50 protein-coding genes (1 of these 50 cut by a window edge) are annotated in these 57671 nt (G+C 66.9%); 19 read left to right on the top strand and 31 right to left on the bottom strand.

Annotated elements, in window-relative coordinates; genetic code table 11:
- From C1926_RS05350 to C1926_RS05310, 9 genes are all read right to left on the bottom strand, one after another.
- Positions 1-15, bottom strand: partial view of a hypothetical protein gene (locus C1926_RS05350; RefSeq protein WP_108758470.1) — the 5' portion only. Its footprint begins 453 nt before the window's first position; the window shows 15 of its 468 coding nt (coding positions 1-15); the start codon lies at positions 13-15; the stop codon falls past the left edge of the window.
- 15 nt (positions 16-30) lie between these two features.
- Positions 31-783, bottom strand: a complete 753-nt coding sequence (locus tag C1926_RS05345) for an SGNH/GDSL hydrolase family protein (protein WP_254057405.1) — start codon at positions 781-783, stop codon at positions 31-33.
- A gap of 47 nt (positions 784-830) precedes the next feature.
- Entirely contained in the window at positions 831-1250 is a 420-nt protein-coding gene (locus tag C1926_RS05340; RefSeq protein ID WP_079222365.1) for a hypothetical protein, read from the bottom strand.
- A 93-nt stretch (positions 1251-1343) separates the two neighbouring features.
- The gene (locus C1926_RS05335; RefSeq protein ID WP_108758468.1) at positions 1344-3731 is read right to left on the bottom strand and encodes a GH92 family glycosyl hydrolase; all 2388 of its coding nucleotides are present in this window, start codon (positions 3729-3731) and stop codon (positions 1344-1346) included.
- Between the two features lie 137 nt (positions 3732-3868).
- Entirely contained in the window at positions 3869-4210 is a 342-nt protein-coding gene (locus tag C1926_RS05330) for a hypothetical protein (RefSeq protein WP_108758467.1), read from the bottom strand.
- A gap of 18 nt (positions 4211-4228) precedes the next feature.
- The gene (locus C1926_RS05325) at positions 4229-4672 is read right to left on the bottom strand and encodes a hypothetical protein (RefSeq protein WP_254057369.1); all 444 of its coding nucleotides are present in this window, start codon (positions 4670-4672) and stop codon (positions 4229-4231) included.
- Positions 4673-4738: 66 nt separating this feature from the next.
- A complete protein-coding gene (locus tag C1926_RS05320; RefSeq protein ID WP_108758465.1) occupies positions 4739-7201 on the bottom strand; it encodes a prolyl oligopeptidase family serine peptidase in 2463 nt (820 codons plus the stop codon).
- A 182-nt stretch (positions 7202-7383) separates the two neighbouring features.
- Complete coding sequence (locus C1926_RS05315) at positions 7384-7713, bottom strand: hypothetical protein (protein ID WP_108758464.1); 330 nt, start codon at positions 7711-7713, stop codon at positions 7384-7386.
- 274 nt (positions 7714-7987) lie between these two features.
- Positions 7988-8500, bottom strand: coding sequence for a hypothetical protein (locus C1926_RS05310; RefSeq protein ID WP_159095038.1), 513 nt, complete (start codon positions 8498-8500; stop codon positions 7988-7990).
- 200 nt (positions 8501-8700) lie between these two features.
- Here C1926_RS05310 and C1926_RS05305 point away from each other — a divergent pair, with 200 nt between their 5' ends.
- Both C1926_RS05305 and C1926_RS05300 read left to right on the top strand, forming a co-directional pair.
- Entirely contained in the window at positions 8701-9477 is a 777-nt protein-coding gene (locus C1926_RS05305) for a HipA family kinase (protein ID WP_108746963.1), read from the top strand.
- Positions 9455-9847, top strand: coding sequence for a DUF3037 domain-containing protein (locus C1926_RS05300; protein ID WP_108758462.1), 393 nt, complete (start codon positions 9455-9457; stop codon positions 9845-9847). Before C1926_RS05305 ends, C1926_RS05300 begins: the two co-directional genes overlap by 23 nt.
- A 14-nt stretch (positions 9848-9861) precedes the next feature.
- Here the strand turns inward: C1926_RS05300 and C1926_RS05295 are convergent, their stop codons facing one another.
- The 10 genes from C1926_RS05295 to ligA form a co-directional block, all read right to left on the bottom strand.
- Positions 9862-10086, bottom strand: a complete 225-nt coding sequence (locus tag C1926_RS05295; protein ID WP_159095037.1) for a hypothetical protein — start codon at positions 10084-10086, stop codon at positions 9862-9864.
- A gap of 62 nt (positions 10087-10148) precedes the next feature.
- On the bottom strand, positions 10149-11501 hold the full coding sequence (locus tag C1926_RS05290) for a serine hydrolase domain-containing protein (protein WP_343125653.1): 1353 nt from the start codon (positions 11499-11501) through the stop codon (positions 10149-10151).
- 207 nt (positions 11502-11708) lie between these two features.
- Positions 11709-12176: a transposase gene (locus C1926_RS05285; RefSeq protein ID WP_108747849.1), complete on the bottom strand. Its 468-nt coding sequence runs from the start codon at positions 12174-12176 to the stop codon at positions 11709-11711.
- 783 nt (positions 12177-12959) lie between these two features.
- Positions 12960-15500 carry a membrane-bound PQQ-dependent dehydrogenase, glucose/quinate/shikimate family gene (locus C1926_RS05280; RefSeq protein WP_108758459.1) on the bottom strand — a complete coding sequence of 847 codons (2541 nt, stop codon included), beginning with the start codon at positions 15498-15500 and terminating at the stop codon, positions 12960-12962.
- A 182-nt stretch (positions 15501-15682) separates the two neighbouring features.
- A complete protein-coding gene (gene gyrA, locus C1926_RS05275) occupies positions 15683-18397 on the bottom strand; it encodes a DNA gyrase subunit A (RefSeq protein ID WP_108758458.1) in 2715 nt (904 codons plus the stop codon).
- Positions 18398-18693: 296 nt separating this feature from the next.
- On the bottom strand, positions 18694-19758 hold the full coding sequence (mtnA, locus tag C1926_RS05270) for an S-methyl-5-thioribose-1-phosphate isomerase (protein WP_108758457.1): 1065 nt from the start codon (positions 19756-19758) through the stop codon (positions 18694-18696).
- 47 nt (positions 19759-19805) lie between these two features.
- The gene (locus tag C1926_RS05265; protein WP_108758456.1) at positions 19806-20546 is read right to left on the bottom strand and encodes a DUF3011 domain-containing protein; all 741 of its coding nucleotides are present in this window, start codon (positions 20544-20546) and stop codon (positions 19806-19808) included.
- 132 nt (positions 20547-20678) lie between these two features.
- Positions 20679-21635: an EF-P lysine aminoacylase EpmA gene (gene epmA / locus C1926_RS05260; RefSeq protein ID WP_108758455.1), complete on the bottom strand. Its 957-nt coding sequence runs from the start codon at positions 21633-21635 to the stop codon at positions 20679-20681.
- Positions 21632-22117, bottom strand: coding sequence for a GNAT family N-acetyltransferase (locus tag C1926_RS05255; RefSeq protein ID WP_079222381.1), 486 nt, complete (start codon positions 22115-22117; stop codon positions 21632-21634). Before C1926_RS05255 ends, epmA begins: the two co-directional genes overlap by 4 nt.
- Positions 22118-22169: 52 nt before the next feature.
- Positions 22170-24635: an NAD-dependent DNA ligase LigA gene (gene ligA, locus C1926_RS05250; protein ID WP_108758454.1), complete on the bottom strand. Its 2466-nt coding sequence runs from the start codon at positions 24633-24635 to the stop codon at positions 22170-22172.
- A 250-nt stretch (positions 24636-24885) separates the two neighbouring features.
- Between ligA and C1926_RS05245 the strand changes: the two genes are divergently transcribed.
- Both C1926_RS05245 and C1926_RS05240 read left to right on the top strand, forming a co-directional pair.
- Entirely contained in the window at positions 24886-26001 is a 1116-nt protein-coding gene (locus C1926_RS05245) for a pyridoxal phosphate-dependent aminotransferase (RefSeq protein ID WP_108758453.1), read from the top strand.
- Between the two features lie 132 nt (positions 26002-26133).
- Positions 26134-26580 (top strand): transposase, encoded by a 447-nt coding sequence (locus C1926_RS05240; RefSeq protein WP_108758452.1) that lies wholly within the window; start codon positions 26134-26136, stop codon positions 26578-26580.
- 123 nt (positions 26581-26703) lie between these two features.
- Here the strand turns inward: C1926_RS05240 and zipA are convergent, their stop codons facing one another.
- From zipA to C1926_RS05205, 7 genes are all read right to left on the bottom strand, one after another.
- Positions 26704-27441, bottom strand: a complete 738-nt coding sequence (gene zipA / locus C1926_RS05235) for a cell division protein ZipA (protein ID WP_079222384.1) — start codon at positions 27439-27441, stop codon at positions 26704-26706.
- 46 nt (positions 27442-27487) lie between these two features.
- The gene (smc, locus tag C1926_RS05230) at positions 27488-30991 is read right to left on the bottom strand and encodes a chromosome segregation protein SMC (protein WP_108758451.1); all 3504 of its coding nucleotides are present in this window, start codon (positions 30989-30991) and stop codon (positions 27488-27490) included.
- A 233-nt stretch (positions 30992-31224) separates the two neighbouring features.
- Entirely contained in the window at positions 31225-31677 is a 453-nt protein-coding gene (gene rplI / locus C1926_RS05225; protein WP_079222386.1) for a 50S ribosomal protein L9, read from the bottom strand.
- Positions 31678-31782: 105 nt separating this feature from the next.
- A complete protein-coding gene (gene rpsR / locus C1926_RS05220) occupies positions 31783-32013 on the bottom strand; it encodes a 30S ribosomal protein S18 (protein WP_002804494.1) in 231 nt (76 codons plus the stop codon).
- A gap of 11 nt (positions 32014-32024) precedes the next feature.
- Positions 32025-32462 carry a 30S ribosomal protein S6 gene (gene rpsF / locus C1926_RS05215; RefSeq protein ID WP_006376493.1) on the bottom strand — a complete coding sequence of 146 codons (438 nt, stop codon included), beginning with the start codon at positions 32460-32462 and terminating at the stop codon, positions 32025-32027.
- Positions 32463-32626: 164 nt separating this feature from the next.
- Positions 32627-33169, bottom strand: a complete 543-nt coding sequence (locus C1926_RS05210; RefSeq protein ID WP_108758450.1) for a CbrC family protein — start codon at positions 33167-33169, stop codon at positions 32627-32629.
- A gap of 62 nt (positions 33170-33231) precedes the next feature.
- Positions 33232-33570 carry an iron-sulfur cluster assembly accessory protein gene (locus tag C1926_RS05205; protein WP_079222388.1) on the bottom strand — a complete coding sequence of 113 codons (339 nt, stop codon included), beginning with the start codon at positions 33568-33570 and terminating at the stop codon, positions 33232-33234.
- Positions 33571-33699: 129 nt separating this feature from the next.
- Here C1926_RS05205 and asnS point away from each other — a divergent pair, with 129 nt between their 5' ends.
- From asnS to C1926_RS05145, 12 genes are all read left to right on the top strand, one after another.
- Positions 33700-35094: an asparagine--tRNA ligase gene (gene asnS / locus C1926_RS05200; RefSeq protein WP_079222389.1), complete on the top strand. Its 1395-nt coding sequence runs from the start codon at positions 33700-33702 to the stop codon at positions 35092-35094.
- 33 nt (positions 35095-35127) lie between these two features.
- Entirely contained in the window at positions 35128-35427 is a 300-nt protein-coding gene (locus C1926_RS05195) for a hypothetical protein (RefSeq protein WP_079222390.1), read from the top strand.
- Between the two features lie 7 nt (positions 35428-35434).
- Positions 35435-35752: a hypothetical protein gene (locus C1926_RS05190; RefSeq protein WP_108758449.1), complete on the top strand. Its 318-nt coding sequence runs from the start codon at positions 35435-35437 to the stop codon at positions 35750-35752.
- Between the two features lie 10 nt (positions 35753-35762).
- Positions 35763-36401 carry an FMN-binding negative transcriptional regulator gene (locus tag C1926_RS05185; RefSeq protein WP_108758448.1) on the top strand — a complete coding sequence of 213 codons (639 nt, stop codon included), beginning with the start codon at positions 35763-35765 and terminating at the stop codon, positions 36399-36401.
- 71 nt (positions 36402-36472) lie between these two features.
- Positions 36473-37135, top strand: a complete 663-nt coding sequence (gene can / locus C1926_RS05180) for a carbonate dehydratase (protein ID WP_108758447.1) — start codon at positions 36473-36475, stop codon at positions 37133-37135.
- 19 nt (positions 37136-37154) lie between these two features.
- Positions 37155-37676, top strand: a complete 522-nt coding sequence (locus C1926_RS05175; RefSeq protein ID WP_108758446.1) for a 3-hydroxyanthranilate 3,4-dioxygenase — start codon at positions 37155-37157, stop codon at positions 37674-37676.
- Positions 37677-37865: 189 nt separating this feature from the next.
- The gene (gene kynU, locus C1926_RS05170; protein ID WP_108758445.1) at positions 37866-39140 is read left to right on the top strand and encodes a kynureninase; all 1275 of its coding nucleotides are present in this window, start codon (positions 37866-37868) and stop codon (positions 39138-39140) included.
- 31 nt (positions 39141-39171) lie between these two features.
- Positions 39172-40539 (top strand): NAD(P)/FAD-dependent oxidoreductase, encoded by a 1368-nt coding sequence (locus C1926_RS05165; protein WP_079225285.1) that lies wholly within the window; start codon positions 39172-39174, stop codon positions 40537-40539.
- Complete coding sequence (sbcB, locus tag C1926_RS05160; protein WP_108758444.1) at positions 40539-41978, top strand: exodeoxyribonuclease I; 1440 nt, start codon at positions 40539-40541, stop codon at positions 41976-41978. Before C1926_RS05165 ends, sbcB begins: the two co-directional genes overlap by 1 nt.
- Entirely contained in the window at positions 41975-42661 is a 687-nt protein-coding gene (locus C1926_RS05155; RefSeq protein WP_079222397.1) for a DUF2461 domain-containing protein, read from the top strand. Before sbcB ends, C1926_RS05155 begins: the two co-directional genes overlap by 4 nt.
- Complete coding sequence (locus tag C1926_RS05150; protein ID WP_108746977.1) at positions 42661-43653, top strand: aldo/keto reductase; 993 nt, start codon at positions 42661-42663, stop codon at positions 43651-43653. Before C1926_RS05155 ends, C1926_RS05150 begins: the two co-directional genes overlap by 1 nt.
- Before the next feature lie 42 nt (positions 43654-43695).
- On the top strand, positions 43696-44247 hold the full coding sequence (locus C1926_RS05145; RefSeq protein WP_108758443.1) for a DUF2939 domain-containing protein: 552 nt from the start codon (positions 43696-43698) through the stop codon (positions 44245-44247).
- An 85-nt stretch (positions 44248-44332) separates the two neighbouring features.
- Here C1926_RS05145 and C1926_RS05140 read toward each other — a convergent pair whose 3' ends face one another.
- The 3 genes from C1926_RS05140 to C1926_RS05130 all read right to left on the bottom strand — a co-directional run bounded on the left by C1926_RS05140 (position 44333) and on the right by C1926_RS05130 (position 51277).
- Positions 44333-45277, bottom strand: coding sequence for a 5'-nucleotidase (locus tag C1926_RS05140; RefSeq protein WP_033831508.1), 945 nt, complete (start codon positions 45275-45277; stop codon positions 44333-44335).
- Positions 45278-45324: 47 nt separating this feature from the next.
- Positions 45325-46098: an NAD kinase gene (locus C1926_RS05135; RefSeq protein WP_079222400.1), complete on the bottom strand. Its 774-nt coding sequence runs from the start codon at positions 46096-46098 to the stop codon at positions 45325-45327.
- Between the two features lie 202 nt (positions 46099-46300).
- Positions 46301-51277, bottom strand: a complete 4977-nt coding sequence (locus C1926_RS05130; RefSeq protein ID WP_108758442.1) for an NAD-glutamate dehydrogenase domain-containing protein — start codon at positions 51275-51277, stop codon at positions 46301-46303.
- Between the two features lie 275 nt (positions 51278-51552).
- On the opposite strand from C1926_RS05130, the gene C1926_RS05125 reads away from it, so the two are divergent.
- The 3 genes from C1926_RS05125 to C1926_RS05115 are packed head-to-tail and all read left to right on the top strand — an operon-like array spanning position 51553 to position 56657.
- Positions 51553-52209 (top strand): TetR/AcrR family transcriptional regulator, encoded by a 657-nt coding sequence (locus tag C1926_RS05125; protein WP_079222402.1) that lies wholly within the window; start codon positions 51553-51555, stop codon positions 52207-52209.
- Positions 52209-53471 (top strand): efflux RND transporter periplasmic adaptor subunit, encoded by a 1263-nt coding sequence (locus C1926_RS05120; RefSeq protein WP_108758441.1) that lies wholly within the window; start codon positions 52209-52211, stop codon positions 53469-53471. The genes C1926_RS05125 and C1926_RS05120 overlap by 1 nt, the downstream gene beginning before the upstream one ends.
- Before the next feature lie 15 nt (positions 53472-53486).
- Positions 53487-56657 carry a multidrug efflux RND transporter permease subunit gene (locus C1926_RS05115; protein WP_079222404.1) on the top strand — a complete coding sequence of 1057 codons (3171 nt, stop codon included), beginning with the start codon at positions 53487-53489 and terminating at the stop codon, positions 56655-56657.
- Between the two features lie 302 nt (positions 56658-56959).
- Here the strand turns inward: C1926_RS05115 and C1926_RS05110 are convergent, their stop codons facing one another.
- Together C1926_RS05110 and C1926_RS05105 are read right to left on the bottom strand one after the other, a co-directional pair.
- The gene (locus C1926_RS05110; RefSeq protein WP_108747851.1) at positions 56960-57247 is read right to left on the bottom strand and encodes a hypothetical protein; all 288 of its coding nucleotides are present in this window, start codon (positions 57245-57247) and stop codon (positions 56960-56962) included.
- Between the two features lie 77 nt (positions 57248-57324).
- Positions 57325-57671 (bottom strand): transposase (locus tag C1926_RS05105; RefSeq protein WP_159095036.1); only part of this gene is annotated, 347 nt, incomplete at its 5' end.

The raw sequence follows: 57671 nt of genomic DNA, 5'->3' as shown, positions 1-57671 counted from the left end.
GGAAACAGCTGCCATGCCCAGCGAATGCGATCAACGCGCGCCAGGCGGCGTGGCGGCCAGCGCGCGCTCGATGGCGCGCTCCGCCAACGGTGCCATCACGGCATAGCCCTTCGCGGTGGGATGCACACCATCGGCCGCCAAGGCAGGATCCAGTCCACCGGCCGCATTGGCCATGGCCGTGTAGTAATCCAGGTACACCAGCCCCTGTGCCTCGGCATACTGCTTGAGCGCCGCATTCAAGGCGCGCACCTTCGGCGCCGGTTCGATGCCGGGCATCCACGGGTACTCGCTCACCGGCAGCACCGAGGCCAGCACCACGGCGATGCCGTGTGCGCGGGCCAGCTCCACCATCGCGTGCAGGTTGTCCTCGATCATCGCCTGCGTGCTGGGGCCGGTGTTGCCAGCAATATCGTTGGTGCCGGCAAGGATGAGCACCACGTCCGGCTGCAAAGTGATGACGTCCTGGCGGAAGCGCAGCAGCATCTGCGGCGTGGTCTGCCCGCCGATGCCGCGGTTGAGGTAGCCCTTGCCGGGGAAGAACGCCGCAGGATCTTTTTCACCCCAGCCCTGGGTGATCGAATCGCCGTAGAACAGCACGCGTGGCACGCCGGCCTGCTTGGCCGGTACGCGCGCGTTGGCCTCGCGGTAGCGGGCCAGCTCTGGCCAGTCGGACAGGCGCTGCTGCAGGTAGCGCACCTCATCCGGGGTGACCTGGTCGACCGGTTTCACCAGCAGTGGATTGACCGCCTGCGGCGGCTGCGCCTGCACACAGGACGCGGTCATGGCCAGGGCCAGGGCGGCAGCGCAGCATCGGGCGTGAAGGATGTGGCTCATGAATTCTCCAGCAGGAACTGGCTGATCTCGCGCCGCAGATCGAGGTCGTCGGTCTGCCGTGCGGCTTCGTCGGCGCGCAACGCGAACTCGTAGCCGCGCTCCTTTTCACCCTGGTCGATGTGGCGCCGCGCCAGCTCCAGGCAGATCGACGCTTCGCCCTCGATCACGCCCAGCTGGCGCGCCTGTTTCAGCGCGCGTTCGTAGTAACCGATCGCTACGCCACTGTCGCTGGTGAAGTCGCCCAGGGTTTCCCACAGGAAAGGATGGTCGCGGCCTTCCACCGCCATCGCATCGCAGTACTGCCGCAGTTCGTCATGCAGCCGCCACTGGCTGCGGGTATCACCGTGGGTGCTGGCATTGGCCATTTCGACCGCCACGCCCAGTACGTGCTCGTACACGTCCTGTGGAATTTCCATGGGAACCTCCTGCCGCTTGTCTGTTGCACGGTCAGGCTAGCACGGCCGGGTGATGCCCGGCCGTGTGGAGGTTCATCCACGCATGGTGCGGATTTACCGGGGGCCGTGCGAAGGCGGTACGTCCTGTGCGCCCCACTGCTCGTTCTTCGCGGTGCCCAGTTCGAAGTCCAGGGTGCCGCCGCGCTGCACGAAACTGGCGGGCAGCCAGCTCGCGTTGCTGGCCTTGCCATCCACCTGCAGCGACTGCACGTACGGCGCATCCATCGCTGCGCCGCGTGCACGCACCACGATCTTCGCGCCCGGGCGGGTGATCACCGCTTCGGTGAACAACGGGCTGCCGATCACCAGGTCCGCGCGGCCCGGGTACACCGGGTACAGGCCCAGCGCCGACCATACGTACCACGATGACATCTGCCCGAGGTCATCGTTGCCGGGCATGCCTTCGGGCGTGTTGGTCCAGATCTGGCGCATCGCTTGGCGCACGGTTTCCTGGGTCTTCCACGGCTGGCCGAGGAAGTTGTAGAGCCACGGCGCGGCGATGGACGGTTCGTTGTCCAGCTCGGCGTGCAGCGGGCCGGACTTGGTCACTGCCCAGGCACCATCCTCCTTGCGGAAGAACGCATCCAGGCGCGCGATGCTGGCGTCGCGGCCACCCAGCACTGCAAACAGACCGGCCGGATCGAAGGGCACCATCCACAGGTACTGCGCGCCGCTGCCCTCGACGAAGCCATCATCGGCGGCCGGGTCGAACGCCGGCCAACTGCCATCGGCGTTGCGCGGCTGGATGTAGCCCTGCTGCGCGGTGGCCTTGGGGTTGTACAGATTGCGCCACCAGCCGGAGCGCTCGCGGAACTGCTTTGCGCCCTGCGCATCGCCGGCCGCCAGGGCCAGCTCGGACAGGCCGAAGTCGGCACTGACCATTTCCAGCGTGTCGGCCGCACTGCCCCAGCCCGGTGCGCCTTCAGGCATGTACTTCAACGCCAGCCACTGGTCCAGGCCCGGGCGCTGGCCCACGCACAGCACCGGGCAACCGCGCTTGTCCAGGTCGCGCGCGGTGGGCACGGTGGCGGCCTTCTTCAGCGAGGCGTAGGCGCGCTGCAGGTCGAAGCTGCGGCCGCCAAAGGCATGGATGGCCGCCACCGACGGCGGCGACGGATCGCCGTTCATCACCCCGGTGGCACCGGTGATATGGGTCCAGCGATCCCAGACGCCGCCATTCTGGTCGGCCTGGTTCAACAGCGACTGCGCGACGTCCGAGCCCACCTGCGGCTGCAGCAGGGTCAACAGCTGCAGCTGCGAGCGATACACATCCCAGCCCGAGTAATTGGCGTACTGCGCCTGCTGTCGTTTGGACAGGCCATGCACCTTGCCATCCATGCCGCGGTAGCGCCCGTCGCCATCGCTGTGCAGGTTGGGCGCCAGCATGGCGTGGTAGAGCGCGGTGTAGAACACGGTGCGCTCGTCGGCGGTGCCGCCCTGTACCCGCACCTGGCCCAGCAGTTCGTTCCATTTCGCACGGGTGGCGGCCTGCGTTGCTACCACCGTCGTGCCCTGCGGGCTCTCGCGGCGCAGGTTGGCCCGCGCGCCGGCTTCATCCACGTACGAAATGCCGATGCGTGCGGTCACCTGCGGCGTGCGCCTGGCATCGAAACTGATCCAGCCGCCCGCACCCTTGCCGGCCGGCGGGTGGCCCTTGCTGCCATAGGTGGTGCCACCGCTCCCTTCACGCGCGCCGGCCTGTACCGTATCGTCGCGCCAGGTGCCACCCACCTCGAACGGCTGGTCGAACTCGGCGACGAAATGCAGGGTGTAATAGCTTTCGCGGCGGTCCTCGGCGAGGTAGCCGCAGAAGTTGCCGCTGGTGACCGAACCGCGCACGGTGCGCGTGGCCGGGTCGATGATGATCGTCGAATCGCTGCTGCCCACTTCGCTGTCGGACGTGCGGAACAGCAGGTTGGCCGGCTTGTCGGCCGGGAACTGGAACTGGCCCACGGCCGTGCGCGCGGTGGCCGCCAGGCTGACGGCCACGCCGTTGTCCAGGGTGAGCGTGTAGGCGCCGGGGCTGGCGGTTTCCTTGGCGTGGTCCAGCAGGCTGGTGTAGCGCACCCCGGCATCGGCGGATGAGGGCGACAGCTCCACTGGCAGGGTCACTGGCATCAGCGGGATATCGCCACTGGCGCCGGTGCAGCCGGTGCCATTGACGTGGGTCAGGCTGAAACCACGCACACCGTTGCTGCGCCACTCGTAGCCGCCGGGTGCGGCGATAGGGAAACGCTTGCCCGGCAATGCGGTCATTTCCGGGCTGAAGGCCACCATGCCGAAGGGCACCGTCGGCCCGGGGTAGACGTTGCCGGCGTTGGTGGTGCCGATGAACGGATTGACCTCGGCGGCCAGGTCCTGCGCAGGTGCCCTGGCGGCCAGCAGCGGCAGTGGGGACAGCGTCAATACAGCGGAAACGACGACCAGCAACGAACGGGACATCGACAACTCCAGTGGAAGGAGGCACCCACGCGCCTTGAACCGCTGAGAGTAGTACGCGGCCGGACACCCGGCGACGGGCCGGAGGTCATGGTTACCGGTACAGGGTCACGAACCGCAGCCTTCTGCTGGCGCGTCAATCAGAACAGCGTGCCCAGCTTGAACAGCGGCAGATAGGCTGCGAACAGGGCCACCGGCGTCGCCAGCATCAGCGCGATACAACCGATCAGCGCCGACGTGCGTGCCCGCCCCGCCAGCCAGGTGGCAACCACCGCCAGCGGTGCAAGCCAGACCAGCCCGTAGCTGCCTGCAAAGACCTGGGTGATCACGGGCAAGGGCTGCCCCGCTTCGGCAAAACTCTCAACGAACTGCGGTATCGCAAACCGGCCCAGCACCGTGCAGCCCGCTGCAGCCACGCCACTGCACAGCAGGCCGATCAGCAGCCATCCGATTCCGGTACGACCGGTTGCAACAGATGTCATGGCGGTATCCGTGACCGATCAGTAGGTGCCTTGTACGTACGGCTGCCCCGCCTGGGTGGTGCCGATGATCATCGCCACCGTTTGATTGTCCTTGTGGAAGCCGGCCGAGCACACCGCATCGCGGCCCTGGCCGCATTCGATCTCGGGGAAGTCCGGCAGTGCGGCCTGCGCTGATTCCGGCGGCGTGACGCGCCAACCGGCCGCATCAAGCAGGCGCTTGGCCTTGGCATAGGGCATGCCGGCGGTAATGCCCAACGCGGCCAGTTCACCGGTCAGCTCCTGCGCCGGCGCGATGGCCGGTGCGATGGCCAGTGACAGGGACACAGCAAGAACGATGGCTTTCATTGGACGCATCCGTGGCGAACACCAGAGCTGCAGCGTACCGCAGCTTTGCGGCAACGCAATGGCAGGGCCTTTGTAGAGTCGAGCTTGCTCGACTGTCTTCTGCAGGCAGTCGAGCATGGCTCGACCCTACAAAAGCAGTCGAGCATGGCTCGACTCTACAAGGGCAGTCGAGCAGGCTCGACCTTACTTCGCGTTCTTCACGTAGGTGTCGAACCAGTTCAGCATTTCCGACACCAGCTGTTCGTTCGATTCCAGCGCGGTGTACCAGTGCGGTTCGTTCGGCAGCATCACCAGGCGGGTCGTGCCACCGTTGCCACGGATGGCCTGGTACAGCTTGCGCGACTGGAACGGCTCGGTACCCGGGTTCGCATCGTCCTCGCCGTGGACCAGCAGCAGCGGCAGCTTGATCTTGTCGGCGTAGAAGAACGGCGACGCCTTCAGGTACACGTCCTGCGCCTGCCACACCGAGCGACGCTCGTTCTGGAAGCCGAACGGGGTGAACGTCTTGTTGTACGAACCGCTGGTCGCCACGCCGGCCTTGAACAGGTTGGTGTGCGCGATCAGGTTGGCGGTCATCAGGCCGCCATGGCTGTGGCCAGTGACGCCGATGCGGTTGCGATCGACCACGCCCATGTCCACGGCCTTGTCCACCGCCGCCTTGGCGTCGGCTTCCAGCTGCTCCAGGTAGGTGTCGTAGGCGGTCTTCGGGTCACCGACGATCGGGAACGAGGCGTTGTCGATGATCGCGTAGCCGGCCAGCAGCATCAGGCGGTACGGCTGCAGGCGGGTGAAGGTCTGCTGCGAACCGGACACCTGGCCGGCCTGGGCGGCGTTGGCGAAGTCGGCCGGGTACGCATACAGGATCGCCGGCACGCGCTGGCCTTCCTTGTAGCCCGGCGGGGTGTACAGGGTGAAGGACAGATCCACGCCGTCGGCGCGCTTGTAGGTCACCAGCTGCTTCTTGATCTGGCGCACTTCCGGCGTCGGGTCGACCAGCTTGGTCAGTGCAGTGGCCGTGGACGCGAACTGCGCCTCACCCTCCTTGGCGGCGGCAACCGCCTCGCCCTGCTGGCGCACGAACGCATTCGGCGCGTCCACCACCGACTGGTGCCAGGTGAGGTAGCGGCCCGGGGTGTTGCTGAAGCCCAGGAACTGCTCGTAGGCATCGGCGCTGCTGCGGAACAGGCGCTCGCTCTTCAGCGAGCCCAGGTCCAGGCGGTCCAGGAACGGACGATCACCCTGCGGCGATGCGCCCTGCCCGCGCAGGAACACGAAATTGCCTTCCTGGCGCACGACCGCCGCGCCGTTGGGCAGGCGCTTGAACACCAGGTTGCCCGGGTCGCCGTACAGCTCATCGCTGGACATGTCCCACAGCAGGCGGCCTTCCTTCTTCGGCTGGTCGACATCGACGATGCGGGTCTGCACCCAGTGGCGGTTCTCGTCGTTCTCGAACATGAAGGACACCGCCGGGTCCGCCGACCAGGCCAGGCCTTCGAAACGCTGCGCGGTGCGGGCGATTTCCACCGGCTTGCCGTTGAACGGGGCCTTCAGCATCAGCACGCGATCGCGGTGCGGCACGGTCACCTTCCAGTCGCCCTTGTCCAGCGCTTCGGCATAGACCAGCGTGGCCGGGTCGGTGGAGCGCCAGTCGAAACCACGCGGGCCTTCCGGCACGCCGTGCACCGGCACGCGGTCGGCCAGCGGCAGGCTGGCGATGGCGGTGGCCTTGCCCGTGGTGATGTCCAGCACCGCCACATCGTTGGCGAAGCGCTGGTAGGTGACCGCATGCGAGAACGGCGGCTTGATCGATTCGGTCAGCACGTGCACGCCATCGGGCGCAGCGTTGACGTCGTTGAAGATGGCGGCGCTGCCGACCGGGCGGACCTTGCCGCTGGCGGTGTCGACCACGGCCAGCTGTGAAGCGCCGTAGTAGGCGAACAGCTTCTCGTCATGCGCGCTGGTCAGCGTGTCGCGCGCTTCATAGGTGCTGCTTTCGCCGCTGCTGCCCAGCGATTCCTGCGCGTCCGGGCCGGTCGGCACGCCGCCGTCGGAGGGGGCCGCGCCCTGGTTGGCTGGCACCAGCTTCACCAGCAGGTTCTGGCTGCCGCCGAGCCACTGCACGGTGCTGCCGAAGATCGGGTTGAGCTGCACGCCCGGCACCTGCTTGACCTGGCCGGTGGCTGCATCGCCCACCCACAGCTGCACGCTGGTATCGACCGCATTCTGGAAGGCGAAGTGGCTGCCATCGGCCGACCACTGCGCTGCACCGGCGCAGCCCTGTGGCAGGTCGACCTTGGTGGTCTTGCCGCTGGCAATTTCAACCACGCTGAAATCGGCCACGCAGGCCGGAATGCCGTAACCACCGGGGGTATCGTGGCGGCTGCGGTTCTTCGGCTCCAGGCGCACACCGGCCAGCTTCAGGTACGGCTGGGCCACGCGGGCGATGGACGGATAGGTCTGCGCGGTGGTCAGCAGCAGGCGCTGGCCGCTCGGATCGACGTTCGGTGCCGGCGGCGGCGGTGCCTTCAGCACCTTCAGCAGGTGTTCCGGCGGCTTTGCGTAATCGGCAAGCGCCGGGCCAGCGGCCAGCAGGCCGAAGGTGGCAACGGCGATGGCCGCCGCCAGAGAGGTGCGATGGATGAGCATCCTTGATCCCCAGGGGTGTGATTGGGCACCCGCCAGACAGCGGGCATCGGCCGAATCTAGCACCCCGGGGAGGGTTGTGAATGGGCCGGAAGCAATGCACGCCGGGCATGGCCCGGCGCTACCACTGATCCGCCGGTGTCTGTGGTAGCGCCGGGCCATGCCCGGCGGCCACGCACCTCGCCTCATTGCTGCGCGTGCAGATCCCAGGTGGTCAGGTAATCGGGGTCGACCACGATCTCACCACCGGAGCGCAGCCGGTACTCGCCCGGCTCGGCCGGCAGGTACTGGTCCAGCATCGGTGGCAGGTAACGCTCGTGGCCATCGGCCTCGTCGGCCAGCACGACGCCTTCCTCGGCACTGATGCGCAGCACCGTGCCCGAATACTGCTGCTGGTCCCGCATCTGGCCATCGCCGCCATAACGGGTGATACCGACCAGTACCACTTTGCCGATCATCTGCTCGGCCTTGGCATCGTCCAGGGTCGGCAGCAGGGAATTGGATTCGTCGTTCATGGGTGCACCTCCAAAGCCTGCAAGAACATCGTGGAAACGCTTGAAGGATGGCAGCTCTCGTACACCACGGCCATCCTGGCCGGTTCATGCTCCCCGGGGATGAATGCTGCCATCGCCAGAGGCAGTGTGAAGTGAAGATGGCGCGCAATGCCGTGCCCGCCGCGCTGTCAGACAGTGGCCGTTACGTTTGGCGACAGCCTGCCCTATGCCTGGCGACCTACGCATTCATCCATGCGCCCCTGGATGCCCCCGACGTGCGCGCCGCCGACGTGATTCACTGCGCAAGCACCCGTGAAGCCCAATCGAAGCTGCGCTCATGCAGTGCGAAATAGCTGGTCGGCAGGGTGATCGACAGGCATGCGAGGCCGGACTGCAGCGCCGTCGGACTGCACGGCCGCAGGCCCTCGAAACGCGTTGCATGCAGGCGCTCCGTCGGCGTATAGGTCAACGCGTAGTCGTAGTCGCAGGTGCCACCGAACGTCGAAGCGGTATAGAACATCAGCGGCTGCTGCAGGCGCAGCGACACCTCCCGCAGCCACGCGCGGAACGCATCGGGCGCCTCCAGGCCGCGCATGTCCATCTGCGTGATGTACGCCTGGAGCTGCGCGCCAACGGCGGCATCGACCGGCGCTGCCCCGGCGTCTGGCCGCAGCCCGTCCCAATGCACCGCCCCCGGTATGTGCCCGGATTGGAATCCTTGCGGGCTGCCTACGCCGTGAAGCACCAGAAGGCCCTGCGCGCCAACGCTTTGACGATGCTCATCCCCCCGTGCATCGCAGGATGCCACCGGGTCCTTCACCACAGGTAGGCGATGTGTGCGAACGGCGATCCTGCTGCCCAGGCTACGGCCCGTTCCGTCGCGGCCAGATAGATTTCGTCCACACCCCACGCCATCGCAATGCTCCATTCCGTTGCCATCCACCCGTGCGCGTACCGTGCGCGGGTGGCCAAGGTAAACTGCGCGCAACCCATCCATCAACGCCCGCCGTGCGAACCGTCCACGCCCTCCGCTACATCACCCCGCTCCGCGAAGGGGGTTCCCTGCCCGCCGTGGTCGAGACCGACGACGACGGCATGGCCGTGCTCAAGTTCCGTGGCGCCGGCCAGGGTCCGAAAGCGTTGATCGCCGAGCTGATCGCCGGCGAAATGGCCCGCTCGGTCGGCCTGCCGATTCCGGAAATCCTGTTCGTGGAGCTGGACAGCGAGTTCGCCCGCACCGAACCGGACCCGGAGATCCAGGACCTGATCCGTGCCAGCGAGGGTCTGAACCTGGGCCTGGATTACCTGCCCGGCGCGATCAACTACGATCCTGCCGCGATGCCGGTGGATGCCGACCTGGCCTCGCGCCTGGTCTGGTTCGATGCCTTCACCAGCAACGTCGACCGCACCACGCGCAATCCCAACCTGATGGTCTGGCACCGCAAGCTGTACCTGATCGACCACGGTGCGGCGATGTACTTCCACCACGACTGGGCCAATGCCGGCGACGCCTGCGAAAAGCCCTTCGTGCTGATCCGTGACCATGTGCTGCTGCCGTTTGCCAGCCGCATTGCCGAGGTGGATGCCGAGCTGGCCGCACGCCTGCCCGATGCGGAAATCGAGCGCATCGTCGACCTGGTGCCGGACAGCTGGCTGGTGGACGAGCCGGCCTTCGACAGTCCGCAGGCTTACCGCCAGGGCTACATCAACTACCTCAAGCACCGCCTGAAGGTGCGTGCGGTGTTCGTGCAGGAGGCCATCCGTGCCCACGCTGCACACGTATGACTATGCCGTCATCCGCGTGGTACCGCGGGTGGAACGCGAGGAGTTCATCAACGTCGGGGTGATCGTGTCCTGCCCCGGCGCACGCCACCTGGAAGCGGCCATCGAAATCAATGCGGCGCGCCTGCAGGCGTTCGCCCCCGCGCTTGATCTGGAAGCCCTGCAACCGTGGCTGGATGCCATCGTGGCCATCTGCCGCGGCGACGCCAACGCCGGCCCGATCGCACAGCTGCCGGCACGCGCGCGCTTCCATTTCCTTACCGCCAAGCGCAGTTCGATCGTGCAGATGTCCAGCACGCACGTGGGCCGCACCGCCGACCCTGCGGGCGTGGTGGAGCACTTGATGACGAAGATGGTGCGGGTGCCGCGCTGAGGCGGCACCTTGTATCAACGTCCGACGCGTGTGCGCCGCCATGCGATGAACGCGCAACTCCCGGCGGCGGCGATCAACAGCCATCCCGCTGCGATCTGCCCGTGCAGGTAGCCCTGCGCGTACGCCACGCTAGCGCCACTGGCATCGATCAGCGGGATGACATTGAAGAGCACCTGCACGCCGCGCAGCAGGAACGCCAGGCCGCCGACCAGACACATCAGGGAAACGAATCGGTTCATGGTCCGATTCTGGTTTGCCAGCCGGTGCAGCGTCAACACGCCTGTCCTACGATCGGACCTCCTCACAGTGGCAACCGCCGGGCGATGTAGTTGACCACGTTGCCCACCGCATCCGGATCAACATTGGCCAGGCCGATGACCACGTAACCCTGCTCGGGCAGCACGACGATGGCACTGTTCGAGCCCGGTGCACCCCCCTCGTGCCCGTACTGGCGCTGACTGCCCTGCCCCTGCACCACGAATCCAAAGCCATACCAGCCCTTGTGATTCTGCGCGGTGGTGGCCTGGCGCAGCAGTGCCGGCGACACCAGCTTGCCGCTGCGCAGCGCCTCGCAGAACTTCAGCATGTCAGCGGCGGTGCTGTAGCCGCCACCAGCCGACATGCCACGCCAGGGCAGCGATCTGGTTTCGCGCGTCCATTGGCCTTCCTTCTTCGTGTAGGCAACGGCACGCTGCGCGACGTCCACGGTTTCCGGCTCGAAGCCGGTGGCGGTCATGCCCGCCGGGCGCAGGATGTGTTCATCGACATAGGCGTAGTAGGACTGCCCGGACACGGCCTCGATGATGCGCCCGAGCACGATGAAACCGTAGTTTGAATATCTGTCCTGGCTGCCAGGCGTGAACTGCGGCGCATCCTTGGCGAAACGCTGCACGTAATCATCGAGCGTCTTCAGCGAGGCTGAGTACTGCTCGAAATCATCGCCGAAAAAATCCCCCAGGCCACTGGTGTGGGTCAGCAGCTGGCGCACGGTCACGGTATCGGCGACGGCCTTGTTCGGGTAGTCCAGCAGGTGCTTGCCGATCGTATCGTCCAGGCTCACCTTGCCGGCCTGTACCAGCTGCAGGATGGCCACCGAGGTGAACATCTTGTTGGACGAGGCCAGGCGGAACTGCGTCCGTGCATCGACCGCGTTGTTCGCGCGGCGGTCAGCCAGGCCACCGCTCCAGTCCAGCAGCACGCGCCCGTTCTGCGCCACCAGCACGGTACCGGAGAGCGCATCCTCAGCGGCCAAGGCGTCCAGCTTGGCGCGGGCGTCAGCCATCAGCGCCGGCAAGGGAACGCGTGCGGGCTGGTACTGTTCCGGCGTGGGTGTGCCTTCCAGCTGGAACAGCTTCAGTCGTTGCGGATGGGCCGGGTCCATCTCCGCCGTGACCAGCATCGCACGCTCGCTCTGCTGCGCGAGCACGAGCAGCTTTGCCTGCAGTGGCGTGCTCTCACGCACCTCCAGCAGCTTCAGCGGGCCGGTCGACGCGCGGAATTCCAGGTAATCCTGCGGAGTGCTGCCTTCCTTCTTGGCGTAACGGTCGGCGAACGCCTGCAAGCCTTCAAGGCTGCCGGCATTGAAGGCAGCCAGCCAGTCATCGGCTGCACGTTTTGCCTCAGGGGCGGGCCGCGCAGCGTGCGCGGCCCCCATGCACAACAGCATCAACAGCGCCCAGAACAGTTGGCGGGCGGCGGGACAGCGCACGAACATGGCGATTCCTTCGCAGACGAGTCGTGCGGCCATCCTAGCCCAACGCTGGCGCGTGCCGAGCGGGTAGAGTCGACCGTTGGTCGACTACCGCGCAAAGCGCGGGGCCTTTTGGCCTGGTCGCAAAGCGCAGTCGACCAACGGTCGACTCTACCCTGGGTCGGTATCATCCAGCGGCCAGCGGCACCATCCCTGCGGGTACTCGCCCAGTCGGGTTGCCAATCCTGCCCTTATGGGATTGGCCAGGATGTAGCGCGCATGCTTTCGCAGTGATTCCTCACTGCGGATCGCATGGTCGAAGTAGCCCGCCTGCCAGAGGGCCCCGGCGCTTCCGCGATGTTGGTTGATCAGCAAACCGCTGCGTGACTTGAAGCGCTGCACGCAGTAGCCGAGTGACTTTTCGCGAAGCTGGGCAAGCCAATGCAGGTGGTCGGGCATGACCACCCACGCAAGCGACGAGGTCAGCCCTTGTTGGTCCATTGCCTCCAGCACCTGTATCGCGATGCCGGCGTTGGCTGGGTCTTCGAAGATGGGACGACGATCTCTGCAGATCATCGTAATTGCGTACACGTTGCCGATGATGGAGCGGCGGCCGATGAGGAGTTGTGGACTGGGCATGTGGTTGAACATGCCCATGGTGGCTCCGTTCTGGCATCGGCGTGAGACCAGTCATTCCATAGGGGAATGACCCGGCGCCGACTGAGTAGAGTCGACCGTTGGTCGACCCCGCGCGAGGCGCGGGGTTTTGGTTGGGTCGCGAAGGGCAGTCGACCAACGGTCGACTCTACCCCGCCATTTCGGCAGCGCGAGACCAGTCATCCCGTAGGGAAATGACCCGGCGCCGACTGGGTAGAGTCGACCGGTGGTCGCCCCCCGCGCGAGGCGCGGGGTTTTGGTTGGGTCGCGAAGGGCAGTCGACCAACGGTCGACTCTACCCTCCGTCTCCCCCTGCCCCTCACCGTCATTTCGGCAGCGCGAGAACAGTCATGCCGTAGGGAAATGACCCGGCGCCGACTGGGTAGAGTCGACCGTTGGTCGACTCCCGCGCGAGGCGCGGGGTTTAGCTGGGTCGCGAAGGGCAGTCGACCAACGGTCGACTCTACCCCGTCACTTCGGCAGCGCGAGAACAGTCATCCCGTAGGGAAATGACCCGGCGCCGACTGGGTAGAGTCGACCGTTGGTCGACTCCCGCGCGAGGCGCGGGGTTTTAGTTGGGTCGCGAAAGGCAGTCGACCAACGGTCGACTCTACCCCGCCATTTCGGCAGCGCGAGACCAATCATCCCGTAGGGAAATGACCCGGCGCCGACTGGGTAGAGTCGACCGTTGGTCGACCCCCGCGCGAGGCGCGGGGTTCTAGTTGGGTCGCGAAGGGCAGTCGACCAACGCTCGACTCTACCCCGTCATTTCGGCAACGCGTACGCCATCACGTAATCGCCCTTCGGCGTTTCCATGAAGTGGTGCCCGGCCGCAACGATCACCACGTACTGGCGGCCGTCCTGCTCGTACACCATCGGGTTGGCCTGGCCACCGGCCGGCAGCTTGGCGTGCCACAGTTCCTTGCCGGTCTTCAGATCAATGGCGCGCAGCAGGTCGTCGGTGGCCGCCGCGATGAAGATCAGTCCGCTGGCGGTCACCACCGCGCCACCGTTGTTGGGCGTGCCGATTTCAATCGGCAGGCCGGAACGGATGCCGAACGGGCCATTGCCACGCGCACTGCCGAACGGCCGATCCCACAGCAGCTTGCCGGTGCGCAGGTCGACGGCGCGGATGCCACCGTAGGGCGGCTGCTTGCACAGCAGGCCGGTGAACGGCAGGCGCCAGCCGGCGTTGACGTCGATGGCGTACGGCGTGCCCACCTGCGGGTCGCCCGCACCTTCGGCGCCGCCCTTGTCATGGGTGATCGCCTCGCGCGGCAGCCAGCCCTTGCGGTCGGCCTCGGCGCGCGGCACCAGCCGGTTGTAGTTGGGCATGTCGTTGTAGTTGGCCACGATCACCCCGCGCCGCGTATCGATGGCCACGCTGCCCCAGTCCGAACCACCGTTGTAGCCGGGGTATTCGATCGAATGGTGGTCTGCGCTCGGCGGCGTGTAGAAGCCTTCGTAATGCGCCTTGCGGAACTGGATGCGGCACACCAGTTGGTCGATGGGCGTGATGCCCCACATGTCCTGCTCGGTCAGGTCGTGCTCGCGGCGCAGCGTGTGGTACAGCGAGAACAACTGGGTGGGCGAGCGCTGCTCCGGTTCGACACCGCCGGTCGGCACCTTGCGTTCTTCCGCCGGGGTCAGCAGCTCGCCGGTGCGGCGGTCGAGGATGTACATGTCGCCCTGCTTGGTCGGCAGCAGGATGGCCGGCACCTTGCCCTGTGCGGTCGGGTAGTCGATCAGGCTGGCCTGCGAACCCATGTCGTAATCCCAGACATCCTTGCGCACGGCCTGGAAATGCCAGGCGGGCTTGCCGGTGGTCACGTCGATGGCGACCAGCGAGGTCGCGTATTTGTTCTGGTTTTCCGTGCGCGAGCCGCTCCAGTAGTCGCCTGCGGAATTGCCCATCGGCAGATAGACCAGGCCCAGCTTTTCATCGCCGGTGGCGGTGGTCCACATGTTCGGCGTGCCACGCGTGTACTCCTTGCCCTGCGCCGGCAGGCCGGTCAGTTCCGGCTGGTCCATGTCCCAGGCCCATCGCAGCTTGCCGGTCACCGCATCGTAGGCCTGGATGACGCCCGACGGCGCATCGCGGCGCTGGCCGTCCAGCACCTGGTGGCCGGTCACGATGACGCCGCGCACGATGGCCGGCGGCGAGGTGATGGACACATAGCCCGGCGGCGTGTTGCCCATGCCCAGGGTGATGTCGACCTGGCCGTTGTTGCCGAAGTTGGCGCAGGGCTTTCCGCTGTCGGCATCCACGGCGATGATGCGGCCGTCTAGGGTGCCTTCGATGATGCGTGCGGTGCAGGCCGGGCGGTTGCCGGGCACGCTGGCGGCGCCTGCGGTCGGCGGCGGTGCAGGCAGTGCGAGGTCGGCCGCCGCATCTGCCAGAGCAGCATCGACCACGGCGGCGCCACTCGGTTGTTCGTAATAGGACACGCCGCGGCACGCTGCGGTGTAGGGAATGGAAGCGTCCTTCACCTTCGGATTGAAACGCCAGATTTCCTTGCCGCTGCTGGCGTCGAGTGCGATCAACTGGTTGCGCGCGGTGCACAGGTACAGGCGGTTGCCGATCTTCAGCGGCGTGGTTTCCGCACCCCAGCGGTTCTCTGGCAGGTCGCCGGTGCGGAACTGCCAGGCCGGCTGCAGCGTGGCCACGTTGTCCGGGGTGATCTGCTGCAGCGGCGAGAAACGGGTGGCGGCATTGTTGCGGCCCCACGCGGCCCAGTCGCCGTCGGCCGGGCGGTCGGAGGGCTGCAGGCCGGTGGTGTCCTCGGTGGGATCGATGCCGGTCGAGGCGGCGGCATCGGGGAACGGCTGCTCGCCGCGCACTTCACCGTGCGGCACGAAGGCGAGCGCAAAGGCCGCCACGAACACCAGCATCAAGACCGCCGCAACACCGCGCGATGCGCGACGCGAAAAAGGCTGCTGCAGGGTCGGGGCCAGCAGCGCCATCACGATCGCCAGCGCGGTCACCAGACCCAGCCGCGGCACCCAGCGCCAGTAGCTGCTGCCCGACTCCCACCACGTCCACAGCAGCGTGCCGATGAAAATGGCGGCGAACAGCAGCGCGGCACTGCGGCGGTTGCCCCACAGCAGCACACCGCTGGCCAGCATGGCCACACCGGCGATGGCGTAGTACCAGGAACCGCCCAGCGTCAGCAGCCAGATACCCAGGCCGCCGATGACGGCGCCGAGCAGGATCAGCAGCAGGGACAGGAGGGTGGCCACCGGGTGCCGGCGACGCGGCGTGCGGGAGGGGTCTTCGGGGGGAACGGCAGCGGGGGCGGCAGGCATTTCAGGCTCCAGGGCGCGGCCGGGTGGCCGGTTGGACGGGGGGCTCCACTGCGGACGGCATCGTCCGCTGGTTCACCCACCGTTATCCGCCCCTGCCTGTGAAATGAATGCGTTCTTTGCCTGCAGATACGACGACGCCGGCACAAGGCCGGCGTCGTCGGGTACCTCTCATCGCGGCAGGATCACTCCTGCGCGGCGTCCTCGCTGCTGGCCGCAGCCGGTGCGCCGTCGGTCGTGGCCGGGGCGGCAGCAGGCACCTCGTCCTCGTCCTCGTCGATCGAGGCATCCATGCGCTCCACCGCCTGCAGCTTCTCGTCCTTGGACAGGCGGATCAGAGTGACGCCCTGGGTGTTGCGGCCGACGCGGCTGATTTCCGAGCCGCGCGTACGCACCAGGGTGCCGCCGTCGGAGATCAGCAGGACCTCGTCATCGGAACCCATCAGCACCGCGGCGACCAGCTTGCCGTTGCGCTCGGTGGTCTGGATGCCGATCACGCCCTGGGTGCCACGACCCTTGCGCGGGTAGTCCGGCAGCGGGGTGCGCTTGCCGTAGCCGTTCTCGGTGGCGGTCAGGATGTACTGCACGCTGGCGTCGTCGGCGCCGTCGATCACCGCATCGCCATTGGCTGCGATGTCCTCGACACCGTTGTCGTCCTCGTTCTCATCCTCGCTGCCGCCGGCACTCTCGGCCACGATCAGGCTGACCACTTCCTCGCCGGCCGGCATCTTGATGCCGCGCACGCCGGTGGCGGTACGGCCCATCGAGCGGACCTTGTCCTCGCCGAAGCGCACGGTCTTGCCGTTCGAGGCGAACAGCAGGATGTCACGCTCGCCATCGGTCAGGCCGACGCCGACCAGCGCATCGCCCTCGTCCAGGTTGATCGCGATCTTGCCGCGGGCCAGGCGGAAGGCGAACTCGCTCAGCGGGGTCTTCTTGACCGTACCGTTCTTCGTGGCGAAGAACACGAACTGGCCATCGGCGTATTCGCGTACCGGCAGCACGGCCTGCACGCGTTCGCCCGGTTCCAGCGGGATCCAGTTGATGATCGGACGGCCGCGGGCGTTGGAACCGGCTTCGGGCAGCTGGTACACCGGCAGCCAGAACACCTTGCCCGAACTGGTGAAGGTCAGCAGCGTGTCGTGCGTGTTGACCAGCCACAGCTGTTCGATGAAATCCTCTTCCTTCGTCGCTGCCGCACTGCGGCCACGGCCACCGCGGCGCTGCGCGCGGTACACGCTCACCGGCTGGCGCTTGACGTAGCCGGCGTGGGACACGGTGACCACCACGTCTTCCGGCGCGATCAGGTCGAGGATGTCCAGGTCTTCTTCGCTGTGGCGGATCTCGGTGCGACGCTCGTCGCCGAATTCTGCCTTGACGTTGACCAGTTCCTCGCGGATGACCTGGCGCAGGCGGTCGGGATCTTCCAGGATGTGGATCAGCCCGGCGATCACTTCCAGCAGCTGCTTGTACTCGTCGGTCAGGCGGTCCTGCTCCAGCCCGGTCAGGCGGTGCAGGCGCATTTCCAGGATCTGGGTGGCCTGGATCTCGGTCAGCTGGTAGCCGCCCTCGATCAGGCCCACACCCTTGGGCAGGTCTTCCGGACGCGAGGCTTCGGCACCGGCGGCGCCCAGCATCGAACCGACCAGACCCGGCTCCCACAGGCGGGCGAGCATGCGTTCGCGCGCTTCGTTGGGGTTCGGCGAGGTCTTGATCAGCTCGATCATCTCGTCGATGTTGGCCAGCGCGACGGTCAGGCCTTCCAGCACGTGGGCACGGGCGCGCGCCTTGCGCAGCTCGAACACGGTGCGGCGGGTAACCACTTCGCGACGGTGGCGGACGAAGGCCTCGAGCATCTGCTTGAGGTTCATCAGCTGCGGGCGGCCATCGACCAGCGCCACCATGTTGATGCCGAACACCGATTCCATCTGCGTCTGCTGGTACAGGTTGTTCAGCACAACCTCGGCAGATTCACCGCGCTTGATCTCGATGTAGATGCGCATGCCGTCCTTGTCGGACTCATCGCGCAGCTCGCTGATGCCGTCGATCTTCTTTTCCTTGACCAGCTCGGCGATCTTCTCGATCAGACGCGCCTTGTTCACCTGGTAAGGAATTTCAGTGACGATGATCGATTCACGGCCGTTGTCGGCCACTTCGATATCGGCACGGGCACGGATGCGCACGCGGCCACGGCCGGTGCGGTAGCCGGCGACGATGCCGGCGGTGCCGTTGATGATGCCGGCGGTCGGGAAATCGGGGCCCGGGATGTACTCCATCAGGCCATCGATATCGATCTCCGGATTATCGATCAGCGCGATGCAGGCGTTGATCGATTCGGTCAGGTTGTGCGGCGGGATGTTGGTGGCCATGCCCACCGCGATACCGGCCGAACCATTGACCAGCAGGTTCGGGAACCGGGTCGGCATGACCGTCGGCTCCAGTTCCTTCTCATCGTAGTTGGGCTGGAAATCGACGGTTTCCTTGTCGATGTCCGCCATCAGCTCATGCGCGAGCCGCGACATGCGCGCCTCGGTGTATCGCATTGCTGCAGCGGAGTCGCCGTCGACCGAACCGAAGTTACCTTGGCCATCGACCAGCATGTAACGCAGCGAGAACGGCTGTGCCAGGCGCACCAGCGTGTCGTACACCGACTGATCGCCATGCGGGTGGTACTTACCGATGACGTCACCGACGATACGCGCCGACTTGAAGTAGGGCTTGTTGCTGTGCGCGTTCAACTCGTTCATCGCGAACAGCACGCGGCGATGCACCGGCTTGAGGCCGTCGCGCGCATCCGGGAGCGCGCGGCCCACGATCACGCTCATGGCGTAATCGAGGTAGCTCTTGCGCATCTCGTCTTCCAGGTTGACCTGGATGATTTCCTTGGCGGTTTCTGCCATTCGGGTTCCGTTGTCTGGTAGCGGTCCAGTCCGGCGCAGCCCTCTGCGGGAGGGGGTCGTGCCGGAACCTCGATTCAACCTGTGGATACTACCACAACAGGCCGTTTTCCGCCTCCCTTTACGGGGATTTTACCGGCACAAATCAGGAACTTAGGGGTCCATACCGCCCCTGTAGAGCCGAGCCCATGCCCGGCTGCGCCATACCAGTAGATCCACGCCATGCGTGGATGGGGCGAACAAGGGGTCAGAGCCCTTTCCTGCAGAAAGGGATCCGACCCCGGCAGGACCCGCCTGCCTCAGCCGCCGAAGGCCGCGCGCATGTTCCCGGCGGTCGGGTTCAGGATGACGCCGCGCTCGGTCACGATGGCGTCGATAAGCTCGCCCGGGGTGACGTCGAATACCGGGTTCCAGGCGGCGATGCCCTCGGCCACGGTGCGGGTGCCGCCCACGCCGTACAACTCGCCCGGGTCGCGCTGCTCGATCTCGATCTGGCTGCCGTCCACGGTCTCCATGTCCACCGTCGAGGACGGTGCCACGACCATGAACTTCACCCCGTGGTGGCGGGCGGCAATGGCCAGCTGGTAGGTGCCGATCTTGTTGGCGGTATCGCCGTTGGCGCAGATGCGGTCGGCGCCGACGATCACCCACTGCACCGCGCCGGTCTTCATCAGGTGCGAGGCGGCCGAATCGGCGATCAGGGTGGCGTCGATGCCGTCCTGCTGCAGTTCCCACACGGTCAGGCGTGCACCCTGCAGCCACGGCCGGGTTTCACCGGCGAACACGCGGGCGATGCGGTGCTGGGCCATGCCGGCGCGGATCACGCCCAGCGCGGTGCCGAAGCCGGCGGTGGCCAGCGAGCCGGTATTGCAATGGGTGAGCACGCCGCTGCCGGCCTCGATCAGGCCCGCACCCAGCGCACCCATGTGGCGGTTGGCGGCCAGGTCTTCCTCGGCGATGGCCTGGGCCTCGGCTTCCAGAAGCGCCTTCCAGTCGGCGCCGGCGGCGGTCAGGCAGCGACGCATGCGCGCCAGCGCCCAGGCCAGGTTCACCGCGGTGGGGCGCGAGGCGTTCAGCCGCTGCAGTGCCGGTTCCATCTGCTGCAGTGCATGCGCACCATCAGCGGCCTGCACGTCGCGTGCTGCCAGCACCACGCCCCAGGCGGCGGCGATGCCGATGGCCGGTGCACCGCGCACGGTGAGTGCATGGATGGCGCTGGCGACCTCGTCGCTGTCATGGCAGACCACGTGTTCGACCACGAACGGCAGCTTGCGCTGGTCAAGCAGTTGCAGGGCATCGCCGGTCCACAGGATCGGGCGGATGTGGTCGTAGCGGGCGTAGTCGAGGTCGGTGGCAGTGTTCATGGGCCCATTGTAGGGCCACGCCCGGCGCGGTTGGAGCCTGAGCGGGCTCAATTCACCGAGAAATCGGCGCGGCAGCCGCCATCCACCCAGATGCCGTTGCGGCTCCAGCCCCAGGTCCTGCCTTCCTCGCAGGGCGTGCCGGACAACTGCTTGATCACCTTCGCCTCGGTGGAGATGGTGGCACCGCAGAAGCGCCGCCGCTTGGACTTGGATTCGCAGGTCAGCTTGCGTGCCACGTCGACGAACCGGCCGTCATCGTCGGCCACCTCGAAATCGCCCTGGCAGCCGCGGCTGGTCCAGACCTCGTTGCGCTTGTAGCCCCAGCCCTGCCCTTCGCGGCATGGCAGCACCGAAAGCTGGCGCAGCAGGCGAACCGGCGCGCCATCCAGCCGCACGGGGCAGCTCTGCGGTCGGCCGTTGGATTCGCAGCGCACCACGCGGCGCACCAGGCGCTTGCCCTTGCCGTCGCTGGCAGCAGTCGTGCCAGCGGCACCCTGCGCGGAACGCGCGCGGAATTCAGCACGGCAGCCCAGGGTCACCCACACGCCACTGCGGTCGGTGCCCCACTCGCTGCCACGGATGCAGGTATTGCTCGACAACTGGCGCACCAGGTCGACGCCGTTGCTGACGTCGATATCGCAGTGCACCCAGCCCATGTCGCGCGATTCGCAGGTCACCACTTCGCCCTCGTAGCCGGCCGGCTGGGCCGACGCCGACGACGGCAGCACGCCGCCCCATATCGCCATGGAGTACACCGGTGCCGCCACGACCGCAAACCACTTGACCAAAGCATTCCCCAACGGAGCGGATGAATCACGATGCCAGTGTCCCGCATCAGGCGTGATAAGACCATCATCGTGCTTGCTGAATCAAGCGCGAAATCCGTCGGTTTTGTTCAGGCGCAGCGCACGCGCATGCGTTCAGGCATGCGCGAAATCGAAGGCCAGCACATCGGCGATGCGCGGCGTGCGGTTCATCGCCATCAGCAGGCGATCCACGCCCACCGCGACACCTGCACAGGCAGGCATCGCAGGCAATGCCGCCAGCAAGGCCTCATCGAGCGCCGGCTGCACCTGGCCACGTTCGTGCCGGCGCTGCTGGTCATGTTCGAAGCGCGCACGCTGCTCGCCTGCATCGTTCAGCTCGTGATAGCCGTTGGCGAGCTCGACCGCCCCCAGGTACAACTCGAACCGCTCGGCCAGCGCTGGCGTGCCCGGGCGGATGCGCGCCAGCGCCGCCTGGCTGGCGGGCCAGTCATGCACCACGGTCATGACCGCGTCATCGAAGTGCGGTTGGATGCGGTGGGTCATCAGCAGGTCGAGCCAGTCGTCACGGGTCAGGCCCACCGGATCGATGTGCACGTCACCCAGCGCAGTGCGCAGCGCACCTTCGTCCGCATCGAACGGATCGACGCCGGCATGCTGCAGGAACAGTTCACGGTAGCTGAGCACGCGCAGTGTTGCCGTGCGCCCGACCAGCGCCAACGCCTGGCGCACCAGCTCGGCCGTTTCCTGCACCAGGCGATGGTGGTCCCAGCCCACGCGGTACCACTCCAGCATGGTGAACTCGGGATTGTGGCGGCCACCGGCCTCGCCATTGCGGAACACCCGGCCGAGTTCGTAGCAATCGCCCACGCCCGCGGCGAGCAGGCGCTTCAGGGGAAATTCCGGCGACGTGCGCAGCCAGCGGCGGCGGCCACCGGCATCGACGTGGCCGCTGAAATCGGTATGGAAGCTGTCGATGTTCGGTTCGGTGTTACCGGCCACCGAGAGGATCGGCGTTTCCACTTCCAGCACATCGCGCTCGGCGAAGAAACGGCGCACCAGCGCATTGAGCGCGGCACGCTGCTGCAGCGCGCGCAGCAGGGCCTCGCTCACAGGATGCCCTCCGGGCGCGGGTGGTCCAGCGGCAGGGTCAGCAGATCGCGGGTGTCATCGATGTAGCCGCTGGCCAGGTACAGGCGCCGCGCCAGTTCGTTGTGGTGGTTCACTTCCAGGCGCAGGCGGCTGACACCGCGGCCACGTGCCCGCTGTTCGCAGGTGGCCAGCGCCTGCTTGCCACGGCCGCGGCCGCGCGCGCGGTGCGCCAGGTACAGCTCGTCCAGCAGCATGAAATGGCCGCCCTGCTCCAGGCTGAAGCCCATGGCGATGACCGCGTAGCCGCAGACCTCCCCTGCCTCGTCCAGCCACAGCAGCACTTCGCCGTTGCGCGGGTCGGCCAGCAGTGCATCGACGCCACGGCGCACGCGCGCATCGTCGAATTCGATCTTGTCTTCGGCGTAGAACTCACGCATCAGCGCGATCAGCAGCGCCTCGTCGGCACGGGTGGCCAGGCGGAAATCCAGCGGGGCGGTCTGCATCGGTTGTCCTCTCATGCGTCAGACCGGGCGCACGCGGCGCCCGGCGGGGTCATTACTCGTGTTCGGCCAGATAGGCCAGCAGGCGGTCTTCATCCCACACCGGCACCCCCAGCGACTGCGCCTTGTCCAGCTTGGAGCCGGCCTCGGTGCCCGCCACCAGGAAACTGGTCTTCTTGGAGACACTGCCGGAGACCTTGGCCCCCAGCGCTTCCAGGCGATCCTTGGCGACATCGCGGGTGAGCTGGGCCAGCGTGCCGGTGAGCACCACGGTCTGCCCATCCAGCGGACCAGCGACGACCTCGGCCAGCGCCGGCGCCTTGGCCAGGATGTGCTGCATCTCGGTTTCCGCCGCCAGCAGCATCGCGCCATGGCCATCCGTGTCCAGCCACTGGGCCACGCCGCGCGCGGTGTCATCGGGCAGGCCGGCGTTGACGAACTGGCCATGCTCGGCGTCAAGCACCGCCTGTGCGCTGGGCAGCACGGCCACCAGCTTTTCCGCACGCAGGCGGGTGATGCCGGGAATCTCGGCTTCCACCAGCAGCTGGGCCAGGTCCAGGCCCTCGCGCAGCTTGGCGCTCGGCGGGTGGCCATCGCGGATGCGGACCTGGCCGACCTGCAGCAGCGCGTCGATGGCCTGCTGGTTGCCGTCCTGCTCGAAGAAATGCCCCAGCGAGCGCGCCACTTCGCCACCGATATCCGGCACGCGCTTGAACAGCGGCCACGGCAGGCGGCGGATCAGCGCCAGATCACCAAACCACAGCGCCAGCGCCTTGGCCGTGCTCTCGCCCACGTGTTCGATGCCCAGCGCGAACAGCAGCCGTTCCAGGCTGGCCTCGCGGCTGGCATCGATGGCGGCGATCAGGTTGTCGGCCCACTTGGTCGCGATCTTCTTCGTGTTCCATTCGAACACCACCGGCTGCACCAGCGCCTGCGCGCGCCATGCCGGGTCCTGGCCGTCGAGCTTGAGCACGGCGTTGAGCACGTCGCCACTGCCTTCGGCCGGCAGGTGCGGCTTGAGGCTGTTGGCCAGCGCCGAGGGATCCTCGGCATCGAGCACCAGTTTCAGGTGCAGCAGCTGGTCGCGGGTCAGCTGGTAGAGGTCGGCAACGCGCTTGACGATGCCGGCGTCGACCAGGGTTTCGATGTACTTGTCACCCAGCCCATCGATATCCATCGCACGGCGCGAGGCGAAGTGCGCGATGGCTTCCTTGCGCTGCGCCGGGCAGCTCAGTTCACCCGAGCAGCGCCACGCGGCAGCGCCTTCTTCGCGCACGATCTCCGAGCCGCACACCGGGCAACGGGTCGGCATCTGCCACGGCGTGGTGCCCTGCGGGCGGCGGTCGAGGATGACGCTGACCACTTCGGGAATGACATCACCGGCGCGGCGCACGATCACGCTGTCGCCCACGCGCACGTCCAGGCGTGCGATCTGGTCGGCGTTGTGCAGCGTGGCGTTGGAGACAATCACGCCGGCCACTGCCACCGGCGCCAGGCGCGCGACCGGTGTTGCGGCACCGGTGCGGCCGATCTGGATCTCGATCGCCTCGACCGTGGTGCTCTGTTCCTGCGCCGGGAACTTGTGCGCGATGGCCCAGCGCGGCGCGCGCGAGACGAAGCCCATGGCCTGCTGGCCGGCGCGATCGTCGAGCTTGTAGACCACGCCGTCGATATCGAACGGCAGGCCGTCGCGGCGCTCGCCGATGTCACGGTAGTAACCGAGCAGGCCGTCAGTGCCGTCCACCACCTTGCACAGCTCGCTCACCGGGAAACCCCAGGCCCCCAGCTGCGCCAGCGTGCCCGAATGGGTGTCAGGCAGTTCACCGCCCTGCACGTCGCCGGTGCCGTAGGCAAAGAAGCTCAGCCTGCGCTGTGCACTCATCTTCGCATCCAGCTGGCGCAGCGAACCGGCCGCGGCATTGCGTGGGTTGGCCAGCACCTTGCCGCCGTGCAGGCGCGCGCGATCGTTGTAGGCCTCGAAATCGGCACGGGCCATGTAGACCTCGCCGCGCACTTCCAGCACGTCGGGCCAGTCCTGGCCCTGCAGACGCTTGGGAATGTCGTTGATCTCACGCAGGTTGGCGGTCACGTCCTCGCCGGTGCTGCCATCGCCACGGGTGGCGCCCAGCACGAACGCGCCGTATTCATAACGCAGGCTGATCGCCAGCCCGTCCATCTTCGGTTCGGCCGAGAACTGCAGGCTGCGGCGGCCGAGGCGCTCGTCGATGCGGCGCACGAAATCGGCCACTTCCTCATCGCTGAAGGCGTTGGACAGCGACAGCATCGGCACCGCATGGCGCACCTCGGCGAAGCGGCCGGACGGACGCGCACCCACCTGCTGGGTGGGGCTGTCGGCCACGGCCAGTTCCGGGTGCTCGCGTTCCAGCGCCTCCAGCTCGCGTACGAGCCGGTCGTAGTCGACATCGGGGATCTCCGGCGCGTCCAGCTCGTGGTAGGCGCGGTTGGCCTGGGCGATCTGCCGGCGGAGGTCTTCGGCGCGTTCGGCGGGGCTGGAGCTCATCGGGATCCGGTGTTTCTGGGATGGCCGTGAATTCTACCGCGCCCGGGCGCCAGGCCCCGTCATGCTGGCACCTCTCGGGGTCGGATCCCCGAAGGGGCTCTGACCCCGACCGTGGACTGCCTCCTTTGTAGTCGAGCTTGCTCGACTGGGCCGGTAGAGCAGTCGAGCAAGCTCGACTCTACAAACACCCCGCTTGCCGCCCGCCCCCACCAGCGTTAGCGTGCTGCGGTTGCCCTCCGGAATCCTCCCCGTGTCCCTGCCCGCTTCCCGCCGCCACTTCCTGCAACTGGCCGGGGTCGGCCTTGTCGCCGCCGGCAGCAGCCTGCCCCGCCTCGGCCAGGCCCAGCCCGCCGCCGCACCCGCTGCCGCCGGTCCGGTCCTGCTCAACTTCAACGAGTGCCCGTATGGCCCCTCGCCCGCCGCCCAGCAGGCGGCACGCGACAGCATCGCCGGCAGCGGCCGGTATCAGTTCGCCCTGGCGGGGCAGGTGCGCGATGCCTTCGTCGCCCAGGCCGGCATCCCGGCCGATCATGTGCGCCTCTACCCGGGTTCGAGCGAGCCGTTGAACCGCTCCGCCACGCTGTGGACCGGCCCGCAGGCAGCGCTGGTGGTGGCCGACCCCACCTTCGAAACGCTCGGTGACATGGCTGCTGCGCGTGGCGCTCATGTGCAGAAGGTGCCGCTGCGCGCCGATGGTGCGCACGACCTGCGCGCGATGGTGGCTGCGGCGCATGCGCAGCCGACGGGGCTGATGTACGTATGCAATCCGAACAACCCCACCGGCTCGATCAGCCCGGCGGCCGAACTGGCCTGGCTGCTGGCCAACAAGCCGACCAGCACCCGCGTACTGGTGGACGAGGCCTACCTGCAGTACAGCGATCAGCCGAGCCTGATCGCACAGGTGGCCCATCGCGATGACCTGATCGTGCTGCGTACGTTCTCCAAGCTCTACGGCATGGCCGGCCTGCGCCTGGGCATTGCGGCGGCCCACCCCGACCGGCTGCGCGAACTGGGCAGCCTGGGCGAGAACCCGCTGCCGGTGCCGGCGCTGGCGGCCGCGCTGGCCAGCCTGCAGGATCCCGGGTTGATCGCGCAGCGGCGACTGCAGAATGCGAAGGCCCGGCAGGCCACCATCGCCTGGCTGGGCAAGCGCGGCTTCAGCTGCGTGCCGTCGGAAGCAAACTGCTTCGTGGTGGATGTGCAGCGCGACGGCAACGCGTTCGCCAAGGCGATGGCCGACGACGGCGTGGTGATCGGCCGCAGCTGGCCGATCTGGCCGCAACGCGTGCGGGTGACCGTGGGCACCGAAGAGGAAATGGCCGCGTTCCGTCGCGCATTCGCGAAGGTCACCGGCGTGCCGATGTAGAGTCGAGCCATGCTCAGCTGGGGCGCGGCCTGGCCCTCTGTAGAGTCGAGCCATGCTCGACTGGGGCCTTCCCTACAAGCTTGACCGCATTCAAGCGATACCCAAGCTGCCTCAGCCAGCCAATGCTGAGTCATGCCCAGCCCACAACTACTGAAAGGCCGTTGGTCGCAATTGCGGAACGTCTACGCGATCACCACGGTCACCCACCAGCGCCATCGGCACTTTGATGATCCAGCCCACGCAGCCGTGATTGTTGCGGGGTTACAGTGGATCGAGCAGGAAAGCCGATGTCTCAACCTGGCCTGGGCGGTCATGCCGGATCACGTACATTGGTTGATGCAACTGCGCTCGGGAACCCTTGCCGCGTCGGTGCAGATGATGAAATCGCGTTGCAGCCGACTCATCGGCACCGACGGACCACTCTGGCAGCGTGGCTACTACGACCATGCGGTGCGGTGTGACGAATCCTTGAAGAACCAAGCGCTCTATATCGCAGCGAATCCTGTCCGCGCCGGACTGGCGGCCCAGCTCGGCGATCATCCGTTTGCCTGGTGCCGGTGGTTCGATAGCGCGCCCTAGGGCGGGTCGCGCACGACCCATCTTGCGGAGTCGAGCATGGCTCGACTCTACATAAAGGCAGTCGAGCATGGCTCGACTCTACATAAAGGCAGTCGAGCATGGCTCGACTCTACAGAAGGGCGTTTACCAGCGCGGGGTCTTGGTCAGCGGCGGGGCCTGGTGCTGGCGGTCGTAGGCACGCAGCTCGTCGCGGATGTGGGCGATGCGCTGGCGGCCCAGGGCGTTGCGGCTGTCATCCAGCACCACGCCATCAAGCAGCTCGGCCATGCGCTGCACGGTCGGCAGCATCTTTTCCCAGGCATCCAGCGCGGTCAGCGGCGCCGGCAAGGTGAGGAAGAAGGCAATTGCCGGGGTTTCCATGGCGCGGATGTTGGCCATGTCAAAGCTGCCCGGCTTCATGATGCTGGCCATCGAGAAGATCGGGCCGCGCTCGGGATGGCCTTCCACCAGGCGGTGGAACACGTTCATGTGGCCGAACACCAGGCCGGTCTTCTCGGCCGCCACCACGATGTCCTCGCCACGCAGCTGCTCACCGGCGCGGGCGGCCACGAACAACGACACGATCTTGTCGAAGTCCTGGGTCGCGCGCTTGCCCAGATCGCTGCTGCCGGCATCGGTATCGGCCAGGCCAAGCTCGGCCTGCTGGCCTTCATCGCCCAGGCCCGGCTCGCTGCGGGTCTCGGCCAGGGCCACGCCGTCTTCGCCCAGCACCGGCTCGCGGCGCTCGCCGGCAGTCGGTTCAGCGCTCTCCACGCGACGTCCCTGCGGCTTCTTCTTCGGACGGCCAAACAGGAAGATCGCAGCAACCAGCAGCAGGCCGGCGGCCAGGATGCCGATGCGCAACAGTGCCGTGTCGGTCATTCGGTAGGTACTCCGGCTAGTTCATTCAGGTAACTAGAATGGCACGTCATGCCGCGCCCGCCAATCGCGCGGCTTCTTCCAGGTCCACGCTGACCAGGCGGCTGACGCCCGGCTCGCGCATGGTGACGCCCGAAAGCTGGTGGGCCGCCTCCATCGTTGCCTTGTTGTGGCTGACGAACAGGAACTGCACCTTCTCGCTCATCTCCTTGACCATGTTGGCCAGGCGGCCGACGTTGGCCTCGTCCAGCGGCGCATCCACCTCGTCCAGCAGGCAGAACGGCGCGGGGTTGAGCTGGAAGATGGCGAACACCAGGGCCACCGCGGTCATCGCCTTCTCGCCGCCGGACAGCAGCGAAATGCTGGACACGCGCTTGCCCGGCGGGCGCGCCATGATGGTCACGCCAGTGTCGAGCAGGTCTTCACCGGTCAGTTCCAGGTAGGCATGGCCGCCGCCGAACAGGCGCGGGTACAGCGCCTGCACGCCGGCGTTGACCCGGTCGAAAGTGTCCTTGAAGCGCCCGCGGGTTTCGCGGTCGATCTTGCGGATGGCGTCTTCCAGGGTTTCCAGTGCGGTGGTCAGGTCGGTGTGCTGCGCGTCCAGATAATCCGAACGCTGCGAGGCCTCGCCGTACTCGTGGATGGCCGCCAGGTTGACCGGCTCCAGCCGGCGCATGCGGCCATCGATCTGGTGCACCGCCTGTTCCCAGTCGCCCAGGCGGGCATCGTCGGGCAGCGCGTTGAGCACGTCCTGCAGAACGAAACCGGCCTTTTCCACCGCGCCCTGCAGGGTCTCGGCGCTGAGCACCAACGCCTGCTGGTCCAGCTTGCGCTGCGAAATGCGCTCCCGCTGGGCCAGCGCCTGCTCGTCACGCTGGTGGCGGGTCTGTTCGTAATTGCGCAGCTCGGCGTCGATGCCATCGAGCAGCGTGCGCGCTTCGGTCAGCACGCGGTCGGCGCGAACGCGCTCTTCCAGCGCGTTCTGGTGTTCGGACTGCAGTGATTCGACCGGCGAATCGCCTTCGTCCAGCTGCGAATGCAGTTCGCCCAGGCGCGAATCCAGCTGGCCGCGCTGCGTGCTCATGCGCTCCAGTGCCTGGCTCAGCGATGCCACCTGGGCACGCTGCGATTCCAGGGTCAGGGCCAGGGCATGCGAGCGCTCGCGCACGGAACGCGCCGCTTCTCGGGCCAGGTCGCGCGCATCGGTCAGCTGGCGGCGTTCGCCTTCCAGGCCCTGCCGCGTCGACTCCAGGTCGCCCATGCTGCTGACGGCGTTTTCCAGCCGCGAGCGCGCCTCGCGCGCCTGTTCGCGATTGACGTCCAGTGTTTCAAGCAACTGCGCCAGCTCGCCTTCGATGCGATCGATGCGCGTGCGCGCAGCTTCCACCTTGCCCTGCTGGCCCTGCAGCTGGCCGGCCAGCTCGGACACCGCACGATGGGCCTGGTACAACGAGCGCTGCGCGTCCTCGCGCTGCTGCTCCGCTGCCAGCAGCTGGTCACGGAAACCAGCGAGCTGTTCTTCCAGCTCGGCCTCGCGGTCCTGCAGCTGCTCGATCTGCTCGCGCAGTTCGTTGATCTCGCGTTCGCGCAGCAGCGCGCCCTGCTCGGCCGCACCGGAGCGCGACACGCGCAGCCAGCCCTGGCCCAGGCGCTCGCCGCCCTGGGTGATGATGGAATCGCCCTCGGGCAGGCCCACCTGCAGCGTCTTCGCTTCGGCCAGATCGCGGGCACCGTGCAGGTGCGCCAGCAGGCGGCGGATCGCGACCGGGCCGCGTACGCGCGCCGCCAGCGACGTCGGCGCCACCTTCAACTCACCGGCATCGTCGGCCACCAGCGCGATGCGGCCGTCGCCCAGCTCGCCCAGTGCATCGACCAGGCGCGCCGGATCATCCACCAGCACGCCTTCGATCAACTGGCCGAGCGCGCTTTCCACGGCATTTTCCCAGCCCGCGTCGACGTCCAGGCGCTCGCCCACGCGCGCGGCCGAATCCAGCCCCTGCGCCTTCAGCCAGGCCACGGCGGCACCCTGCTCCTGGCCGAGTGCGGCCTGCTGCAGGGTTTCCAGCGAGGCCAGGCGGCCACGCAGGCCATTGGCCTGCTTGCGCAGCTCGGCCAGTTCGTTCTGGCCCGTGCGCTGCTGTTCCTGCACGGCGGCCACGCCCTGCTTGCGCTGCTCGACGTCCTCGCCGAGTTCGTCCAGCGCGGTCTTCTGCGTTTCGTGCTGCAGGTGCAGCTGCTCAAAGGCCTCCTCCAGCGCATCCACATCCAGCCCGGCGCGCTCGGCGGCCAGCGCTTCGCGGCGGCGGTCGGCATCGAGGATCTGCTTGTCCAGGTAGTCCACGCGGGTGCGCTCGACATCGCCGGCGCGCGAAGCTTCCGAACTCTGCGAGGTGTGCTGCTCCCAGCGCTGCTGCCAGCTGGCCAGGCGGTCTTCGGCCTCGCGCAGGCTTTCCTGCTTGATCTCGTTTTCTTCCTGCAGCGCTTCCAGCTGCGGGGTGGCATCGTCGACCGCCTCGCGCAGCACCATCAGCTTGGCTTCGTCGCCGCTGATGTGCTGGCCCAGCTCGGACAGTGCCTGCCGGGTTTCATCGCGCGCCTTGTGCAGGCGCTGCGACAGTTCGCGCTGGTGCTGGATCTGCTGCTCGACGCGGGCCAGGGTGCTGCCCACCTGGTAGACGGCGGCCTGCGCGGTATTGAGCGCGTCGGCGGCCTCTTCGCGGCGCACGCGCGAGGTCTCGATGCGGGCCTCGGCGTCACGCTGGTCGGCGATCAGCTGCTGCAGCTTGGTTTCTTCCTGCGACAGGCCTTCGCGCAGCTTGGACAGGCGGCCATCGAGGCCGCGGAACTCCAGGGTCTTCCACTCGGCATCCTTGACCCGGCGCTCTTCCTGCAGGGCCTGGTACTGCTCGGCCTGCCGGGCCTGGCGCTTGAGGTGTTCGAGCTGCTTGCTGATCTCGTCGCGCAGGTCGCCCAGGCGGTCGAGGTTCTCGCGGGTATGGCGGATGCGGGTTTCGGTTTCCTTGCGGCGCTCCTTGTACTTGGAGATGCCTGCGGCCTCTTCCAGGTACACGCGCAGGTCTTCCGGCCGCGCCTCGATGATCTGGCTGATCATGCCCTGCTCGATGATCGAGTAGCTGCGCGGCCCCAGGCCGGTGCCCAGGAACAGATCGGTGATATCGCGGCGGCGGCACTTGGTGCCGTTGAGATAATAGTTGCTGCTGCCGTCGCGGCTGACGGTGCGCTTGACCGAGATTTCGTTGAACGAGGCGTACTCGCCGGAAATCGTGTGGTCCGAATTGTCGAAGATCAGCTCGACGGTGGCCTGCGAGACCGGCTTGCGGGCGTTGGAACCGGAGAAGATCACGTCGGTCAGCGAGTCGCCGCGCAGGCGGCTGGCCGAACTTTCGCCCATGACCCAGCGCACGGCGTCGATGATGTTCGACTTGCCGCAGCCATTGGGCCCCACCACGCCGGTCATGTTGGTCGGCAGGTGCAGGGTGGTCGGATCGACGAACGACTTGAAGCCGGACAGCTTGATCGTGGAAAGACGCATAGAGGTTCCGGACTGGGGCCGGCGAGCGGCCTGCTTACCCTCCAAGTCATTGATCCTGCTGGGATCGCTGGCCGTGGAACGGGTGTGACGCCCTGAGTATACCGATGTGGCTGTGTTCTACGAGGGGCGTGGAACATTACCCGGGCCCGGCCGCGCGGACAGGGGCCCACAAAAACAAAACGGGCACCCTTGCGGGCGCCCGTTCTGGTGACACCAGGCCTTGCGGCTTGGGATCAGGCCTTTTCGGCTTCAACCACAACCTTGACGGTGGTTTCGACGTCGGCGTGCAGGTGCACCAGGACGTCGTACTCACCGATGTTGCGGAAGGCGCCTTCGCCCAGGATGACTTCGCTCTTGTTCAGCTCGAAGCCGGCAGCGGTGAAGGCATCAGCGATTTCGCGGGCGCCGACCGAGCCGTACAGCTTGCCTTCGGTCGAAGCGTTGGCGGCGATGGTCACGCTCGCGCCTTCCAGCTTGGCCTTGCGGGCGTCAGCGTCGGCGTGGATGGCCTGGGCCTTGGCTTCGTATTCGGCGCGCTTGGCTTCGAACTCGGCCTTGTTGCTCTCGGTGGCCGGAACGGCCTTGCCCTGCGGCACGAGGAAGTTACGGCCGTAGCCCGGCTTCACGTCAACCAGGTCGCCCAGGTTGCCGAGGTTGGTGACTTTCTGCAGGAGGATCAGCTGCATGGTATTGCTCCAGATAAGTTATTCGTTAGCGAGGCAATGCCCCGCAACAAAGGCTGTCCGAATAGCTGGCACAGCGGGGGCGGCACCGGGCCGCCCCGCCGGGCATCAGACGTCGTGGTTGTCGGTGTACGGGATCAGGGCCAGGAAGCGAGCGCGCTTGACGGCGGTCGCCAGCTGGCGCTGGTACTTCGACTTGGTACCGGTGACGCGGCTCGGCACGATCTTGCCGTTCTCGGTCAGGTACTGGCGCAGGGTGTTGAGATCCTTGTAATCGATCTCCTTGACACCTTCAGCGGTGAACTTGCAGAACTTGCGGCGACGGAAGAACTTGGACATGTCAGTGCTCCTTAGGCGGCCGAAGCGGCGTCGTCGCCGGCATCGTTGTCAGCGGCGGGGGTGGTTTCGCCTTCTTCGTCATCACGACGACGACGCTCACCACGCTCGGGCTTGTCACCCTTCTCGTCCTTGCTCTTCATGATCAGCGACTGCTCGGTGTCAGCCTCGTCACGCTTGATGACCAGGTTGCGCAGCACGGCGTCGTTGAAGCGGAAGCTTTCGGTCAGTTCGTTCAGAACGGCCTGGTCGGCTTCGATGTTCAGCAGCACGTAGTGCGCCTTCACCAGGTTCTGGATCGGGTACGCCAGCTGGCGGCGGCCCCAGTCTTCCAGACGGTGGATGGTGCCGTTGCCGTTCTCGACCAGCGACTTGTAGCGCTCGATCATGGCCGGGACCTGCTCGCTCTGGTCCGGGTGGACCATGAACACGATTTCGTAATGACGACTCATGTTTTTCTACCTTTCGGATGTGGCCTTGCGGCCGGACAGCCCCCCGCCGTGGTTACCGCGGTGGGGCAAGGGTTCCCGCCAGGAAGGCAGGAAGCCGCGCATTATGGCGCAGATGGGGGTGCCGGGCAACCGGCCGGGGCCAGGCAACCTGAACCCGCCCCGGGCTACCCCAGATCGACATGAAGGCGGTGCTGGCCGCATTCCAGGCACTGGAACAGGCACCCGACCATCTCGCCATCCCGGCTCAGATGTTCCAGCACCCAGTCGGCGTCGCGCGGGTTGACCTCGGCCACGTCCGGCCGGACCTCGTCGAGGATGGGCTGGAGGTCTTCGCTGCCGGCATAGCCGAGGAAGGCGCAGGGCCGTTCACAGTGGCTGAGCCAGACCGACTGCTGCCAGGAGGCATAACCTGGAGTGCGCTCGCAGATCTCCAGCAGCAGCGGGCGGGCAATGGTCGGCGGCGGGTCGGCCGGGTCCGGCGACACCCCCTCGATATCACTCCAGCCAGTGAACTCGCCACCGTAACGGGCCGCGGCCCTGCCATCGGCGATGCACCACGGGCACAGATAATCCGGGCGCAGGTGTGTGTAGAACGGCCCCCGGTAGCGCAGCGTCCGCGGCTCGCCGCAGCAGTCGCAGACCCCGTCGATATCCTCGAAGGACAGTGCGTAGGCGTTGGGGTGATAGGTGAAGACCGGTCGTTCCATTCCGTGGATTCCTTCCCTGCCAACCAAGGCCGGCATCTACCCGAGCAGGCTCTGGGCGAGGCTCAGGCCTTGTCGGCGTCGGTGGTGAAGCTTTCGCCGCAGCCGCACTCGGCAGTGGCGTTCGGGTTGCTGAACGTGAAGGTCTCACTCAGGCCGTGCTTGCCGAAGTCGATCACGGTGCCGTCCACCAGGGCCAGGCTCTTGGCGTCGACATAGATCTTCACGCCGTCCTGGTCGAACACGGTGTCGCCGTCACGCTCGTCACGGGCCAGGTCGGTCACGTGGCCCCAGCCGGAGCAGCCGGTCTTGGTCACGCCGAAGCGCAGGCCCAGGGCGCCGGGGGTCTGGGCGACGAAGCGCTGCACGCGCTCGAAGGCGATGGGGGTCAGGCTGACGGCCATGAGGCTTACTCCAAGGGTACGGGGACATTATAAGGAGCCAAGGGGCGCAGAAATGCCTCGCAAGCAGAACGCTGCAACCGGTAAACTCCCGTGTTCACAGATCGAGTCGATCAGCAGAGGATTCAAGTCATGACGGTGGTCAGCGTTGAACATGCGCTTGCCGGGAAGATCCCGGAAGGCGGCGAAGTCACGGTACGCGGATGGGTGCGCACGGTGCGCGGTTCAGCGAATCTGGCCTTCGTCAATGTGAGCGACGGTTCCTGCTTCGCGCCGATCCAGGTCGTGGCCAACGACACCCTGGCCAATTTCGACGAGATCAAGCGCCTGACCAGCGGCTGCTCGGTCATCGCCACCGGCACCCTGGTGAAGTCGCAGGGCAAGGGCCAGTCGTTCGAGATCCAGGCCAGCGCGCTGGAGGTGGTCGGCTGGGTCGAGGACCCGCTCACCTACCCGATCCAGCCCAAGCCGATGTCGCCGGAGTTCCTGCGTGAAGTGGCGCACCTGCGCCCGCGCACCAACCTGTTCGGCGCGGTCACCCGCATCCGCAACTGCCTGGCCCAGGCCGTGCACCGTTTCTTCCACGAGAACGGCTTCAACTGGATCAGCACCCCGATCATCACCACGTCCGACGCCGAAGGCGCCGGCCAGATGTTCCGCGTGTCCACCCTGGACATGGTGAACCTGCCGCGCGACGAGAAGGGCGCGATCGATTTCAGCCGCGATTTCTTCGGCAAGGAAACCTTCCTGACCGTGTCCGGCCAGCTGAACGTCGAGGCCTACTGCCTGGCGCTGAGCAAGGTCTACACGTTCGGCCCGACCTTCCGCGCCGAAAACAGCCACACCACCCGCCACCTGGCGGAGTTCTGGATGATCGAACCGGAAATCGCCTTCGCCGACCTGGCCGAAGACGCACGCCTGGCCGAAGAGTTCCTGAAGTACCTGTTCCGTGCCGTGCTGAACGAGCGCGGTGACGACCTGGCCTTCATCGCAGAACGCGTGGACAAGAACGCGATCACCAAGCTGGAAGACTTCATCAACGCACCGTTCGAGCGCATCGACTACACCGATGCGGTCAGCCTGCTGCAGAAGTCGGGCAAGAAGTTCGACTTCCCGGTCGAATGGGGCCTGGACCTGCAGACCGAGCACGAGCGCTGGCTGACCGAGGAACACGTCGGCCGCCCGGTGGTGGTGACCAACTACCCCGAGCACATCAAGGCCTTCTACATGCGCCTGAACGACGACGGCAAGACCGTCGCCGCGATGGACGTGCTGGCTCCGGGCATCGGCGAGATCATCGGTGGCAGCCAGCGCGAAGAGCGCCTGGACGTGCTGGATGCGCGCATGGCCCAGTTCGGCCTGGATCGCGAGCATTACAGCTGGTACCGCGATTTCCGCCGCTACGGTTCGGTGCCGCACGCCGGCTTCGGCCTGGGCTTCGAGCGCCTGGTGGTCTACGTCTGCGGCCTGTCCAACATCCGCGATGCGATCCCCTACCCGCGCGCCCCGGGCAGCGCGGACTTCTAAGCCCACCCCCAACGACCACGGAGGTACTGCCCCATGACCCTGTTCTTCGCCCTCTGTTTCGTCGGCGTCGCAGTGGCCGGGTTCAGTGCCTTCGTGATCTTCTGGCCATTGACCCTGGTGCACGTGCGCGACCGCCATCCGGCGCTCGCCGCGCGCTTCGGCAATGGCGCCTTCCTCAAGCCCGATGCCTTGGCCTGGCTGCTGCGCCGCGATTACCGCCAGCAGCCGGACCGTTCGCTGTCCGGGCTGGCGACGCCGGCCTGGGTATCGCTGCTGACCCTGCTGGCCGGACTGGGCATGGCTGCCCTGCTCTGGGTGGCTTCGCTCTGGTAACGCACACATGAACGACAACAACAACGACGCGCGTGACAGCTGGTGGCTGGCCAGCCTCGGCAACACCCTGATCTGGGCCCGCCTGCGCGTGCGCCCGGCCGGCACCGCCGAAGTGCTCGACAGCGATGGCAACACGCTGAGCTATGACAGCGAAGACACCGCGCGTTCGCAGCTGTTCGACGCCGAGTTCGTCGAGTACGACGGCCTGGACGAAGAAGACGCCCTGGTGCGCGGCTTCAGCCTGCACGAAGTGCAGCCGCCGCAGGCCGGCAGCGATGAAGGCCTGCGCGGGCGCATGGTGCAGTCGCTGGGCGCGCGCGCGTAAGGCGCCAACCATGTTCACCCCACGCGACTTCGCCGCGACCGACCTGCTCTGGCTGGATCGCCTGCTGGCGCGTGATCCGTTCGTCACCGTGCTGACCACCGGTGACGACGGCCTGCCCGAACTGACCCGCGTGCCCGTGCTGTACCGGCGCAACGGCGACCAGATCGAACTGCGCGGCCACTGGGCCCGGGCCAACCCGCAGGCGCGCCATGACGGCGCGACCAAGGTGCTGGTGGACGGCCCGCATGGCTACGTGTCGGCCAGCTGGTACCCGGACAAGGAAGCCGCCTCGCGCGTGCCGACCTGGAACTATGCCGCCGCCGAACTGCGTGGCCAGCTGCAGCGTTTCGACGATACCGACGAACTGGCCCAACTGGTCTCCGATATCGGCGACCGCTTCGAAGCCAGCGTCGGCCAGGCCTGGCGGTTCGAGCCGCAGCGTGACGACCACCGTCGCCAGCTGCGCGGCATCATCGGCTTCCGCTTCCAGGTCGAACAGGTGCAGCTGAAGCTGAAACTGAGCCAGAACCACCCCGAGGCCAACCAGCAGGCGGTGATCGCCGAACTGGAAAAGCTCGACTCCCCGCATTTCACCGAGCTGGCGCAGTGGATGCGCTGGCACCGCGCGCAGACCGCCGCCAGCGACTGAGCGCATTGTTTCCCGCGAAGGCGCGGCCGGACGGCCACGCCCCTCGCCCACCCGACGCCAGGGACCCGAACATGAAAGACATCCACAAGCTGCTGCAGAACAACCGCGACTGGGCCGACCGCATCGAGAAGGAAGACCCCGAGTTCTTCCACCAGCTGGCCAAGCAGCAGCACCCGGAATACCTGTGGATCGGCTGTTCCGATTCGCGCGTGCCGGCCAACCAGATCATCGGCATGGCACCGGGCGAAGTGTTCGTGCACCGCAACGTGGCGAACGTCGTGGCCCACACCGATCTGAACTGCCTGAGCGTGGTGCAGTACGCGGTGGACCAGCTGAAGGTGAAGCACATCCTGATCGTCGGCCATTACGGCTGCGGCGGCGTGCACGCCTGCCTGCACAACACCCGCGTGGGCCTGGCTGACAACTGGCTGCGTCATGTCGGTGATGTCATGCAGAAGCACAGCGCGATCATCGACGCGATTGAAACCGACGAACTCAAGCATGCACGCCTGTGCGAACTGAACGTGATCGAGCAGGTGGCCAATCTGTGCCGCTCGACCATCGTGCAGGACGCCTGGGCGCGGGGCCAGAAGTTGATGGTGCATGGCTGGGTCTACAGCCTGAAGGATGGCCGTGTGCGCGAGATGGGCATCGATGTCGGCGCGCTGGAAGAGCTGCAGCCGGCCTATGAAAAGGCCCTGTCCTACGTGCCGCGCAAGGGCAAGCGCGACTGACCTCCCAGGGGAACCGACCATGCTCGCCTCGCCGATCAACCTGCACGCCTGGATCGAAGAACACCGCCACCTGCTGAAGCCGCCGGTGGGCAACAAGATGATCGACAACGGCGACTTCATCGTGATGGTGGTGGGCGGGCCGAACTCGCGCACCGACTACCACTACGACGAAGGCCCGGAGTGGTTCTACCAGCTGGAAGGCGAGATGGTGCTGAAGGTGCAGGAGGATGGCGCAGTACGTGACATCCCCATCCGCGCCGGCGAGATCTTCCTGCTGCCGGCCAAGGTGCCGCATTCGCCGCGGCGCCCGCCTGGCGGCATCGGCCTGGTGGTCGAGCGCAAGCGCCTGCCGCATGAGAAGGACGGCGTGATCTGGCATTGCGAGCGCTGCAACCACAAGCTGCACGAAGAGTATTTCCCGCTGCAGAACATCGAGACCGACCTGCCCAAGGTGTTCGCGCGCTACCAGGCCAGCCTGGAACTGCGCACCTGCAGCGAATGTGGGCACGTGGATCCGTTGCCGGCACCGGCGGCGGGCTGAACGTTCGCCGGGCACGGCCCGGCGCTACCGGGCATCGCGACGCCTGACGCATCCGCCGGGCACGGCCCGGCGCTACCGGTGCGCATGATCTACGGGTAGCGCCGGGCCATGCCCGGCGAGCGCACCGCGCGGCATCACGCAGGCCCCAGGCGCTACACTGGCAGCCCCGTTGCAGCCTGTTGCCCGACCATGTCCGACCTGCTCAGCCGCACCCACGCCATCGCCCTGGACGCCGCCGATCCGCTGCGCCCGCTGCGCAATGAATTCCTGATTCCGCGCCATGGCGGCGGCGAACAGACCTACTTCGTCGGCAACTCGCTGGGCCTGCAGCCGCGTGGCGCGCAGGCCGCCGTGCAGGAAGTGATGAAGCAGTGGGGCGAGCTGGCCGTGGAAGGCCACTTCACCGGCCCCACCCAGTGGCTGTCCTACCACCGCCTGGTCAGCGCGCAGCTGGCCCGCGTGGTCGGTGCGCTGCCCAGCGAAGTGGTGGCGATGAACACGCTGAGCGTGAACCTGCACCTGATGATGGTCAGCTTCTACCGGCCCACTGCCGAGCGCCCGGTCATCCTGATGGAAGCCGGCGCGTTCCCGACCGACCGCCATGCGGTGGAAGCGCAGATCCGCTTCCACGGTTTCGACCCGGCCGATTGCCTGGTGGAAGTGCAGCCGGATGAAGCCAACGGCACGATCTCGATGGCCGCCATCGAACGCGCCATCGGCGAACACGGCCCGCGCCTGGCGCTGGTGCTGTGGCCGGGCGTGCAGTACCGCACCGGCCAGGCCTTCGACCTCGATGCGATCACCCGCATCGCGCGCCTGCAGGGCGCCCGCATTGGTTTCGACCTCGCCCATTCGGTCGGCAACCTGCCGCTGCACCTGCACGATGTCGCGCCGGATTTCGCGGTGTGGTGCCACTACAAGTACCTCAACAGCGGCCCGGGCGCCGTGGCCGGTGCCTTCGTGCATGAGCGCCACCACCGCGACACCACCCTGCCCCGCTTCGCTGGCTGGTGGGGCCACGATGAGGCGACCCGCTTCCAGATGGCGCCGCAGTTCACCCCGGCCATCGGCGCCGAAGGCTGGCAGCTGAGCAACCCGCCGATCCTCGGCCTGGCCCCGCTGCGTGCATCGCTGGACCTGTTCGAGCGGGCCGGCATGGAGGGGCTGCGCCGCAAGTCGCTGGCCCTCACCGGCCTGCTCGACGCCCTGGTGCGGGCGCGCCTGCCGCAGGTATTGGACATCGTCACCCCGTCCGAACCGGAACGCCGCGGTTGCCAGCTCTCGCTGCGGGTACTCGCCGGCCGCGAGCGTGGCCGCGCCCTGTTCGAACACCTGCGCGCCATCGGCGTGCTGGGTGACTGGCGCGAGCCGGACGTGATCCGCATTTCGCCCACCCCGCTCTACAACCGCTACCTGGACGTGCACCACTTTGTCGAGGAAGTGGAAGCCTGGGCCGGCCTGTAAGCCGCTCCCCCACCTCTTGCTGGACAGTTCGTTGATCGCACATGCATCCCGCTCGTTGAGCATCATCGGTGCCGGCCTGGCCGGTTCCCTGCTGGCCATCCTGCTGTCCCGCCAGGGCTGGCGGATCACCCTGTACGAACGCCGTGGCGACCCGCGCGTGGCCGACTACGAAAGCGGCCGCTCGATCAACCTGGCACTGGCCGAGCGCGGCCGCAACGCGCTGCGCCAGGCCGGCGTGGAAGACGAAGTGATGGCCCGCGCGGTGATGATGCGCGGCCGCATGGTGCACCCGCGCGAGGGCGAACCGCAGCTGCAGCGCTACGGGCGCGACGACAGCGAAGTGATCTGGTCGATCCACCGCAGCGGCCTGAACACCACGCTGCTGGAACTGGCCGAACAGGCCGGCGCCACCGTGCACTTCCATCGCCGCCTGCACACCGTCGATTTCGATGCCGGCTACGCGCGCTTCATCGATGACCGCGACGACAGCCCGCACGACATCCGTTTCGACACGCTGATCGGTGCCGACGGGGCCGGTTCGGCACTGCGCGCAGCCATGAACCGGCGTGCGCCGCTGGGCGAGGACATTGCCTTCCTCGACCACTCGTACAAGGAACTGGAGATCCCGCCTGCGGCCGACGGCGGTTTCCGCATCGAGCGCAACGCGCTGCACATCTGGCCGCGCGGCCATTACATGTGCATCGCCCTGCCCAACCACGAAGGCACGTTCACCGTCACCCTGTTCCTGCCCAACAAGGGCGAGCCGAGCTTTGCCACGGTCAACACCGGTGCGCAGGCCGAGGCACTGTTCGCCCGCGAGTTCGCCGACACGCTGCCGCTGATCCCGGACCTGCGCGCGGACTGGGAGCAGCATCCGCCCGGCCTGCTGGGCACGCTCACCCTGCAGCGCTGGCACCAGGCCGGCCGCGCCGTGCTGATCGGCGATGCCGCGCACGCAATGGTGCCGTTCCACGGCCAGGGCATGAACTGCGCCTTCGAGGACTGCGTGGCACTGGCCCGCCACCTGCAGGAGGCGGACGACCTGGAAGGCGCCTTCGCCGCCTTCGAGGCCGAGCGCAAGCCGAATGCGCGTGCCATCCAGCAGATGGCGCTGGAGAACTACCTGGAGATGCGCGACCGCGTCGCCGATCCGGCCTTCCTGCTGCAGCGCGAGCTGGAACAGGAACTGCAGCGGCGCTGGCCCACGCGCTTCGTGCCGCACTACACCATGGTTACCTTCCTGCACACGCCGTATGCCGAAGCGCTGCGCCGCACGGAGATCCAGCGCGACATGCTGGTGGCGGCCACCGCAGGCCACCAATCCTTGGACAACATCGACTGGGCCACGCTGGAAGCGCAGATCCACGCGCAGCTGCCGGTCCTGGAGGGCGCACACTGATGGCCGACAGCTTCCTGTTCTACGATCTCGAAACCTTCGGCCAGGACCCGCGCCGCACCCGCATCGCGCAGTTCGCGGCGATGCGCACCGATGCCGATCTGAACGTGATCGACACGCCGGTCAGTTTCTTCGTGCGCCCGGCCGATGACCTGGTGCCGTCGCCGATGGCCACCCTGGTCACCGGCATCACCCCGCAGCAGGCCATGGCCGAGGGCATCAGCGAAGCCGAGGCCTTCGATCGCATCAACGAGCAGCTGTCGCGGCCGGGCACCTGCGCGCTCGGCTACAACACCCTGCGCTTCGACGACGAGTTCATCCGCTACGGCCTGTTCCGCAATTTCCACGATCCGTACGAGCGCGAGTGGCGCAACGGCAACTCGCGCTGGGACCTGCTGGACATGCTGCGGATGATGCGTGCCCTGCGCCCGGACGGCATCCAGTGGCCGCTGCGCGAAGATGGCGCGACCTCGTTCAAGCTGGAGCACCTGGCCGAAGCCAACGGCGTGCGCGAAGGCGATGCGCACGAGGCACTGTCGGACGTGCGCGCCACCATCGGCATGGCGCGGCTGTTCAAGCAGTCGCAGCCGCGGTTGTGGGATTACGCACTGAAGCTGCGCGACAAGCGCTTCGTCGGCAGCCTGCTGGACGTGGCCGCGATGAACCCGGTGCTGCACATTTCCATGCGCTACCCGGCCAGCCGCCTGTGTGCGGCGCCGGTGCTGCCGCTGGCCATGCACCCGACCATCAACAACCGGGTGATCGTGTTCGACCTGGAAGGGGAAATCGATGACCTGCTGGAGCTGCCGGCCGAAGTGATCGCCCAGCGCCTGTACATGCGCGCCAGTGAACTGCCCGAGGGCGCGGCCCGCGTGCCGCTGAAGGAAGTGCATCTGAACAAGGTGCCGGCGCTGGTGGCCTGGAACCACCTGCGCGCCGACGACCACGCACGCCTGGGCCTGGACGTGGCCGCGATCGAAGCCAAGGCCGAGCGCCTGCGCGCGGTTGCCGCAGCGCTGGCCGAGAAGGCGCGCCAGGTCTTCAACCAGCCGCGGCCGGCCATCGTGTCCGACGTGGACGCCTCGCTGTATGACGGCTTCCTCGGCGCGGGCGACAAGCCACTGCTGGCCCTGGCCCGCACCAGCGCGCCGCAGCAGCTGGCCGCGCTGGAAGGCCGCTTCCGCGACCCGCGCCTGCCCGAGCTGCTGTTCCGCTACCGCGCACGCAACCATCCCGACAGCCTCGCACCGGATGAACGCGAGCGCTGGCAGGATTACCGCCGCCAGCGCCTGCTCGGCGAGAGCGGCCTGGGCGAACTGAACCTGCCCCAGTACCAGCAGCAGATCGACGCGCTGGCCGCCGAAGCGCCCGATGACGCGCGCCGGGCCGGCCTGCTGCAGTCGCTGCGCGACTGGGGCCACCACCTGCAGGAGACGCTGTGAGCACGTATTTCTCCGACGCCAGTTTCAAGTTCCTGCGCAGCCTGGCGCGGCATAACGAAAAGGCCTGGTTCAACGACCACCGCCAGCAGTACGAAGACCATGTGCGGCAGCCGTTCCTGCGCCTGCTGGGCGACCTGCAACCGGCATTGACCGAGGTCAGCGACCACTTCCGTTCGGACACGCGCGGTGTCGGCGGTTCGCTGTTCCGTATCCACCGCGACGCGCGTTTTTCCAACGACAAGTCGCCGTACAAGACCTGGCAGGGCGCCCGCCTGTTCCACGAGCGCCGCCGCGAAGTGGCTGCGCCCTCGTTCTACATCCACCTGCAGCCGGGCGAGAGTTTCGTCGGCGCCGGCCTGTGGCATCCGGAGCCGGACACGCAGCGACGCATCCGTCATTTCATCCTCGACAACCCGGGCAGCTGGAAGGCCGCCGCGCACGCGCCGGCCCTGCGCAAGCGCTTTGATTTCGAGCAGACCGAGAAACTGGTGCGGCCGCCGCGCGGCTTCCCCGCCGACTTCGAGTTCATCGACGACCTCAAGCATCGCAACTGGGTGATGTGGCGCTCGCTGGACGACGACACCATGACCGGCCCCCGGCTGCTGTCCACCCTGGGCAAGGATCTGGCCGCACTGGGCCCGTTCGTCGATTACCTCTGCGCCGCCCTGGACCTGGAATTCTGATGGCGCAGGCACTACCCCTGGCCCGGCAGCGGCGCGTGCTCGGCCGCACCGGCCTGCAGGTGTCGCCGATCGGCCTGGGTTGTTCCGGCTTCTGGGGCCACCGCCGCTTCGCTGAAGGTGCTGCGGCCGCCGTGGTCGAGCATGCACTGGCACAGGGCGTGAACCTGCTCGACACCGGCCACAACTATTCCGGCTTCCATGCCGAGCCGCGGCTGGGCCGCATCCTGCGCCCGCTGCTGGCGCGCTTTCCGCGTGAGTCCCTGGTGGTGTCCAGCAAGGGCGGCACGCTGACCGGCCAGGCCGGCATCAGCGGTGCCGAACAGCGTGATTTCTCCGCGGCGGCGATCACCGCCAGCTGCGAGGCGTCGCTGCGCAACCTCGGCCTGGATTACCTGGACATCTACCAGTTGCATGGCGCCAGCGAGCACGACATCAACGATGACCTGCTGGCGGCGCTGCAGCGCCTGCGCGAGCGCGGCCTGGTGCGCTGCACCGGCATCAACACGCACTCGGCGGTGACGCTGCGCTGGATGATCGCCCACCCCGAGGCCTTCGACGTGGTCCTGCTGGATTACAACGCCCTGCAGCAGGACCGCGAGCCGCTGATCGACCAGCTCACCGCAGCCGGCATCGGCGTGCTGGCCGGCACCGTGCTCGCCCAGGGCCACCTGCTGCCGGCCCGGCCACGCCTGCCCCGGCTGGCCGACGCCTGGTACCTGGCGCGCACGTGGCTGAAGCCGAGCAGCCGCGCACTGATGCGCAGCGCACGCGCGATGCGCCGCGCGGTGGCATCGGTGCACAGCCAGCAGCCGGCGCAGACCGCCTTCGCCTATGTACTGCAGCATCCCGGCGTGGCCAGCGGCATCCTCGGCACCACCCGCGTGGCCAGCCTCGAACAGGTGCTGCAAACCCGCCTGGAGGCGCTGGATGGCGCCGATCGGCAGCGGCTGGTGGCCGCCTTCGGCGATGGCAGCGGCTCACCCAGTCACTGACGCTTAACCTGCGGCTGCCGCAGTTGCGGCAGTCTGGGCGCCATGAAGAAACTCATCGGCATTCTGGTTGCCCTTGTCCTGGCCGTGGCCGCCTGGTGGTTCAGTGGCCCGTACCTGACCGTGCACGGCCTGTCCAAGGCCATCGAGCAGCGCGATACCGCGCGGCTGGAGCGCTACGTGGATTTTCCGCGCGTACGCAGCAGCCTGCGCGCCCAGCTCAACGATTACCTGGTGCGGCAGGCGGGGCCGGACGTGGCGGCCAGCCCGTTCGGCGCGCTGCTGTACGGGCTGGGTGACCAGCTGGGAGGTGCGGCGGTGGACACCATGGTCACGCCAACCGGCATCGGCGCGATGCTGCAGGGCCACGTGCTGTGGAAGCGCGGCCGCAATGAACTGCAGGGCGGCGATGCGTTCGGCCCGACCGAACCGGCGCGGCCGTTGAAGAATGCCGAACACCATTTCGAGGCGCTGGACCGCTTCGTTATCGACGTCCAGCGCGGCCCCGGCGAATCACCGATGAAGGTGGTGCTGGAGCCGCAGGGCCTGCGCTGGAAGGTAGTGGACCTGCAGCTGGGGATGTCGGGAAGCCCGTAGCCCCTCTGTGGTAGATGCCCACCTTGGTGGGCGCCGATGCATGGCAGTGCCAACCAACGGTTGGCACCCACCCGTCGAATCCGCTTCAGCCCTCGTTGGCCACGCCGTGCGGGACGTGACCGGCGGCCACGTGTTCACGGGCGCTGTCGATGTTGTGCTGCGAATCATCGAAGAAGATGTCCGCGCCGAAGGCCTGCAGGAACGGGCCCTTGTGGCGGCCGCCGAGGAACAGGGCCTCGTCCAGGCGCACGCCCCACTCACGCAGGGTGCGGATCACCCGCTCGTGCGCGGGGGCCGAACGCGCGGTGACCAGTGCGGTGCGGATCGGCGCGCTGTCACCCGCCGGGAACACTTCCTGCAGCGTGTGCAGGGCCGACAGGAAGCCACGGAACGGGCCACCACTGAGCGGCTCGCGGGCACGCTCGCGCTCGTGGCGGCCGAAGGCCTCAACCCCCTGCTCGCGCGAGATCCGCTCGCTCTCGTCGCCGAAGATCACTGCGTCTCCATCGAAGGCGATGCGCAGCTGTCCGGCCGGGCGCGTGATATCGATCTGGTCGGCGGCAGCCGCCGCGGTTTCACCCGGGGGCTTGGGCAGGATGGTCGCCGCCGCGATGCCATGGCGCAGCGCACTGCGCACCGATTCGGGATTGGCCGACAGGAACAGGTCGGTGCCGAACGGCTTCACGTAGGGCCAGGTCGGCTCGCCGGCAGTGAAGGTCGCGCGGATGATGCCCAGCCCATAGTGCTGGATGGAATTGAAGATGCGCAGGCCGGTATCGGCCGAATTGCGCGACAGCAGGATGACCTCGACGCGCGGGTTCTCCGGGCTGGCACCCTGGTTCAGCGCCAGCAGCTTGCGCACCACCGGGAAGGCCACGCCAGGGCCAAGGATGTCGTCCTCATGCTGGCGCTGGTACTCGGCATAGGCCGCTACGCCATCGCTCTCGAACAGCGCATGGCTTTCTTCCAGGTCGAACAGCGCGCGCGAGGTCACCGCGACGGTCAGCAGGCGGGGGGAGTTGTCGCCCATCGGTGGGGGTCCTTCAAGCGATCGGCGGGGCCGGCAGCGTATTGTCGTCAAAAAACGAACTGTTCGCTCAGGATCCGGTCTTCCAGGTTGTGTTCCGGGTCGAACAGCAGGGTCACCCGGTGCTCCTTCGACTCGCGGATGGTGACTTCCACCACGTCGCGGGTCTCGTGCGAATCGGCAGTGACGCTGACCGGGCGCTTGTAGGGATCAAGCACACGGAAGCGCACTTCGGTGTCGGCCTTGAGGATGGCACCGCGCCAGCGCCGCGGCCGGTAGGGGGCCAACGGCGTCAGGGCGATGGTATGCGACCCCAATGGCAGCACCGGGCCGTGCGCCGAATAGTTGTAGGCCGTGCTGCCGGCCGGGGTGGCCACCAGCACGCCATCGCCGATCAGCTCGGCCACCCGCTCCTGGCCGTTGAGATCGATGCCGATGTGCGCCGCCTGGCGGGTCTGCCGCAGCAGCGAGACATCGTTGTAGGCCAGCGAACCGGTGCTCGCACCGGATTCGGTCAGCGCCAGCATTTCCAGCGGCCGCAGGTTGGCCGGCTCGGCGCGGGCGATGCGTGCAACCACATCGTCTTCGGCGCGGTACTGGTTCATCAGGAAGCCGACGGTGCCCAGCTTCATGCCGAACACCGGCTTGCCCAGGCGGCCGTGCCGGTGCAGGGTCTGCAGCATGAAGCCGTCGCCGCCCAGCGGGCACAGCACGTCGGCCTGGTCAGGCGCGTGGTCGCCGTAGCGGGAAACCATCGCCGCGCGGGCCATCTGCGCCGGTTCGGCGGTGCTGGCCAGGAAAGCGATGCGGGGGGTGTCGCTCATCGGTGGATCCGGGGGGAAGGCTGGCCAAGAGCATAACCGAGCGCCGCTGCGCTCGCCGGGCATGGCCCGGCGCTACCTGGACCCCCGCGCCCGGTAGCGCCGGGCCATGCCCGGCGAACAGCAGCCCACAACGCAGAACGGCCCCGCTTTCGCGGGGCCGCTCCGTTTCACGCTTGCCGGGCAGCGCCCGGCACTACATCACTTACGCGCCATGCGCGGCCAGCTGGCCCAGGCGCTGCACCGCGACCGACACGGTCGGGTAGTCCAGGGTCTTCTGCTCGGCCAGTTCGGCCAGCATCGACAGGGTGAAGCGCAGGCTGCTGTCGTCGCGGCCGATCCAGCTGGCGACCTTGGCTTCAGCACTGCTGCCCTTGGTACCCAGCACCTGGCCGGCCAGGTTGCGGTGGTGCGCGGCCAGTTCGTCACGCAGCACGCCACGGGCCACGGCATGCCAGCGGCCATTGACCTCCAGCGCGTCGATCTGCTCGAACAGCCACGGCAGCTGCAGGGCATCGCCCAGGCGGAAGTGGATCTTGGACACGTCCACCGGCTTCAGCTTGCGGGTGCGGGCCAGTTCGATGATGTCGAACGCCGGCTCCAGGAAGTGCAGTTCGGCCAGCTGCTGGGCCAGCGCGGACGGCAGGCCCTTTTCCTTCCACTCGGCCACCAGGGCTTCATAGGTCGGACGCTGCGAATCCGGCAGCACACCCGAAGCAACGCGGATGTCGTTGAACGGACCCTGGTAGCGGTTGACCGCCTCGGTGATGCCCGGCATCGGGCCCGGGCGCGACAGCAGCCAGCGCACGAACGAACGCTGCAGCTTCCAGATCACTTCCAGTGCGTCGATCTGCACCGACTCCGGCAGGGTGCCGTCGAGGGCGTCGATCTGCGCCCACAGCGCGCGGGCATCCAGCGTTTCGCGGCTGATGGTGTACGCCTTGGCGACCTCGGCGATGGTGCGGCCGGTGTCTTCCTGCATGCGCATCAGGAAGGTGGCGCCCATGCGGTTGATGGTCTGGTTGGTCACGGCCGTGGCGATGATTTCGCGCTTCAGGCGGTGACGCTCCATCGCGTCGGCGTACTTCTTCTGCAGCGGGGTCGGGAAGTAGCGCTGCAGTTCCTTGGACAGGTACGGATCTTCCGGGATGTCCGAATCCAGCAGCTGGGCAAATGCCACCAGCTTGGAATAGGACAGCAGCACCGACAGTTCCGGACGGGTCAGGCCCTGGCCGCGTGCCTTGCGCTGCGACAGCTCGGCATCGGACGGCAGGAACTCGATCTGGCGATCGAGCAGGCCCTGTTGTTCCAGGGTGCGGATGAAGTGCTGCTTGGAACCCAGGCGCTTGACCGCCATCCGCTCCATCAGGCTCAGGGCCTGGTTCTGGCGGTAGTTGTCGTTGAGCACCAGGTCGGCGACCTCGTCGGTCATCGACGCCAGCAGCTTGTTGCGCTGCTCGACGGTCAGCTTCTTGGCGCGCACCACATCGTTGAGCAGGATCTTGATGTTGACTTCATGGTCGGAGGTGTCCACACCGGCCGAGTTGTCGATGAAGTCGGTGTTGAGCAGCACGCCGGCCTGGGCGGCTTCGATGCGGCCCAGCTGGGTCATGCCCAGGTTGCCGCCCTCGCCCACCACCTTGCAGCGCAGCTCGCCACCGTTGACGCGCAGGGCGTTGTTGGCGCGGTCGCCGACGTCGCTGTGCTGCTCGCTGGCGGCCTTGACGTAGGTACCGATGCCGCCGTTCCACAGCAGGTCGACCGGCGCCTTCAGGATCGCGCTCATCAGGTCGTTCGGCGACAGTGCCTTGACGTTCTCGTCCAGGCCCAGCGCTTCACGCACCTGCGGGGTGATCTCGATCGACTTCAGGGTGCGCGGGAAGATGCCGCCGCCCTTGCTGATCAGCTTGGCATCGTAGTCCGCCCAGCTTGAACGCGGCACGGTGAACATGCGCTCACGCTCGACGAACGAGGTGGCCGCATCCGGGTTCGGGTCCAGGAAGATGTGGCGGTGGTCGAACGCAGCAACCAGGCGGATGTGGCGCGACAGCAGCATGCCGTTGCCGAACACATCGCCGGACATGTCGCCCACGCCGACCGAGGTGAAGTCCTGGCTCTGGCTGTCACGGCCCAGTGCACGGAAGTGGCGCTTGACCGATTCCCACGCACCGCGGGCGGTGATGCCCATGCCCTTGTGGTCGTAACCGACCGAGCCACCGGAAGCGAACGCATCGCCCATCCAGAAGCCGTGCGCGATGGCCAGGCCGTTGGCGATGTCGGAGAAGGTCGCGGTGCCCTTGTCGGCGGCCACCACCAGGTACGGGTCGTCCATGTCGTGGCGCACGACATCCACCGGCGGCACGATCTTGTTGTTGACGATGTTGTCGGTGATGTCCAGCAGGCCCTGGATGAACAGCTTGTAGCAGGCCACGCCGTTGGCGAATACCGCATCACGATCGCCGTTCACCGGCGGGGTCTTGGCGAAGAAGCCGCCCTTCGCGCCGACCGGCACGATGACGGTGTTCTTGACCATCTGCGCCTTGACCAGGCCCAGCACCTCGGTGCGGAAGTCTTCGCGACGGTCCGACCAGCGCAGGCCACCACGGGCGACTGCACCAAAGCGCAGGTGGGTACCTTCCACGCGCGGGCCGTAGACGAAGATTTCGCGGTACGGACGCGGCTTCGGCAGGTCCGGCACCAGGGCCGAATCGAACTTGAAGCTGATGACATGGCCATGCTGGCCGTTGGCATCGGTCTGGTAGTAGCTGGTACGCAGGGTCGCGTCGATCACGCCCATGAACGAGCGCAGGATGCGGTCCTCGTCCAGGCTGGACACGCGGTCCATCAGCTTCAGCAGCGCTTCGCGCGCGGCCTGCATCTGCGCATCGCGGTCGCCCTTGCGCGCATCGACGACGGTCTTGAGCACCTTCAGGGTGGCATCGTCGGCGGCAGCCAGCACATCGAAGTGGGCCTTCAGCTGGGCCTGGCCGGCAGCGATATCGTCCTTGCTCTCATGGCCGGTGGCGGGATCGAAGCGGGCTTCGAACAGTTCCACCAGCAGGCGGGCCAGCAGCGGGTAGCGCGAGAAGGTGCCTTCCACGTACGCCTGCGAGAACGGCACGCCGGTCTGCAGCAGGTACTTGCAGTAGCCACGCAGCATGGCGACCTGGCGCCAATGCAGGCCAGCGGCCAGCACCAGGCGGTTGAAGCCATCGTTCTCGGCATCGCCGTGCCAGACGCGGGCGAAGGTCTCGCCGAAGGCTTCATCGACGCGGGCGGCATCGATGGCGCCGGCGGTCGATTCGACCTCGAAGTCCTGCACGTACACCGGGGCGTTGTCGACCGACAGGCGGTACGGACGCTCGGCGATCACGCGCAGGCCCATGTTTTCCATCATCGGCAGCGCGTCCGACAGCGGGATGTCATCCAGCTGGCGGTACAGCTTCAGGCGCAGGCCATCGCCGCTTTCGCGCGGCACGGCCTGCAGGCTCAGGCGCAGGTCGTCCGGACCGGTCAGGGCATCAAGCTGGCTGACATCGTTGGCGGCAACGGCAGTGCTGTTGTCTTCGATGTAGCCGGCCGGCAGCGCCTTGCCGATGCGGGCAGCGATGCGCAGGCCTTCGGTCTCGCCATGGCGGGTCACCAGCGCTTCGCGCAGGTCGTCCTGCCAGTTGCGCAGCACCTGGGCCAGCTTCTGCTCCAGTTCGGCGGTATCGACGTCGAGCATTTCGCCCGGCTTCGGGCGCACGATCAGGTGCACCTGGGCCAGCGGCGATTCGCCCAGCACCACCGAGCTGTCCACGTACTCACCGTGCAGCGCTTCCTTCAGCATCGCCTCGATGCGCAGGCGCACGTCGGTGTTGAAGCGCTCGCGCGGCAGGTAGACCAGCGCGGAAATGAAGCGGCTGTACTTGTCGCGGCGCAGGAACAGGCGGCTGCGCACGCGTTCCTGCAGGCCCAGCACGCCCATGGCGGTGCGGAACAGTTCGTCCTCGCTGGACTGGAACAGTTCTTCGCGCGGCAGGGTTTCCAGGATGTGGCGCAGGGCCTTGCCGCTGTGGCTGGCCGGGGCCAGGCCGGACTGCTTCATCACGTATTCGTGGCGCTGGCGCACCAGCGGGATTTCCCACGGGCGGCGGTTGTAGGCGCTGGAGGTGAACAGGCCCAGGAAGCGCTGTTCGCCGATGATCCTGCCCTTGGCGTCGAATTCCAGCACGCCGATGTAGTCCATGTAGCCGGCGCGGTGCACGCGCGAACGGGCATTGGTCTTGGTCAGGATCAGCGCGTCCTTCAGCCCGGACGTGGTGTTCAGGCCCTGCGCGGCCAGGGTCTTGACCGGACGTGCGGCGGACTTGTCCTTGCCGCGCATCAGGCCCAGGCCGGTGTCGTTCAGCGGCGCCAGCACGTCTTCCTTGCCCTGCTTCTCCACGCGGTATTCGCGGTAGCCGAAGAAGGTGAAGTGGTTGTCCGCGGCCCAGCGCAGGAACTGCTGCGCTTCGGCACGCGAGGCATCGTCGACCGGCAGCTGGCGGCTGCCCAGGTCGTCAGCCAGCGCCAGCGCCTTGTCCTTCATCGGCTGCCAGTCGCGCACGATGGCGCGCACTTCATCCAGCGCCTTGTTGATGGCCTGCTCGATGGCGGCCATGGCTTCGGCCGGCTGGCGGTCGATCTCCAGCAGCATCACCGATTCGGCATCGCCCTCGCCGACCTTGGCCAGCTTGCCGGCCTTGTCGCGGGTGAAGCGCAGCACCGGGTGGCCCAGCACGTGCACGCCCACGCCCTGTTCGGCCAGCGACATGGTGACGGTGTCGACCAGGAACGGCATGTCATCGTTGATGATCTGCAGCACGGTGTGCGGCGATTCCCAACCGTTGGCCTTGGCCGTGGGGTTGAACACGCGCACGTTGGCCTTGCCGGCCTTGCGTGCACGCGCGAACTCCAGGGTGTCTGCCGCCAGCGCCGCCCACTCGTCAGCGGTGTGGTGCGGGAACTCGTCCGACTCCATGCGCTTGTAGAAATCGGCTGCGAATGCCACTGCCTCGGCCTGCGCGGCCGCGGGGTAACGCTTGCGCAAGGCCGTGTACACCGGCTCCAGGGAGAAACCAGCGGTCACTGCGACCTCCGACTCAGCTGGCTTGGTTTTGTTTTTCACGGTCTTGGCTGCGGTTTTTTGCGGTTTCATGGCAGAGCGAGGCGCTTGCTCAGTTGGGAAAATGAAATTGTAGCCCTGTTGCAGGAAAAGGCCTTGCTGCAGGACGGAATAATGAAATGCCGGGTTTGCTGCGGTTTAGACGCCTATTCAGTTCGCACCGGTATGGCGTCGGCACTGGGCAACGCGATACCGACAGGATCGGCAAACCGTGTTACCGGAATAAGCGCGCGCAGCGCCCGCTGTCAGGACGGACAGGACTATCGGCACGATTCCACAATCCTGAACTGGACGGTATAGTCCACCGCGTGAACCCGGCCTACCTCCCCGCTGCCCTGGATGCGCGCGATCAGCGCGTGTTCGATGCCGTGCGCGAACTGCTGGCCCACCAGGGCATGCAGATCAGCATGGATGCGGTGGCCCAGCATGCCGGCTGCTCCAAGCAGACGCTCTATTCGCGCTACGGCAGCAAGCAGGACCTGCTGCGGCGGGTCATGCAGCGCCACGTCGGCCACGCTACCGGGGCCATGGTCCGTGCACTCCGCACTGACGACCTGCGTGCCAGCCTTCTGCAGTTCGCCACCGACTTCCTGGAGCATTTCAACCAGCCGCACGTGGGACAGGCCTGCCGGGTGATTGCCGCCGATGCGGCGCAGTTTCCCGAAGAGGCGCGTACGCTGTACCGGCACGGTGCCGGCGCATTGACGCTTCATCTTGCTGAATGGATTGAAACCGTTTGCATGCGTGGCCAGCTCCGGCATGACGACCCGCACTTCATGGCCGAACTGCTGCTGAGCATGATTGCCGGTCAGGATTTCGACAAACAGCGTTTCCATACCCCCCATCGCGATGACGCGCAGCTGCGTCGGCGCTGGGCAGAATTCTCCGTCGACAGCTTCCTGCGCGCCTTTGCGCCAACGCCGTCGGTGGCCCCCACTACAAACCAACCCCGGAGTTCCTCCTGATGACCGCCCCACTCCGCACCCTTGCCTTGACGTGCGCCGTTGCTGTCGCGCTGGCCGCCTGCAAGAAGCCGGAACAGCAGACGCCCCCGCCGCCGGAGGTGGGCGTGATCGACGCCAAGCCGCAGACCCTGCCGCTGCAGCGTGAACTGGTCGGCCGCCTGTCGCCGTTCCGCAGCGCCGACGTGCGCGCGCGCGTGCCGGGCGTGCTGCTCAAGCGCGTCTACCAGGAAGGCAGCGAGGTCAAGCAGGGCCAGACCCTGTTCCTGATCGATCCGGCCCCGCTGCGCGCCAGCCTCAACGCGTCGGAAGCACAGCTGGCCTCGGCCCGCGCGACCTACGCCAACGCCAAGGTCGCCGCCGACCGCGCCCGTTCGCTGGCGCCGCAGCAGTACGTGTCCAAGTCCGACCTGGACAGCGCCGAAGCCGCCGAGCGCACCGCGCTGGCAGCGGTGAAGCAGGCTGAAGCCTCGGTCACCTCCTCGCGCATCAGCCTGGGCTATGCCGAAGTGACCTCGCCGATCAGCGGCGTGGCCAACAAGCAGCAGGTCACCGAAGGTGCCCTGGTCGGCCAGGGCGACGTGACCCTGCTGACCACCGTGGACCAGCTCGACCCGCTGTACGTGAACTTCTCGCTGAGCGTGGACGAACTGAGCCAGCTGCGTGCGCAGCAGGCGCGTGGCGCGCTGGCGCTGTCCGGCGATGGCAAGGCCACCGTCAATGTCAAGCTGTCCGATGGCACCGCCTACGGCGAAGCCGGCACGCTGGACTTCTCGTCCACCACGGTCGACCCGACCACCGGTGCGGTTTCGCTGCGCGCGGTGCTGCCCAACCCGCAGAAGATCCTGCTGCCGGGCGCCTTCGTCAGCTTCCAGGCCAACCTGGGCGAACGCAACAACGCCTTCCTGATCCCGCAGCAGGCCCTGCAGCGTGACAGCGCCGGCGGCTTCGTGATGGTGGTCGGTGCCGACGGCAAGGTCGTGCGCAAGAACGTGAAGACCGAAGGCGCACAGGGCGGCAACTGGATGGTCAGCGACGGCCTGGCCGCCGGTGACAAGGTCGTGGTGGCAGGCGTGCAGAAGGTCAAGGAAGGGGCGCCGGCCACGGCCAAGCCCTGGACCCCGGGCCAGGATGCCAACGGCCAGCCCGCCGCCGCCGGTGCAGCCCCGGCAGCCGCAGCTGCAGGCGGTGCCGACAAGGCGCCGGCCAAGCCCGAGGCGGCCGACAAGGCCGAGCCGGCCGCCACCGAATCGAACAAGCAGTAACGGGAACCTTCCGTCATGCCTAAATTTTTCATCGAACATCCAGTCTTCGCCTGGGTGGTTGCGATCCTGATCTCGCTCAGCGGCGTGATCGCGATCCTCAACCTCGGCGTCGAGTCCTATCCCAACATCGCCCCGCCGCAGGTGACCGTCCAGGCCACCTACCCGGGCGCGAGCGCGGACACCACTGAAAAATCGGTCACCCAGGTGATCGAGCAGCAGCTGACCGGTATCGATCACCTGCTGTACTTCAGCTCGTCCTCGTCCTCCAACGGCCGTGCGCAGATCACCCTGACCTTCGAGACCGGTACCGATCCGGACATCGCCCAGGTGCAGGTGCAGAACAAGGTGTCGCTGGCCACGCCACGACTGCCTTCGGAAGTGACCCAGCAGGGCGTGGTGGTGGCCAAGGCCAACGCCGGCTTCCTGATGGTGGTCGGCCTGCGTTCGGACACCGGCACGATCAGCCGCGACGCCCTGAACGACATCGTCGGTTCGCGCGTGCTCGACCAGGTTTCGCGTATCCCCGGCGTCGGCAGCACCCAGCAGTTCGGTTCCGAGTACGCCATGAACATCTGGCTGAACCCGGAAAAGATGCAGGGCTACGGCCTGTCGGCCAGCGAAGTGCTGGCGGCGGTGCGCGCGCAGAATGTGCAGTTCGCGGCCGGTTCGCTGGGTTCGGATCCCTCGCCGGATGGCCACTTCACCGCCACGGTTTCGGCCGAGGGCCGCTTCAGCTCGCCTGAAGAGTTCGAGAACATCATCCTGCGGGCCAATGCCAACGGCTCGCGCGTGCTGCTCAAGGACATCGCCCGCGTCGCCTTCGGTGCCAACAACTACGGCTTCGATACCCAGTACAACGGCCAGGCCGCCGGTGCCTTCGCCATCCAGCTGCTGCCGGGCGCCAACGCCCTGAACGTGGCCGATGCCGTGCGCGCCAAGATGGACGAGCTGCAGCCGAGCTTCCCGGCCGGCGTCAGCTGGTTCTCTCCGTACGACAGCACCACCTTCGTCAAGATCTCCATCGAGGAAGTGGTCAAGACGCTGTTCGAAGCGGTGTTGCTGGTGTTCCTGGTGATGCTGATCTTCCTGCAGAACTTCCGCGCGACGATCATCCCCACCCTGGTCATCCCGGTGGCCCTGCTGGGTACGTTCCTGGGCATGTGGCTGATCGGCTTCACCATCAACCAGCTGACCCTGTTCGCGATGGTGCTGGCGATCGGCATCGTGGTCGATGACGCGATCGTGGTCATCGAGAACGTCGAACGCATCATGACCGAGGAAGGCCTTGCGCCGAAGCCGGCCACGCAGAAGGCGATGACCCAGATCACCGGCGCGGTGGTGGCCATCACCGTCGTGCTGGCCGCGGTGTTCATCCCCTCGGCCCTGCAGGGCGGTGCGGCCGGTGAGATCTACAAGCAGTTCGCGCTGACCATCGCCATCTCGATGGCGTTCTCCGCGTTCCTGGCGCTGGGCTTCACTCCGGCCCTGTGCGCGACCTTCCTCAAGCCGACCCACAACGACAACCCGAACATCGTCTACCGTACCTTCAACAAGTACTACGACAAGATCAGCGGCACCTACGTCGGCCACATCACCTCGGCGGTGAAGCACGCGCCGCGCTGGATGATCCTGGCCGTGGTGCTCACCGCACTGTGCGGCTTCCTGTTCACCCGCATGCCGGGCAGCTTCCTGCCGGAAGAAGACCAGGGCTACGCACTGGCCATCGTGCAGCTGCCGCCGGGCTCGACCAAGGGCCAGACCAACGAAGTCTTCTCGCAGATGCGCGGCATCCTGAAGGACCAGGAAGGCTACGAAGGCCTGATGCAGATTGCCGGCTTCAGCTTCGTCGGTTCGGGCGAGAACGTGGGCATGGGCTTCATCCGCCTCAAGCCTTGGGCCGACCGCAAGGTCACCGTGCCCGAGTTCATCCAGAACATGAACGGCGCGTTCTACGGCATCAAGGAAGCGCAGATCTTCGTGGTCAACCTGCCGACCGTGCAGGGCCTGGGCCAGTTCGGCGGCTTCGACATGTGGCTGCAGGACCGTGGTGGCCAGGGCTACGAACAGCTGACCCAGGCGCGCAACATCCTGCTGGGCAAGGCGGCGCAGGAAAGCGACAAGCTGACCGGCGTGCGCCCGAACGGCCTGGAAAACGCCCCGCAGCTGGCGCTGCATGTCGACCGCGTGCAGGCGCAGTCGATGGGCATGTCGGTGTCGGACGTGTACAGCACCATCCAGCTGATGCTGGCCCCGGTGTACGTCAACGACTTCTTCTACCAGGGCCGCATCAAGCGCGTGACCATGCAGGCCGACGCGCCGTACCGCACCGGCCAGGAATCGCTGAAGAGCTTCTACAGCCCCTCCAGCCTGACCACCAATGCCGACGGCACCAATGCGATGATCCCGCTGAACACGGTGGTCAAGTCGGAATGGGTGTCGGCACCGCCATCGCTGAGCCGCTACAACGGCTACTCGGCCATCAACATCGTCGGCTCGCAGGCACCGGGCAAGAGCTCGGGTGAAGCGATGACGGCGATGGAAGACATCGTCACCAACGACCTGCCGGCCGGTTACGGCTATGACTGGTCGGGCATGTCCTACCAGGAAATCCTGGCAGGCAACGCCGCGACGCTGCTGCTGGTGCTGTCGGTGGTGGTGGTGTTCCTCTGCCTTGCCGCACTGTATGAAAGCTGGTCGATCCCGGTGGCGGTGCTGCTGGTGGTGCCGCTGGGCGTGCTGGGTGCCATCGGCCTGTCGATGATCCGCGGCCTGCCCAACGACATCTTCTTCAAGATCGGCATGATCACGGTGATCGGCCTGGCCGCGAAGAACGCGATCCTGATCGTGGAGTTCGCGGTGGAACAGCGTGCCGCGGGCAAGACCCTGCGCGATGCCACCATCGAAGCGGCCCGCCTGCGTTTCCGCCCGATCCTGATGACCTCGTTCGCGTTCATCATGGGCGTGATCCCGATGGCGATCTCCACCGGTGCCGGCGCCAACTCCCGCCACGCCATCGGTACCGGCGTGATCGGCGGCATGCTGTTCGCCACCCTGCTGGGCCTGCTGATGATCCCGGTGTTCTTCGTGGTCGTGCGCCGCATGCTGGGCGACAAGCTGGATGAGCCCTCCAAGGAGTTCATGGAGCGCCAGCGCGACGCCGAAGCCGCCCACCGTCCGGATCGTTGATCCGGCGGTAGGTTGAAATGAAAAGGCCCCGGAGTGATCCGGGGCCTTTTTTGTTGCCGCATCGCGGGGCCACTGTAGATGCCAACCTTGGTTGGCGCCCTTGGATTCGTGCCAACCAAGGTTGGCACCTACCAGAGCAGCGACCGTCCGGTAGTCGCCAACCTTGGTTGGCGCCCTCGGATTCGTGCCAACCAAGGTTGGCACCTACCAGAGCAACGACCGTCCGGTAGTCGCCAACCTTGGTTGGCGCCCTTGGATTCGTGCCAACCAAGGTTGGCACCTACCAGAGCAACGACCGTCCCTCAGCGCAGCAGCGCAACCACGGCACACACCGCCACGATCACCAGCGCGGCCCACTGCATGGGCACGAAGAAGACATGATGCGGCGCCGCCTCGCCCTTCTGCCGCGGCGCACGGTTCAACCACAGGCCCAGCAGCACGTTCACGGCCGCACCAATGCCCCCACCCAGCAGCACCTGCTGCAGTGGAATGTTGCCCTTCGGGCCGTCGTGCGGGAAGAAGTACGCCAGCAGCAGGATGCCTGCAATCGGCGTCACCAGCGTCATGAATCCCCAACCGCGATAGATCATCGAGCAGCTCCATGCAAAAAAGGGCTGCATTGTAGCGGGGCAAGGGCGCGCGATCGCTTTCTGTAGCAACTGTCTTGTTAGGCGGAGGCCATCTGGGCCTCCGCGTCCCGCTTGCGGGCGTTGAGGATCACCAGCATCTTGCGCATCACCGCGACCAGGGCCACCTTGCCTGGCTTGCCTTGGTTGACGAGGGATTCAAAGAATTCCTTGAGCCGGGGCTCATAGCGTTTGGCGGTCAGCGCTGCCATGTAGAGCGCTTCGCGTACAACGGCACGGCCACCGGTGATACTCCGTCGTCCTTTCCAGGTGCCGCTTTCGCGGCTCATGGGGGCAACCCCTACCAACGCCGAGATGGCTTTCCCACTGAGCCTTCCCAGCTCCGGCAGCTCGCAGGCCAGGGTTGCCATCAGCACCGGGCCAGCGC

Origin of the sequence: Stenotrophomonas sp. ZAC14A_NAIMI4_1, assembly GCF_003086915.1 — a bacterium.
Lineage (GTDB): Bacteria > Pseudomonadota > Gammaproteobacteria > Xanthomonadales > Xanthomonadaceae > Stenotrophomonas.
This window is presented reverse-complemented; position numbering and strand designations above follow the sequence as displayed.

Bases quoted from the DNA above. Each gene is read 5' to 3' on its own strand.
- sbcB (WP_108758444.1), top strand. From the start codon at position 40,539: ATGGCCGACAGCTTCCTGTTCTACGATCTCGAAACCTTCGGCCAGGAC.
- C1926_RS05255 (WP_079222381.1), bottom strand. From the start codon at position 22,117: ATGCAGACCGCCCCGCTGGATTTCCGCCTGGCCACCCGTGCCGACGAG.
- C1926_RS05110 (WP_108747851.1), bottom strand. From the start codon at position 57,247: ATGATCTATCGCGGTTGGGGATTCATGACGCTGGTGACGCCGATTGCA.
- rpsF (WP_006376493.1), bottom strand. From the start codon at position 32,462: ATGAGTCGTCATTACGAAATCGTGTTCATGGTCCACCCGGACCAGAGC.
- C1926_RS05295 (WP_159095037.1), bottom strand. From the start codon at position 10,086: ATGAACCGATTCGTTTCCCTGATGTGTCTGGTCGGCGGCCTGGCGTTC.
- C1926_RS05185 (WP_108758448.1), top strand. From the start codon at position 35,763: ATGTTCACCCCACGCGACTTCGCCGCGACCGACCTGCTCTGGCTGGAT.
- C1926_RS05340 (WP_079222365.1), bottom strand. From the start codon at position 1,250: ATGGAAATTCCACAGGACGTGTACGAGCACGTACTGGGCGTGGCGGTC.
- C1926_RS05325 (WP_254057369.1), bottom strand. From the start codon at position 4,672: ATGCTCGACTGCCTGCAGAAGACAGTCGAGCAAGCTCGACTCTACAAA.
- C1926_RS05130 (WP_108758442.1), bottom strand. From the start codon at position 51,277: ATGAAACCGCAAAAAACCGCAGCCAAGACCGTGAAAAACAAAACCAAG.
- C1926_RS05280 (WP_108758459.1), bottom strand. From the start codon at position 15,500: ATGCCTGCCGCCCCCGCTGCCGTTCCCCCCGAAGACCCCTCCCGCACG.
- smc (WP_108758451.1), bottom strand. From the start codon at position 30,991: ATGCGTCTTTCCACGATCAAGCTGTCCGGCTTCAAGTCGTTCGTCGAT.
- C1926_RS05335 (WP_108758468.1), bottom strand. From the start codon at position 3,731: ATGTCCCGTTCGTTGCTGGTCGTCGTTTCCGCTGTATTGACGCTGTCC.
- zipA (WP_079222384.1), bottom strand. From the start codon at position 27,441: ATGACCGACACGGCACTGTTGCGCATCGGCATCCTGGCCGCCGGCCTG.
- rpsR (WP_002804494.1), bottom strand. From the start codon at position 32,013: ATGTCCAAGTTCTTCCGTCGCCGCAAGTTCTGCAAGTTCACCGCTGAA.
- rplI (WP_079222386.1), bottom strand. From the start codon at position 31,677: ATGCAGCTGATCCTCCTGCAGAAAGTCACCAACCTCGGCAACCTGGGC.
- C1926_RS05195 (WP_079222390.1), top strand. From the start codon at position 35,128: ATGACCCTGTTCTTCGCCCTCTGTTTCGTCGGCGTCGCAGTGGCCGGG.
- C1926_RS05285 (WP_108747849.1), bottom strand. From the start codon at position 12,176: ATGCCCAGTCCACAACTCCTCATCGGCCGCCGCTCCATCATCGGCAAC.
- C1926_RS05135 (WP_079222400.1), bottom strand. From the start codon at position 46,098: ATGAGCGACACCCCCCGCATCGCTTTCCTGGCCAGCACCGCCGAACCG.
- C1926_RS05150 (WP_108746977.1), top strand. From the start codon at position 42,661: ATGGCGCAGGCACTACCCCTGGCCCGGCAGCGGCGCGTGCTCGGCCGC.
- C1926_RS05140 (WP_033831508.1), bottom strand. From the start codon at position 45,277: ATGGGCGACAACTCCCCCCGCCTGCTGACCGTCGCGGTGACCTCGCGC.
- C1926_RS05315 (WP_108758464.1), bottom strand. From the start codon at position 7,713: ATGAACGACGAATCCAATTCCCTGCTGCCGACCCTGGACGATGCCAAG.
- C1926_RS05290 (WP_343125653.1), bottom strand. From the start codon at position 11,501: ATGGGGGCCGCGCACGCTGCGCGGCCCGCCCCTGAGGCAAAACGTGCA.
- mtnA (WP_108758457.1), bottom strand. From the start codon at position 19,758: ATGAACACTGCCACCGACCTCGACTACGCCCGCTACGACCACATCCGC.
- C1926_RS05320 (WP_108758465.1), bottom strand. From the start codon at position 7,201: ATGCTCATCCATCGCACCTCTCTGGCGGCGGCCATCGCCGTTGCCACC.
- can (WP_108758447.1), top strand. From the start codon at position 36,473: ATGAAAGACATCCACAAGCTGCTGCAGAACAACCGCGACTGGGCCGAC.
- C1926_RS05345 (WP_254057405.1), bottom strand. From the start codon at position 783: ATGACCGCGTCCTGTGTGCAGGCGCAGCCGCCGCAGGCGGTCAATCCA.
- C1926_RS05210 (WP_108758450.1), bottom strand. From the start codon at position 33,169: ATGGAACGACCGGTCTTCACCTATCACCCCAACGCCTACGCACTGTCC.
- C1926_RS05175 (WP_108758446.1), top strand. From the start codon at position 37,155: ATGCTCGCCTCGCCGATCAACCTGCACGCCTGGATCGAAGAACACCGC.
- C1926_RS05190 (WP_108758449.1), top strand. From the start codon at position 35,435: ATGAACGACAACAACAACGACGCGCGTGACAGCTGGTGGCTGGCCAGC.
- ligA (WP_108758454.1), bottom strand. From the start codon at position 24,635: ATGAGCTCCAGCCCCGCCGAACGCGCCGAAGACCTCCGCCGGCAGATC.
- C1926_RS05115 (WP_079222404.1), top strand. From the start codon at position 53,487: ATGCCTAAATTTTTCATCGAACATCCAGTCTTCGCCTGGGTGGTTGCG.
- kynU (WP_108758445.1), top strand. From the start codon at position 37,866: ATGTCCGACCTGCTCAGCCGCACCCACGCCATCGCCCTGGACGCCGCC.
- C1926_RS05145 (WP_108758443.1), top strand. From the start codon at position 43,696: ATGAAGAAACTCATCGGCATTCTGGTTGCCCTTGTCCTGGCCGTGGCC.
- gyrA (WP_108758458.1), bottom strand. From the start codon at position 18,397: ATGGCAGAAACCGCCAAGGAAATCATCCAGGTCAACCTGGAAGACGAG.
- C1926_RS05205 (WP_079222388.1), bottom strand. From the start codon at position 33,570: ATGGCCGTCAGCCTGACCCCCATCGCCTTCGAGCGCGTGCAGCGCTTC.
- asnS (WP_079222389.1), top strand. From the start codon at position 33,700: ATGACGGTGGTCAGCGTTGAACATGCGCTTGCCGGGAAGATCCCGGAA.
- C1926_RS05330 (WP_108758467.1), bottom strand. From the start codon at position 4,210: ATGACATCTGTTGCAACCGGTCGTACCGGAATCGGATGGCTGCTGATC.
- C1926_RS05120 (WP_108758441.1), top strand. From the start codon at position 52,209: ATGACCGCCCCACTCCGCACCCTTGCCTTGACGTGCGCCGTTGCTGTC.
- C1926_RS05240 (WP_108758452.1), top strand. From the start codon at position 26,134: ATGCCCAGCCCACAACTACTGAAAGGCCGTTGGTCGCAATTGCGGAAC.